This is a genomic window from Streptomyces sp. NBC_01446 (genome assembly GCF_026340095.1).
Classification (GTDB): Bacteria; Actinomycetota; Actinomycetes; order Streptomycetales; family Streptomycetaceae; genus Streptomyces; species Streptomyces aureus.
The window spans coordinates 2,549,964-2,606,669 of the sequence record NZ_JAPEPO010000001.1 but is presented as its reverse complement, the minus strand read 5'-3'; the positions used below and the strand labels follow the sequence as shown (position 1 = coordinate 2,606,669).

The following is a 56,706-nucleotide window of genomic DNA, read 5'->3' as shown; positions in this document are numbered from 1 at the left end:
GCTCCAGGACGGACAGGAGGTCCCGGTCAAGGGCCGGATCGACGACGACGGCACGCGATGGCGGCCGACCGGCGAACGGCGGCTCTCGCAGGCCGCCCAGTACACCGTGGACGTCGTCGCGCGCGACGAGGACGGTCACCGCTCGGCCCGCCACACCACCTTCACGACAGCCGTCCCCGCCAAGCGGTTCGTCGGCTACGTCACGCCGGAGGACCGGTCCACCGTCGGCACCGGCATGATCGTTTCGCTCCAGTTCAACAGGGGCATCGAGAACCGTGCCGCCGTCGAACGCGCCATCCGCGTCACGGCGAAGCCCGCCGTGGACATCGCCCCGCACTGGTTCGGCAAGTCCCGCCTCGACTTCCGGCCGCGCGACTACTGGAAGCCGGGCACGGAGGTCACCGTCGACCTGGGGCTGCGCGACGTGGAGTCGGCCCCCGGTGTGTACGGCGTGCAGCACAAGAAGATCGGCTTCACCATCGGTCGCAGCCAGGTCAGCGTGGTGGACGCGGCCGAAGACACCATGGCTGTACGCCGCGACGGCGAACTCGTGGACACCATCCCCATCACCGCCGGGGCGCCCAAGACTCCCACGTACAACGGGAAGATGGTCGTCAGCGAGATGCTCGAGATGACCCGGATGGACAGCCGCACCGTCGGGTTCGGCGGCGAGTACAACGTCCCCGACGTGCCGCACGCCATCCGGCTGACGACGTCCGGAACGTTCCTGCACGGCAACTACTGGACATCGGACGCCTTCGGCGAGCGCAACATCAGCCACGGCTGCATCGGGCTGGCCGATGCCAGGGGCGGCAGCTCGGACTCGCCCGCGGGTCACTTCTTCGACCGCACCCTCGTCGGCGACGTCATCGAAGTGGTCAACAGCAAGGACAAGGTGGTCGCACCCGACAACGGCCTCAGCGGCTGGAACATGACCTGGAAGGACTGGAAGGCGGGCGCGGCCACGCACTGAGCCCCGCGGCCGGCCGGCCCGGCCCGTGCCTCACCCCACGCCCCGTCAAAGCCGGGCCAGTTGGGACTGAACGGTGACATACCTGGGGATCCATAACTGCAGGTCGTGTGGTTATCTGTCGCAGTGCGCGCTAGGACGCGCTGGGGTGAGGGCCTGACCGGCCTTGCGCGAGGGGAGACAAGATCGTGAACGGGCGACGACCGATATCGGGGGCTCTGCTGGGGGCCGCTCTGCTGCTGGCCACGGCTTGCGGCGGAGGGGGCGGCGGCTCCGGTGCGGGGAGTGACGGCAAGGGCGGCGACTCGGGGAAGGCGGACACCAACAAGCCGTCCCAGGCCGTCGTCACCATCGCCCCGAAGGACGGCGCGGACGGCGTGGCCACCAGCGGAGACCTCCGGATCACCGCCGACAAGGGCAAGTTGACCGAGGTGAAGGTCGCCGACACCAAGGGCAACCCGGTCGAGGGAAAGATCGTGGACGGCGGCGCCGGCTGGACGCCCGCTCACCACCTGGCCGCCTCCACCAAGTACAAGGTGCACGCGGTCGCCAAGGACTCCGAGGGACGCGCGTCCGCGAAGGACGTCGCGTTCACGACGCTGGTCCCGAAGAACACGTTCGTCGGCCAGTTCACGCCGGAGGACGGCTCGAAGGTCGGCGTCGGCATGCCGTTCTCGGTCCACTTCACCCGGGGCATCACGCACCCGGAGGACGTGGAGAAGGCCATCGAGATCAAGACGGAGCCGTCCGTGCCGGTCGAGGGCCACTGGTTCGGCAACGACCGCCTCGACTTCCGCCCCGAGAAGTACTGGGCCGCGGGCACCAAGGTGACCGTCAGGCTCAACCTCGACGGCGTCGAGGGCCGGCCGGGCGTCTACGGCAAGCAGGCCAAGACCGTGAAGTTCACGATCGGCCGCAGCCAGGTCTCCACGGTCGACGCCAAGACACACATGATGACCGTGAAGCGTGACGGCAAGACGATCAAGAAGGTCCCGATCACCACGGGCAAGCCGGGCTACTCCACGTGGAACGGCCAGATGGTCATCAGCGAGAAGCTCACCGTGACCCGTATGAACGGCGAAACGGTGGGCTACGGCGGCGAGTACGACATCAAGGACGTGCCGCACGCGATGCGCCTGACGACGTCCGGCACGTTCATCCACGGCAACTACTGGGGCGGCGGCGCCTTCGGCAACTACAACGCCAGCCACGGCTGCGTGGGCCTGCGCGACGTGCGCGGCGGCTACGACAGCAAGGTGCCCGCGGCCTGGTTCTTCAACAGCTCGATGATCGGTGACGTCGTCGAGGTGAAGAACTCGCAGGACCGGACGGTGGCCCCGGACAACGGCTTCAACGGCTGGAACATGTCCTGGGAGAAGTGGAAGGCCTGACCCCCTTCCGTCCCTGAGCGAAGAGGCCCGGTGCACTGTGACCAAGTGCACCGGGCCTCGCCCGTTAACGCGCACTAACCTGCTGTCCATGACTGCCTACCTCGAAGTCGCCGAAGGCGTCGGCACGATCCGGCTCGACCGGCCGCCGATGAACGCTCTGGACATCGCCACCCAGGACCGCATCAAGGAGCTCGCCGAGGAGGCCTCGCGCCGCGACGACGTGCGCGCCGTGGTCGTCCGCGGCAGCGACAAGGCGTTCGCCGCGGGCGCGGACATCAAAGAGATGCAGGCCATGGACCACGCGGCCATGATCGTGCGCTCCCGCGCCCTGCAGGACTCGTTCACGGCCGTCGCGCGCATCCCCAAGCCGGTCGTCGCCGCGGTCACCGGCTACGCGCTCGGCGGCGGCTGCGAGCTCGCGCTGTGCGCCGACTTCCGCATCGCCGCCGACGACGCCCGGCTCGGCCAGCCCGAGATCCTGCTCGGTCTGATCCCCGGCGCGGGCGGCACGCAGCGCCTCGCGCGCCTGGTCGGCCCCTCCAAGGCGAAGGACCTCATCTTCACCGGCCGCCACGTGAAGGCCGAAGAGGCCCTCGCCATCGGCCTGGTGGACCGGGTCGTGCCCGCCGCGGAGGTCTACGAGCAGGCGCACGCCTGGGCCGCGAAGCTGGCGCAGGGGCCGGCGCTCGCGCTGCGCGCCGCGAAGGAGTCCATCGACGTGGGCCTGGAGACGGACATCGACACCGGTCTCGCGGTCGAGCGGAACTGGTTCGCGGGCCTGTTCGCCACCGAGGACCGCGAGCGCGGCATGCGGAGCTTCGTCGAAGAGGGCCCGGGCAAGGCCAAGTTCCTCTAGCCGGTGCGCCGGTGCACCCGGTGCCGGCACAGGAGCTCGCGGAGGCCGCACGAGAAGCCCGTATCAACTTCCCCTGATCCACTTGCAGTTGACGGGATGTCTCACCGCTGTCCCTCGTTGGGGCGGATTATCGCAGCCTTAAGAGAACCTTAAGGTCGTACGGGTCGCCGAGGTCGGTGATCGGGTCGGATCGCGCGATCGCCGCAGCTCAGCAGGTATGCGGCAAGGGTCTAACTGCCAGTGTCATATGCCAAACCAGCCCCCCGGAACGGAAGGTTCCGGGGGGCTTATTCGGCAGGAACGGCCCCGGAACGCGCTCTGGGCAGCCATGATGGGGGGCATGGCGGGGCTGGAGGGTATCGAACAGCCGCGGAGGCACGGGAGTGCGACCGCGGCGCGCTGGTCGCCTGCGGTCGAGGACGAACGGGCTCTGAAAGCACTGGAGTTGTTCGGGAATCCGGCCGAGGCGGAGGTGCCGCTGCCGTCGCGGCCCGAGTCGGCGGCGACCGCGCGCAGGCTCGCCCAGGTGGTCGTCCTGCGGCACTGGGGGCTCTCCCCGAAGATGACCGAGGATGTCGTGCTGCTCGTCTCCGAGCTCGTCGGCAACGCGGTGCGCCACACGGGGGCCAGGATCTTCGGGTTACGGATGGTCCGCAGGCGCGGCTGGATCAGGGTCGAGGTGCGGGATCCCTCGCGCGGCCTCCCCTGTCTGATGCCCGTCCATGAGCTCGACATCAGCGGGCGCGGACTCTGTCTGGTCGACAAGCTCTCCGACCGCTGGGGCGTGGATCTCCTGCCGCGCGGCAAGACCACCTGGTTCGAGATGCGGGTCGTCGACCGCTGAGTGCGGGGCGGCGGCGGCCCGGATGTCGGGGGCGTCGTGGGGTACACGAAAGCCCCCGTTTTCGCCTTGTGGGGCGCCGCGGGGGCTTTCGTGGAGCGCCGTGGATGGTGGGGGGTGTTATCCACGGCCGCTGTCGACGACCGAGCCCGGGTCAATGGGGGTCGTGCTCCCGACTATGGCAGACCCCGGCCTGTGAGGCCAAATGAATCCTCGGTGATCTGGGCCACGAGCCTGGCAAATGAAGATTTATTAATGACCCCGTCCAGTATTTGTTAAGACTCTCGGGTCGGTAAGTCCCTTTTATCCCGCATTGGCCTTGAATGTGACAGGTGACCACGACCGACCGCCGCGGAGCCCTCCGCTTCGGCGCCGGACTCACCGCCGCCGCCCTCACCACCGGCTGCTCCACCACGGCCCGCGACCCGGTGCCCGCCGGGCACTCCGCGAGCCCGGCACACCCCGCCCACCCCGCGCGCGCCGCTCCGGCGGCCCCGGGCCCCCGTCGCTTCCCCGGGCAGCCCGCCCAGATCGACCACGGGCCCCGCAACCGCCCCCGCGTCGCCCTCACCTTCCACGGCCAGGGCGATCCGGCGATCGCGTACGCGCTCCTCAAGGAGGCCGAGCGTGCCCACGCCAGGGTGACGGTCCTGGCCGTGGGCACCTGGCTCGACGAGCACCCCGCCGTGGCCCGGCGCATCCTCGACGGCGGCCACGACCTGGGCAACCACACCCTGCACCACCGTGACATCAACACGATGTCCGAGGCCGAGGCGCGAGCGGAGATCACTGGCTGCGCGGACCGCATCCGCCGGCTCACCGGCTCCATCGGCACCTGGTTCCGGCCCTCGCGCACCCAGCGGGCGACCCCGCTCGTCGAGAGGCTGGCCCGTGACGCCGGCTACCCGCACGTCCTGTCGTACGACGTCGACTCCCTCGACTTCACCTCGCCGGGCGCCGCCGAGGTGACCCGCAAAGTCACCTCGGAGATCCGCGAAGGCTCCGTCGTGAGCCTGCACTTCGGTTACGCGGACACGGTCGCCGCGCTGCCCGCCCTCCTGGAAGACCTCGACCGCCGCGGCCTGTCCGCGGTGACCACCACGGAGCTGCTGACATGACACCGCGTCGCACCCGCACCACCGCAGCACTGATCGCCGCCACCGTTCTCGGCGCCCTCGCGGGCTGCAGCGCCGAGCCCAAGGCGCACCGGGCCACCGAGGCGCTCGGTACGCACGGCGTGAAGGCCGTCGGGCCGAAGCCGAAGCCCGTCGAACAGGGCCTGCCCGGCATGCCGCCCGTCCTCGACCCCAAGGACCTCTACGCCGCCGACCGGCCCAACAAGCTGTCGCCGGTCGTCAAGGACTTCCCGTCCCGCGTCTATGTGCCCAACACCGAGTCCGACACCGTCTCCGTCATCGACCCCAGGACGTACAAGGTCATCGAGACGATCGCCGTCGGCAGGCAGCCGCAGCACGTCGTGCCGTCCTGGGACATGAAGACACTGTGGGTCAACGACGACAAGGGCAACACGCTCACGCCCATCGACCCGAAGACCGGCAAGGCCGGCAAGGCCGTGGACGTGCACGACCCGTACAACCTCTACTTCACGCCCGACGGCAAGTACTCCATCGTGATGGCCTCGCTCGACCGTGAGCTGGTCTTCCGCGACGCGCACACCATGAAGACGGTCAAGACCGTGCCCGTCAGCTGCTACGGCGTCAACCACACCGACTTCTCGGCCGACGGCCGGTACTTCATCGTCTCCTGCGAGTTCAGCGGCGAACTCCTCAAGGTCGACACCGCGAAGATGAAGGTCGTCGCCCAGGAGCGGCTGCCCTTCAAGGGCGCGATGCCGCAGGACGTCAAGATCTCCCCGGACGGCAAGACGTTCTACATCGCCGACATGGTGGCCAACGGCGTGTGGGTCCTGGACGGCAAGAACTTCACCACCCCCAAGCTCCTGCCCACCGGCAAGGGCGCCCACGGGCTCTACGTCAGCCGGGACTCCCGCGAGATGTACATCTCCAACCGCGGCGAGGGCACCATCTCCATCTTCGACTTCGCGAAGAACAAGCTGACCAAGAAGTGGACGCTGCCCGACGGCGGCAGCCCCGACATGGGCGGCGTCTCCGCCGACGGCAAGATCCTCTGGCTGTCCGGCCGCTACGACGCCGAGGTGTACGCCATCGACACGCGTACGGGGAAGCAGATCGCGCGCATCCCCGTCGGGAACGGCCCGCACGGCCTGGCCGTGTACCCGCAGCCCGGCCGCTACTCGCTCGGCCACACCGGCATCTTCCGCTAGGTCCTCTCCGCTACCGGGGCGCGGTGAACAGTGCCTCCGCGCCGACGGGACGGTAACCGGCCGCCTGGAACGCCCGCACACTGCGGGCGTTCCCGGGGGACTGCTGGGACCACACCGGCCCGCCGTCCGGGACCAGATGCCGGGCGGACACGGCGAGGAGCCGGCCGAGGCCCCGGTGACGCGCCTCCTCGTCGACCTCGATCGCCGTCTCCCAGCGGCCCGCGACGCCGCGCCCGAGGACCAGCACCCCGCCGTCCGCCGCCCACATCCGCACGTCGTCACGGCGCGCCCGCGCCCGCAGCACCCGCGGATGGTCCGGGTCCGCGATCTCCTCCAGGGCCACCGGCGGCTCGCCCGGCAGCGCCGGAGCCACCGTGAGCAGGTCCGTCGTGTCGTGACGGCGCCCGGTCCGCTCCATGAGCGCGCCGAGGAACCGCGGATTCATCGTCGCAGCCAGCGGATCGCAGTCCAGGCCGCGCAGCGTCTCGTGCACCCATCCCGGGTCCTCGTCCGTGAACACCACCGAGTGGGCGGTGAAGGACAGCACACCCGCGTCCCGGTGATCCGCCTGCGGCACCACCGTCGTGCCCCCGTCCGGCGGGGGGAAGACCCCTCGCGCCGCGGCGTCCAGAATGTTCCGCACCGTGCCTCGCATGGCGTTCCCCTCGGCTCGCTTGAGTCTCCACCCACTGGAAGGCCCAGACTCCTCAACATGATCGACGACGGCCCGCGGCTGCTCACCATCGGGCAGCTGTCCCGGCGCACCGGCCTGTCGGTGCGCACCATCCGCTACTGGTCCGACGTGGGCGCCCTGCCGCCCGTCGGACGCAGCTCGGGCGGCTACCGCCTGTACGACGCGCGCTCCCTCGCCCGGCTCGAACTCATCCGCACCCTGCGGGAGTTGGGCCTCGGCCTGGACGACGTACGCAGCGTGGTGGACGGGGAGTCGGACATCGCGTCCGTGGCCGCCGCGCACGTGGCGGCGCTGGACGCGCAGATCCGCTCGCTGCGGCTGAACCGGGCCGTCCTATCGACCGTCGCGAAGAGGAACTCGAGCGCAGAGGAGATGGCCCTGATGAACAAGCTGGCGCGGCTGAGTGCCGCCGAGCGCAAGCACATCGTCGACGACTTCATGGAACAGACCTTCGGCGGCCTGGACGCCGCCGACCCGGACATCCGCACCCGGATGCGGGTCATGGTCCCCGACCTGCCGGACGATCCGACGACCGAGCAGGTCGACGCGTGGGTCGAGCTGGCCGAGCTGATGCAGGACCCGGACTTCCGCGCGCACATGCGCCGGATGATCGAGTTCAACGCCGCCGACCGCGGGCCCGACGTCCCGCCGGGCAGCTCGCTGTGGTTCATGAGCCGCCTGGTGCAGCTCGCCGGGGAGGCGCGGGAGCGCGGCGTCGCGCCCGAGTCGCCCGAGGCGGACGAGGTGCTGCGGGGACTGCTCGGGAACGCCGACCCGGCCGCCGTACTGGAGCGCATGGAGGCCGCGGCCAACGACGACGTGGCCCGGTTCCGTGACCTGGTGTCCCTGGTACGGGGCCTGGAGACGCTGCCCCGCCACAACGAGGAGTTCGCGTGGGTGGTCGCCGCACTGCGCGCTCGTACGGCCGGTTAATCTGACCTCCGTCAGTGTTACAGCAAGAAGGGGTGGACCCGGTGGCGGACATCGAGGAAGCACGCAAGGCGTTCCAGCGGTTCGACGCGGACGGCGACGGCTTCATCACAGCGGCCGAGTACAAGAGCGCGATGGCTCAGATGGGCGACTTCAACGTCACCGAGTCGGTCGCCGAGGTGCTCATCGCCCGGCAGGACGCCAACGGCGACAAGGTCCTCTCGTTCGACGAGTTCTGGGCGAACCTGAACAAGGCCTGAGCGCTGAGCACCGAGCCCCGTCCGCCGGGGCGGGACCACACGGCTCCCGCCCCGGCGGACGTGTCGTTGCTCACCCTCCTCGGCCTCGGGCCCGAGGAGGACGCGGTCTACCGGTTCCTGGTGGACCGGCCCGACAGCGACCCGGCCGCCCTGGCCGCTGGGCGCGCACGGCGCCGAGGGTCCCGGCGGCGGACGTGAACTCGACGCCACCGACCGGCAGATAGTCGGACTCCTGCACATCGGTCTCACCAACCTTCGACAACGGCGGTGTGCACGCCAACTCCACCATCGTCGGTGGCGCGCTGTGGGACATGCGCAAGAGCCTCGGTGCCGACCTCGCCGACCGGATCACCTACCGGGCTGCCCAGAACTACCTCACCCCGCTCTCGGGCTTCACCGACATGCGCAACGCGGTCACCCTCGCCGCGACGTCCCTGAAGGTCTCCGGCGGCGACCTCGCCGTCATCGCCAAGGCCTTCGACGACCACGGCATCGAGCAGGGCTGGGAGCAGAAGGCCGGCACCCACGACGGCACCACCATCGGCGCCGACGTCCTGCCCGCCTACGAGGTCTACGCCGGCGGCATCGACGAGCAGGCCGCGCAGATCAGCGGCGACGTCTACGCCATCGGCCACGGCGACGCGATCGCCTGGGGCCAGGGCGGCGCGGCCTTCGGCATCACGGTCGGACGCTTCGGCAAGAACCCCCAGCACGAGCTGGCGCAGTCGAACGCCTACCTGATGGACCCGTCTCTCGACGACGAGCGCGTCGTCTTCACCCGGATCTCCGCCGCGGGCATCGGCATCTACCAGGCCGGTGACAAGGGCCGGGGTGCGATCAAGAAGCTGGTCGACTCCCCGGACGCCGACGAGACCGAGCCGGTCACCGACCACGGAGCGCTCGCCTACATCCGCACCACCGCCGACGGCGAGCAGGACGTCATGCTCCGCAAGGCCGACGGCACCACGGTCAATGTGACGCCCGAGGCCGGCACCAAGGCGGGCCGACTGGCGATGAAGAACGGGCGGATCGCGTGGTCCGGCGGCGCCGACCACACCTACGTACGCCTCTACGACATCGCCACCGCACCACCCAGAGCAAGCGGATCGGCGGCTTCATCTTCAACTCCATCGGTGACATCCAGCTCGCCGCGGACCGCATCTTCTGGCGGGAGAACAACAGCCTGTTCGGAAGCACCGGCTTCCAGTCCGCGCCCGTCGACGACCTGACCAAGGCGGCGAAGCTGCGCCTGCCGACGGGCACCTACTTCGCCCAGTTCTCCGTCACCGACGACTACTTCGCGTACTCCACGTACGACGCCTGGAGCGGCCTCGGTTCCTGGAGCGGTCCGGAGAAGGTCAAGGTCCTGGCCTCCCGTACGTCCGACGCGGTCGCGGGGGCCAACGCCTTCACGCGGGTCTCCTGCTCCTCCGGCGCCCAGCTGGCCCCGTCCCTCGGTGACGGCCAGCGCGTCGCGTGGCTGGACACGAGTGCCGCGGCGACCGATGTCGTGACCCGGAAGACGTTCGCGGGCACCTGCGAGTAGCCCGGCCCGACCGTCCCCGCGGGGGCGTCCACCGGAGTCCCGGTGGGCGCCCCCGCTTCGCTGTGCCGCCACCGCCCGGTTCACGGCCGCCAGGACCGCCTGGACCGACGCCACCAGCGGCGAGGGTCACGGCCCGCGCCCCCCACGCCGTCACGCCGTCGACCCGGCACCACGCGTACGCCGGCGCGCCAGGACCGAGGCAGGTGCGGCCCCCGTTCGTGTGGCACTCGCGCGAGACAGGCATGGCCCGGCCAGACCGGAGGTACGTGACCACGCGCGTACCGCACGCTCCTTCGGAAGGGCTCCACATGAAGATCGGCATCATCGGCGCCGGCAACATCGGCGGCAATCTCACCCGCCGTTTCACCGCGGCCGGCCACGACGTGTCCGTGGCCAACTCGCGCGGCCCCGAGACCCTGCGCGACCTCGCCGGGGAGACGGGTGCCACGCCGGTGACCGTCGCCGAGGCGGCTCGCGGCGCCGACGTCGTCGTGGTCACCGTCCCCATGAAGGCCGTCCCCGGCCTGCCCGGTGACCTCCTCGACGACGCGCCGGAAGGCGTCATCGTCATCGACACCGGCAACTACTACCCGCAGCAGCGCGACGGCCGGATCGCCGCCATCGAGGAGGGCATGCCCGAGAGCCGCTGGACCGAGCTCCAGCTCGGCCACCCGGTGGTCAAGGTCTTCAACGGCACCTACGCCCACGAACTCCTCGACAAGCCGCGCCCCAAGGGCGACCCCGAGCGCATCGCCCTGCCCGTCGCCGGCGACGACGACGCGGCCAAGAAGGTCGTACGCGACCTGCTCGACGGGATCGGCTTCGACTCCGTGGACACGGGCGGCCTCGACGAGTCCTGGCGCCAGCAGCCCGGCACCCCGGTCTACGGCCTCGCGGCGGACGCGGACACTGTCCGCAAGGCCCTCGCCGAGGCGTCCCCGGAACGCACGGCGGAGTGGCGCGCCTGAGTCACCCGGTGCGAGGGCGCGTCACGGGGTGGCCCAGTCCCGCAGCGCGCCCTTGCTGGTGAACTGGGCGACGTCCTTGTCGAGCGGACTGTCCGTGTACTGATGGAACTTCCAGGCCGCCTTGATGCGCGGTTTGCCGGCCGTCGTGTAGTCGGCGATCCAGAGCCCGTCACCGGCGTAGGACGTCGTGTCCACGGTCAGCCAGAAGTTGCGGTTCGTGTAGAGGAGCACCCGGTGATGGGGGCGCAGGCGCTTCACCTCGCGGATGAAGCGGTCCTTCTCCGCGTTGCTCGCGCGGGTGCCCTCCCCGGTCGTCTCCCAGTCCACGGCGAGCAAGTCCCCTGCCTTCTCCGGGGCCTTGCTCACGAAGTACTCGGCCTGGGCCGTGAGGTTGCCCGGCCACAGGAAGTGGTAGAAGCCGACGACGCAGCCGCCGTCCCGGGCCAGTTTCGTCTGCGCCGTGAGCCGCGGATTGACGTACGAACGCCCCTCCGTCGCCTTGATGAAGACGAACGACTGGCCTTCCGTGTCGAAGGTGGACTGGTACGAACTGACGTCGATACCGCGCAGCATGCTGGCCTCCTGGTCGGTGGGGCGACGAGGTCGAACATCCATCGTCCCCGATCCGATCCCGTCGGGGTACCTCTTTCCGCACGTTGATCTGCCCGAGGGACGCGGCGCCGCCAGGACGTTTCGACGGCCGCAGTCTTGGAACACGCTTTACACGGCTTCGTGCAACTGCCGGAGCTGTGGCACTGTCTGACAGGGAGTTGGGCCCGTTGGGGGGCATGGGGTGAATCGGAGAGTGGAGCAGGTCGTGGGACGGCGCAAGGGCGGAATAAGGATCGCGCTCGTGACGGTCGCGGTGCTGGTGGGCGCGAGTGCCTGCGGCGGCGGCAGTGACGACAAGAAAGCGGGCGGGGACGACGGGAAGGCGGCGGGAAAGCCGGGCGCGAGCGCCTCGCCCACACCGGCGAAGCCCAAGGGTCCGCCGATGCTCCTGGAGACGATCACTCCGCTGAACGACGCCAAGGTCGGTGTGGCGATGCCGATCTCGGTGGTCTTCACCAACCCGGTGGCCGCCAAGGCGCGCGCCTCCGTCGAGAAGCACATGAAGGTCAGCACCTCGCAGCCGGTGGCCGGTGCCTGGCACTGGTTCGGCGACAAGCGCGCGGACTGGCGCCCGAAGACGTACTGGCCCTCCGGTACGAAGGTGAAGATCGACGCCGACATGAAGGGTGTCAGCAACGGCAACGGACGCTACGGCGTGCACGGTTACACGCACTCCTTCACGGTCGGCGACGACGTCCGGGCCGACGTCTCCGTCACCGGTCACACCATGAAGGTCACCAAGAACGGCCAGGCCGTGCGCACGCTGTCGATCAACGCCGGCAGCGCCGAGTACCCGACCTGGAACGGCACGATGGCCGTCATCGACAAGCAGGAGAAGGTCCACATGACCTCCTGCAGCGTCGGCATCAGCTGCAACAAGGGCAGCGCCAACTACTACGACCTGACGCTGCCCTGGGACGTCCACCTCACCCAGTCCGGTACATACGTCCACTACTCGACCGGTGACCCGAACCCGGGCAGCGGCTCCGCCCGTGGCTCGCACGGCTGCGTCCACCTGTCGATGGCCGACGCCAAGTGGTTCTACGGCCAGGTCAAGCAGGGCGACCCCGTGACGATCACGGGCTCGCCGCGCGCCAAGGCTCCGGCCGACAACGGCTACGCGGCCTTCAACCTGAGCTGGGACCAGTGGCTCGCGGGGAGCGGGTCGGGGGAGGGCACGACGGCCACCCTGTGACCGCCGCCGCCCTCAACCCCTGCTGATCCTCAGCACTCGATGATGTTCACCGCGAGACCGCCGCGGGCCGTCTCCTTGTACTTGACGGACATGTCGGCGCCGGTCTCCTTCATGGTCTTGATGACCTTGTCGAGGGAGACGTGGTGGCGGCCGTCGCCGCGCAGGGCCATACGGGCCGCGGTGACGGCCTTCGCGGCGGCCATGCCGTTGCGCTCGATGCAGGGGATCTGGACGAGGCCGCCGACGGGGTCGCAGGTCAGGCCGAGGTTGTGCTCCATGCCGATCTCGGCGGCGTTCTCGACCTGCTCGGGGGTGCCGCCGAGGACCTCGGCGAGCGCGCCCGCGGCCATCGAGCAGGCGGAGCCGACCTCGCCCTGGCAGCCGACCTCGGCGCCGGAGATGGAGGCGTTCTCCTTGAAGAGCATGCCGATGGCGCCCGCGGAGAGCATGAAGCGGACGACGCCTTCCTCATCCGCGCCGGGCACGAAGTTGACGTAGTAGTGCAGGACCGCGGGGATGATGCCCGCGGCGCCGTTGGTGGGCGCGGTCACGACACGGCCGCCCGCGGCGTTCTCCTCGTTCACGGCCATCGCGTAGAGGGTGATCCACTCCATGGCGCGGGCCATCGGGTCGCCCTCGGCGCGCAGCTGGCGGGCGGAGTTCGCGGCGCGGCGGCGGACCTTGAGGCCGCCGGGCAGGATGCCCTCGCGGGACATGCCGCGCGAGACGCAGGCCTGCATGACGCGCCAGATGTCGAGGAGGCCGGAGCGGATCTCGTCCTCGGTGCGCCAGGCCTTCTCGTTCTCCAGCATCAGAGCGGAGATGGACAGGCCGGTCTCCCCGGTGAGGCGGAGCAGCTCGTCGCCGGTGCGGAAGGGGTACTTGAGGACCGTGTCGTCGGGCACGATCGGGTTCTCGCCGGCCACGGCATCCTCGTCGACGACGAAGCCGCCGCCCACCGAGTAGTACGTCTTCTCCAGGACGAGGGCGCCCTCGTGGTCGTAGGCGAAGATCGTCATGCCGTTGGCGTGGTACGGAAGCGCCTTGCGGCGGTGCAGGACCAGATCGTCGTCGAAGCTGAACGGGATCTCGTGGACGCCGAGCAGGTTGATCTTCCCGGAGGTCTTGATCGCCTCGACGCGGTCGTCGGCCTTCTCCACGTCGACGGTGCGGGGGGAGTCGCCCTCCAGACCCAGCAGGACCGCCTTGGGGGTGCCGTGGCCGTGTCCGGTGGCGCCGAGGGAGCCGTAGAGCTCCGCCCGTATCGAGGCGGTGTGGGCGAGCAGGCCCTCGTTCTTCAGGCGGCGCGCGAACATGCGGGCCGCCCGCATGGGGCCGACCGTGTGAGAGCTGGACGGGCCGATGCCGATCGAGAACAGGTCGAAGACCGAGATGGCCACGGGGGAACTCCTAGGTGGGGTTTCGGCGGACGCCGTTGTCCGCCGGGTGGTGCGCAAGGTGATGCGGAGGGCGCTGCATGGGGCGGGGCACCGCTCTCACTGTCCAGTGTGCGCGGTGCCCCGAAATTCCATACGTACAAATGCGTACGAAACTACTTCAGGCCGGGGTACAGGGGGTACTTGTCGGCGAGAGCGGTGACGCGGACCTTGAGGGACGGCGCGTCGTATTCCGGCTTCAGCGCTTCGGCGATGATGTCGGCGACCTCGGTGAAGTCCTCGGTCTGGAAGCCACGGGTGGCCAGGGCCGGGGTGCCGATCCGCAGGCCGGAGGTGACCATCGGCGGGCGCGGGTCGTTCGGGACCGCGTTGCGGTTGACGGTGATGCCGACCTCGTGGAGACGGTCCTCGGCCTGCTGACCGTCGAGCTCGGACTCGCGCAGGTCGACCAGGACCAGGTGCACATCCGTGCCGCCGGACAGCACGTTCACGCCCGCGGCGCGCGCGTCGTCCGAGGTCAGACGGGCGGCGAGGATCTGGGCGCCCTCGATGGTGCGCTGCTGGCGCTCCTTGAAGTCCTCGCTCGCGGCGATCTTGAAGGAGACGGCCTTGGCGGCGATCACGTGCTCCAGGGGGCCGCCCTGGAAGCCGGGGAAGACGGAGGAGTTCAGCTTCTTCGCGAAGTCCTTCTTCGCGAGGATGATCCCGCCGCGCGGCCCGCCGAGGGTCTTGTGCGTGGTGGAGGTGACCACGTCGGCGTACTCGACCGGGTTGGGGTGCAGCCCGGCCGCGACGAGGCCGGCGAAGTGGGCCATGTCGACCCACAGGAAGGCGCCGGTCTCGTCCGCGATGCGGCGGAACGCGGCGAAGTCCAGCTGGCGGGGGTAGGCGGACCAGCCCGCGATGATGACCTTGGGGCGGTGCTCCTTGGCGAGGCGCTCGACCTCGGCCATGTCCACCAGGCCGGCCTCGTCGACGTGGTAGGCCACGACGTCGAACTGCTTGCCGGAGAAGTTCAGGCGCATACCGTGCGTGAGGTGACCGCCGTGCGCCAGGTCCAGGCCCAGGATCGTGTCGCCGGGCTTGGCGAGCGCGAAGAGGGCGGCCTGGTTGGCGGAGGCGCCGGAGTGGGGCTGGACGTTGGCGTACTCGGCGCCGAAGAGGTCCTTGACCCGGTCGATGGCGATCTGCTCGGTGACGTCGACGTGCTCGCAGCCGCCGTAGTAGCGCCGGCCGGGGTAGCCCTCGGCGTACTTGTTGGTCAGGACCGAGCCCTGCGCCTCCATGACGGCGACCGGAGCGAAGTTCTCCGACGCGATCATCTCGAGGGTGGACTGCTGACGGCGCAGCTCGGCGTCGACCGCGGCGGCGACGTCCGGGTCGAGCTCGTGCAGGGGGGTGTTCATGAGCGACATGGTCGTGGTGTCCCTAGTTGCCGGAGCCGGAGAACGCGTCGTACTCGTCCGCGGAGAGCAGGTCCTTCGGCTCATCCGAGATGCGGACCTTGAACAGCCAGCCGCCCTCGAACGGGGCGGAGTTCACCAGTGCCGGGTCGTCCACGACGTCCTGGTTCGCCTCGACGACCTCGCCGGTGACCGGGGAGTACAGGTCGCTGACGGACTTGGTCGACTCGAGTTCGCCGCAGGTCTCGCCCGCGGTCACCGTGTCACCGACCTCGGGGAGCTGGGCGTAGACGACATCGCCGAGCGCGTTGGCCGCGAACTCGGTGATGCCGACCGTCGAGACGCCGTCCTCGGCGCCCGACAGCCACTCGTGCTCCTTGCTGTAGCGCAGCTGCTGGGGGTTGCTCATGATCTGAATTCTCCTGTACGCGAATGGGTGCTGCGGAACGAGAGGGGTGTGCGCTGGGTTACTTCCGGCGGCCCCCGTGAGGACTGGTCGGGCTACTTCTGGCGCTTGTAGAACGGCAGCGCCACGACCTCGTACGGCTCGTGGGCGCCGCGGATGTCCACGCCGACGCCCTCGGTGCCGGGGGCGGCGTGCGCCGCGTCCACGTAGGCGATGGCGATCGGCTTGCCGAGGGTGGGGGAGGGGGCGCCGGAGGTGACCTCGCCGATCACCTGGCCGCCGGCGACCACGGACATCCCGGCGCGCGGCACCCGGCGGCCCTCGGCGATCAGGCCGACGAGCTTGCGCGGCGGGGCGGTCTCGGCGCGCTCGGCGGCGGCCTCGAGCGCCTCGCGGCCCACGAAGCGGCCCTCGTTGCCCGTCTTCTCGAACTTCACGACGCGGCCGAGACCCGCGTCGAACGGGGTCAGCGCCGTCGTCAGCTCGTGCCCGTACAGCGGCATGCCGGCCTCCAGGCGCAGCGTGTCGCGGCAGGAGAGGCCGGCGGGGACGAGCCCGACCGGCGCGCCCGCGTCGGTCAGCGCCTGCCACAGCTTCTCGGCGTGCTCCGGGGCGACGAACAGCTCGAAGCCGTCCTCGCCGGTGTAGCCGGTGCGGGCGATGAGGGCGGGGACGCCGGCGACGGTGCCGGGCAGGCCCGCGTAGTACTTGAGGCCGTCCAGGTCGGCGTCCGTGAGGGACTTCAGGATGCCGGGGGACTCGGGGCCCTGCACGGCGATCAGCGAGTAGGCGTCGCGGTCGTCGCGGACCTCGGCGTCGAAGCCGGCGGCGCGCTCGGTGATCGTGTCGAGCACGATCTGCGCGTTGCCCGCGTTGGCGACGACCATGTACTGGACAGGACCGGCCTCCTGCTCGCCCAGGCGGTAGACGATCAGGTCGTCGATGATCCCGCCGTCCTCCTGGCAGATCATGGTGTAGCGGGCGCGGCCGGGGCCGATCGTGGACATGTTGCCGACGAGGGCGTAGTCGAGGAGGTCGACGGCCTGCGGCCCGGTGACGGTGATCTCGCCCATGTGCGACAGGTCGAAGAGGCCCGCCTGGGTGCGGACCGCGATGTGCTCGTCGCGTTCGCTGCCGTACCGCAGCGGCATGTCCCAGCCCGCGAAGTCGGTCATCGTCGCGCCCAGCGAGCGGTGCAGGGCGTCGAGGGCGGTCTTACGGGGGGCGTTGCTCATGAGTGGTGCTCCAGGATCCCAGGCATGACAGACGAGGGCGATGGTCTTCCTCCCCATCTGTCATCGGAACCTGAGAGGTTCGCCGGCGCCACACGTACAGGTGGTCGCGACTTGCACCTTGGGTGGAGCGGCCAGGGCCGCCCGCTTTTCAGATATGCCTCGCCCGCGCGGTACGGGGCCTGAGAGATTCAAGGGAGGAACTTGCTCCTTCGGCGCCCCCGGGGACGCGTCGGCGTCCGGGGAGCTCTCCCGCGCGGATTCAAGCGGCCGGTATGCAGTTGGTCGTGCTCTTGGCGCGCACATCATTGCATGCCGACCGTACGGGGAAACCACTTGTACGGCATTACCGTCTCTTTACACTTGACGGGCAAGGGTGGCGTGACCGGAACGGGGAGGACGATCACGGTGCACAAGGCAGCGGCTGGTGCGTACGCGGCGGCAGGGGTCGGACAGCGCGCGATGCCCCGCCCGAGGTCGGTGACGGGGCGGGGTCCGGTCGTCAGGGATCTGCGCGGCAGAGGCGGCCGTACGCCGAGGCGCCTCGGCTTCGCGCGGGGTGACCTGATCGTGGTCTCGGGGCTCCCGGGCAGCGGCAAGTCCACGCTGATGAGCCGCGTGGTCGGCGGCGGGGGAGCCGTGCGCATCGACTCGCAGGACGCCCGTGACCGCTGGGCTGCCCGGCTGCCCCGGCTCCTCCCGTACGCCGTGTACCGCCCGCTCGTGCGGCTCGCGCACTTCGCCGGGCTGCGGCGGGCCCTGCGCTCGGGAGGCAGCGTCGTCCTGCACGACTGCGGCACGCAGGCCTGGGTGCGGCGCTGGCTGGCCAGGGAGGCCGGGCGGCGCGGCGCGCACCTGCATCTGATGCTGCTCGACGTCGACGCGGACACGGCGCTCGCGGGCCAGCGGGACCGCGGCCGCGGGGTCTCGCGCTACGCGTTCGCCCGGCACCGCCGCGCGGTCGCGGGTCTGGTGGAGTCGGCCGAGCGCGGTGACCTGCCGTGGGGCTGCGCGTCCGCGGTGCTGCTCGACCGGGACGCGACGGATGTGCTGAACGGGATCGCGTTCGAGGGCGGTTGACGCCCCGCGACCGCATGTGAGTGTGCGGATGCGGAGGGTGTCGTGTCATCCGCACACGCTAGGGTTCGGCCGCAGACAGAGCGGTTCCAGAGCGGGTGGTAGGCACATGGACATTCCGGCGCAGGCTCATGCACATCCGTACGGCGGGTGGCCGGCCAACGAGCTGGAGGAGGTGCTCGCCGCCTCCCTCGGGGTCGACTCGGCGGGCGGCCGGATCGTCGAGGTCCTCGGACGCAGTCAGGTGTGGATACCGCTGCCCCAGGGCGGCGGGCCCGGCAGCCCGAACCTCGACCTGCCGACGCTGGAGATCGAAGGCCAGGCCTATGTCCCCGTCTTCAGCTCGGAGGAGCAGTTCCTCGCGGTCGTCGGCGACCGGATGGGCTGCACGGTCGCGCCGGCCGTCGAGTTCGCGCGCGGGCTGCCCCCGCAGGTCGGCATCGCGGTGAACCCGGACGGCGCCGTCGGCATCCCGCTGCCCCCGCCCGCCGTCGCCGAGCTGTGCAGGTCCGGCCGTACGCCGCTGGACGGGCCCGCCACGGGCGGCCGGGTCAGCCTCTCCGAGCCCGACTGGCAGAACGACCCGGTCGACTTCCTGGCCGCCGTGCGCGAGGAGTTCGAGGCGTCCGGCGTCGTCCTCACCGCCCGCCGCTGCCTCGCCAGCGTCGAGGGCGGCGACCCCGTCCTCTTCGTCGGCGTCGAGCTGTCGCAGTGGGAGGGGCCCGCGCGCAACCTGCCCATGGACGCCCTGGGCCGCGCCCTGGGCCGGGTCCCGGCGCCCTGGCCGGTGAACCTCGTCCTGCTCGACATCACCCAGGACCCGGTCGGTGACTGGATGCGTGCCACGCTGCGGCCGTTCTACACGCAGGGTCACTGAAAGCCCGGCGCCGGTCCCCGTTCGGGAGAACACGGGAAAGCGGTCGACCGCGCGTACGCCAAGTCGGTGTCAGGATCGCCGCTTAAGCTGGTTTCATGACCTGTCTGGGCGGTCCCGCCGCGGGGAGCGGGTCGAAATCGTCGAGTACGTCACGAAGGGGCGGTTACGGGTGAGTGCGTCGGGCACGGCCGCGGCCGGTCAGGTCGAGCACATGCTGCGCCAGGTGACGCCGGGGCGTTACGACGCCTACGAGGCGCTGCTCCACGCGCTCGCGGACCCCGGCGCCGGTCAGGTGTGGATGCTGCTCTGGCACGGCCAGGCCGGATCCCCCGACGCGCAGTACGGGAACATGGAGGTCGACGGCTTCTCGTACGCCCCCTGCGTCACCTCCGCCCAGGAGCTGTCCGCCTCCGGCTGGAGCCGCGCGTACGAGGTCGTCGGCGGGGTCGACGCGGCCCGCACGCTCTACCCCGACCACTACGGCCTGTGGCTCAACCCGCACGCGCCCGGCGGCGGCGTCGGCATCCCGTGGCTCGACCTGCGCCGGATCGCGGGCGGCCTCGACCGCCAGCCCGCCGGGCCCCTGCGGCTGAGCGACCCCGCCATCGAAATCCCCCAGTTCTACGCCCTGCTGACGCAGAACGCGCACCGCACCACCGCGATCCGCTCGCTGCGCCGCGCCTGGGTCCAGCCGACGCTCGGCGCGCCCCATCTGGCGATCGGCCTCGACGTGTACGACACGTCGCCGGTGTCCGTGGACGCGGTGCGCGCGATGATGCAGCAGTCGGTCGTCGCCGTGCCCGACGGGCTGCCCGTCTCCACGGTCGCGATGTCCGACGAGCACGACCCCGTCGCCATGTGGCTGCGCGCCAACGCCCGCCCGTTCTACGACCGCGAGGCCCACGCGGCCCCGCCCGCGCCCGCCCCCGTCGCGGGGTACGGGTACCCGCCGCCGCACGGGACGTACTGAACTGTTCGGTCTTCAAGTGGCATTACGGAACGGTTGGTTGAACGTAAATGAACCGCCCTGCCGCAGTTCACGTGACGACCAGGTGAGAGCGCTTACGTAATGCCCTGACCAGGTTTCGAGCGCACTGGTGTTCGGTCCACTCGAAGTCATGGGCGGCGATCTGCGGGAATGCCGCATCCCGGGGCGCCGGTGTCCGGCTCGCCGCTGGTGCCGTTCCAACTGCCCTCCGACACGGCCGCTTCGGCGAGGAGCTGCCGGGCCGCCTCGTCGAGGGCCTGCTGGCCGCGATCCACGCCCTGGTGACCGACGAGGAGGCGGCCGCGCGACTGCCCTGGTCGTGACCTGGGACGACGGGCCCGTCGTGGGCGTTCTGCCCGCCTTCGTCGCGGTGGCGGGCGCGTTCGGGGAGGCGGCGGGCGCGGTCCTGTTTCCCGAGGAGCGCGCCTACGTCGCGGGCGCGGCCGCGTCGCGGCGCCGGGAGTTCGGCGAGGTGCGCCACTGCGCCCGACGCGTCCTCGGCGCACTCGGGGTCCGCCCGCTGCCGCTGGTGCCGGGCCCGGACCGGGCGCCGCGCTGGCCGGGCGGGGTGGTGGGGAGCATGACCCACTGCCCCGGTTACCGCGCGGCCGCCGTCGCGGGTCCCCTACGCGTCTGCTCTCCCTCGGTATCGACGCGGAACCGCACGCGCCGCTGCCGGCGGGCGTCCTCGATCTGGTCGCCGACCCGGTCGAGCGCGCGGCGCTGGCCCGTCTCGCGCGCACACATCCCGGGGTCCACTGGGACACCCTCCTCTTCTCCACCAAGGAGAGTGTGTTCAAGGCGTGGTTCCCCCTCATGGGGAGCTGGCTCGACTTCACGGACGCCCGGCTCCACTTCCGCCCCCGGGACGCGGCCTTCGACGTCCGCGTCCGGGTGCCCGCCCCGCCCGCGTCGCCACTTCCGGGACAAAGCACCATTACGCCCTGTTTCACGGGCAGTTGGCGCATCGAGCGGGGCATTCTCGCCACATCGGTCACGGCGTTACATTCCGGACCCGCCACCGATGGGGGCGAGGGGAGCGAATTGTCCGCTCAGCCGGTTCCCACGTCCGCATACTGCACTCCTGCCGCCTCATCACGGTTGCGCAACCTTTCACGGTGAGGGCTGGCGGCTGGTCACAGGCGCATTGAAGACTCCCTGCAGACACGGGGTTTCGACTCTGTGTACGAGCTGAACGGTCAACCACGAGGCCATGCCCCCGGACTGTCCAGCGTGTGAAACAGGATCAAGCCGCTACAGCGGCGGGCGTGGGCCGGCCACCGTCGGCCGAGAGGGGTCAACCACACCGTGACCGCACCGATCGAGACCACTGGGGCCCAGGCCGAGGTGCAGCCCGAGGCTGTGCTCGCCGGCACCAAGGGGCAGCAGATCGAGGGGCGCTCCCTCGGGCGTATCGCCTGGAACCGCTTCAAGAGGGACAAGATCGCCGTCGCCGGCGGCGTCGTCGTCATCCTGCTGATCCTCATCGCCGCCCTGGCGCGCCCCCTCCAGCATCTCTTCGGCCTCGACCCGAACACGTTCCACCAGGACCTGATCGACCCCACCAGCTCGCTCCCCAAGGGCGGTCTCGGCGGTATGAGCGGCGACCACCCCCTGGGTGTGGAGCCCAAGTTCGGCCGCGACATCCTCGCGCGCATCCTCGAGGGCTCCTGGGTCTCCCTCGTCGTCGCCTTCGGCGCGACCGTCCTGTCGAACGTGATCGGGGCCATCCTCGGCGTCGTCGCCGGGTACTACGGCGGCCGGGTCGACTCGGTCATCAGCCGCATGATGGACACCTTCCTGGCGTTCCCGCTGCTGCTGTTCGCGATCTCGATCTCCGCGACCCTCCAGGGCGGGGCGTTCGGTCTGAACGGGCTGCCGCTGCACATCTGCGTGCTGATCTTCGTGATCGGCTTCTTCAACTGGCCTTATCTGGGCCGCATCGTGCGCGGCCAGACCCTGGCGCTGCGCGAGCGGGAGTTCGTGGACGCGGCACGCGGGATGGGCGCACGAGGCCCGTACATCCTGTTCCGGGAACTGATGCCCAACCTGGTCGCGCCGATCATCGTCTACTCGACCCTGCTGATCCCGACGAACATCATCTTCGAGGCGTCGCTCAGTTTCCTGGGCGTGGGCATCCAGCCGCCGCAGGCCTCCTGGGGCGGCATGCTCAACCAGGCCGTCGACTACTTCCAGGTCGATCCGCAGTACATGATCGTTCCGGGCCTCGCCATCTTCGTCACCGTGCTCGCGTTCAACCTGCTCGGTGACGGTCTCCGCGACGCTCTCGACCCGCGCAGTCGCTGAGTCCGGCCGCACAGAGAGCTCCACAAGTTTCCGACAATGGAGGGGATTCCGACCATCATGCGAAGGTCATCACTTGCCGCTGTTGCGGCCATCGGCAGCGTGAGCATGCTGCTCGCCGGCTGCAGCAAGGCCGACGACGGCTCGGACGGCAGCAACAAGTCGGCCGGTGCGAACGCCGCCACGAAGGATGTCGTCAACGCCTCGACGAAGAAGGGCGGCACGGTCACCTACGCGATGTCGGACGTCCCCGACTCGTTCGACCCGGGCAACACGTACTACGCCTACATGTACAACTTCAGCCGGCTGTACGCCCGCCCGCTGATGACGTTCAAGCCCGATGCCGGGGAGAAGGGCAACACGCTCGTCCCCGACCTCGCCTCGGCGCCCGGCAAGCAGTCGGACGGCGGCAAGACCTGGACGTACACGATCCGCAAGGGTCTGAAGTACCAGGACGGCTCGCCGATCACGTCCAAGGACGTCAAGTACGCCGTCGAGCGCTCGAACTTCGCGCGTGACGTGCTCTCCCTCGGCCCGAACTACTTCCAGCAGTTCCTCAAGGGCGGCGACAAGTACAAGGGTCCGTACAAGGACAAGAGCGCCGAGGGCCTCAAGTCCATCGAGACGCCGGACGACACCACCATCGTCTTCCACCTGAACCAGGCCTTCCAGGAGTTCGACTACCTGGTCGCCACCCCGCAGACCGCGCCGGTGCCGAAGGCCAAGGACGACGGCATCGACTACGTCAAGCACATCGTCTCCTCGGGCTCGTACCAGTTCCAGAGCTACCAGGAGGGCAAGCAGGCCGTCCTGGTCCGCAACAAGAACTTCGACCCGAAGTCCGACCCGCTGCGCAAGCAGTACCCGGACAAGATCGTCGTCAACCTGAAGGTCAACCAGCAGACGATCGACAAGGACCTGCAGTCCGGCGACACCCTGATCGACCTGCAGGGCAAGGGCGTCGACACCCAGACGCAGGCGCAGCTGGTCAACGACAAGTCGAAGATGGGGAACACGGACAACGCCTACGGCGGCCGTCTCGTCTACGCGGCGATCAACACCAAGCTGAAGCCGTTCACGAACGTCGACTGCCGCAAGGCCGTCGAGTACGCGATCGACAAGGTCTCGGTGCAGACCGCTCAGGGCGGACCCATCCGCGGCGACGTCGCCACCACGGTCCTGCCCCCGGACATCACGGGCTACGCCAAGGAAGACGTCTACGCCACCAGCGGCAACAAGGGTGACGTGGCCAAGGCCAAGGACGCCCTGAAGGCCTGCGGCGAGAAGACGATCAACACCACGATCACGGCGCGCAGCGACCGTGACGAGGAAGTCTCCGGTGCCCAGGCGCTCATCGAGTCGCTGAAGAAGGTCGGCATCAACGCCAGCCTGAAGCAGTACCCGTCGGGCAAGTACTTCACCGACTACGCCGGTGTCCCGAAGTTCAACCAGAAGAACAAGGTCGGCATCATGATGATGCAGTGGGGCGCCGACTGGCCGTCGGGCTACGGCTTCCTGCAGCAGATCCTGAACAGCAAGGCGGTCGGCGAGTCCGGCAACACCGCCCTGTCGGAGCTCGACGACAAGAAGGTCGACTCGATGCTCGCCGAGGCCATCGGGGCGCCCGACGAGGCCACGCGCAACAAGCTGTACGCGCAGATCGACAAGCAGGCCATGGAGGACGCGGCGCTCGTCCCGCTGACCTACTTCAAGGTCCTGATGTACCGCTCGCCGTACGCCACCAACCTGGTGTCCACGGCCGCCTTCAGCGGGCAGTACGACTACCTCAACATCGGCACCACGAAGAAGTAGCAGCCCCGGAAGGCAGGTGAAGGCATTGGTGCCCGCGGGCCGCACGGTCCGCGGGCACCAGCGCCGGTCCCCGTGATCTCGTACATCATCCGCCGGCTGATCGCGGCAGTGATCCTGTTGCTGGTCGTCACCGCGGTCACGTTTTGCATCTTTTTCCTGCTGCCGAGAATCGCCGGCCAGTCCGCCGACCAGCTCGCGCAGCAGTACATCGGCAAGAGTCCCTCGGCCGCGGACATCGCGGCGGTCAAGCACAACCTCGGCCTGGACGAACCCGTCTACATCCAGTACTGGCACTTCATCAAGGGGATCTTCGCGGGGTCCACCTACGACCTCGGCCCCACCACGGTCCACTGCAACGCGCCGTGCTTCGGCTACTCCTTCAAGAACCACGTCGCGGTGTGGCCCGAGCTGACCGACCGGCTGCCCATCACCCTGTCCCTGGCCGCGGGCGCCGCCGTCATCTGGCTGGTGTCCGGCGTCACGGTGGGTGTGATCTCGGCACTCAAGCCCGGATCGTTCTTCGACCGTGCCTTCATGGGCGTCGCCCTGGCCGGTGTCTCGCTGCCCATCTTCTTCACGGGCCAGCTGGCGCTGCTCGTCTTCACCTACCAGATTCCGATCTTCGGGCGAACGTACGTACCGTTGACGGAAAATCCGGCGCAATGGGCCAACACCCTCTTCCCGGCCTGGTGTTCACTCGCTCTGCTGTACTCCGCCATCTACGCCCGGCTGACCCGCTCGGGCATGCTGGAGACGATGAACGAGGACTTCATCCGCACCGCGCGCGCCAAGGGGCTGCGCGAGCGCACGGTGGTGGGCCGGCACGGCCTGCGCGCCGCACTCACCCCGATCGTCACCGTGTTCGGCATGGACGTCGGTCTGCTGCTCGGCGGCGCCGTGATCACCGAGAACGTGTTCTCGCTGCACGGCATCGGTGAGTACGCGGTACAGGGCATCACCGACAACGACCTGCCGAAGGTGCTCGGCGTGACCCTGCTCGCCGCGTTCTTCGTCGTCTTCTGCAATCTCCTGGTGGACCTTCTCTACGCCGCCGCCGACCCGCGGGTGAGGCTCTCGTGACCGAACTGTCCAAAACCGGTGCCGCCGTGGGCGAGCCGGTGGCCGCGGGCCCGGCCAAGTCCCCCACCGCCTTCCTCGAAGTGCGCGACCTCAAGGTGCACTTCCCGACCGACGACGGCCTGGTCAAGTCCGTCGACGGGCTCAGCTTCAAGCTGGAGAAGGGCCAGACCCTGTCCATCGTGGGCGAGTCCGGGTCCGGCAAGTCCGTGACATCGCTGGCGATCATGGGCCTGCACCGGCTCGGCGCGCGCGGCAAGAACGTGCAGATGTCCGGCGAGATCTGGCTCGACGGCAAGGAGCTGATCGGGGCCGCCCCGGACGATGTGCGCAGGCTCCGCGGCCGCGACATGGCGATGATCTTCCAGGACCCGCTGTCCGCGATGCACCCGTACTACACGGTCGGCAACCAGATCGTGGAGGGGTACCGCGTCCACAACGACGTGACCAAGAAGGTCGCGCGCAAGCGGGCCGTCGAACTGCTCGACCGCGTGGGCATCCCCGAGCCGGCCAAGCGCGTCGACAGCTACCCGCACGAGTTCTCCGGCGGTATGCGCCAGCGCGCGATGATCGCGATGTCGCTGGCGAACAACCCGCAGCTGCTGATCGCGGACGAGCCGACCACCGCCCTCGACGTCACCGTCCAGGCGCAGATCCTCGACCTGATCAGGGATCTGCAGAAGGAGTTCGAGTCCGCGGTCGTCCTCATCACCCACGACCTGGGTGTCGTCGCCGAGATCGCCGACCAGGTCCTGGTCATGTACGGCGGTCGCTGCGTGGAGCGCGGTCCCGTCGACAAGATCTTCGCCGAGCCGCAGCACCCGTACACCTGGGGTCTGCTCGGATCCATGCCGCGCATCGACCGTGAGCAGACCGAGCGGCTCATCCCCGTCAAGGGCCAGCCGCCGTCCCTCATCAACGTCCCCTCGGGCTGCGCCTTCCACCCGCGCTGCCCGTACGCGGACCTGCCCAAGGGCGGCATCACCCGCACCCAGCGGCCCGAGCTGCACGAGGTCGGCAGCGACCACTTCTCCGCCTGCCACCTCTCGCCGGAGGACCGTACGCGGATCTGGACCGAAGAGATTGCGCCGAAGCTGTGAGTGAGCCCGTGAGCGAGACGAAGAAGGAAGACGCCGGGGACACTGCGGCGGCCACGGTCCCCGCGCAGGCGGCGTCCCCCGAGAACCGGGAGGTGCTGCTCAAGGTCGAGGGCCTGGTCAAGCACTTCCCGATCAAGAAGGGGCTCCTCCAGCGGCAGGTCGCCGCGGTGAAGGCCGTCGACGGGATCGACTTCGAGGTCCGCAAGGGCGAGACCCTGGGCGTCGTCGGCGAGTCCGGCTGCGGCAAGTCGACCATGGGCCGGGTCATCACGAAGCTGATCGAACCCACCGCCGGCAAGATCGAGTTCGAGGGCCAGGACATCACGCGCCTCGGCACGGGGGGCATGCGCCCGCTGCGCCGGGACATCCAGATGATCTTCCAGGACCCGTACGGCTCCCTGAACCCCCGGCACACCATCGGCTCGATCGTCTCGGCGCCGTTCCGGCTCCAGGGCGTGGAGCCCGAGGGCGGGGTGAAGAAGGAGGTCCAGCGCCTCCTGGAGCTGGTGGGCCTCAGCCCCGAGCACTTCAACCGCTATCCGCACGAGTTCTCCGGAGGCCAGCGCCAGCGCATCGGCATCGCCCGCGCGCTCGCGCTCAAGCCGAAGCTGGTCGTGGCGGACGAGCCGGTCTCCGCGCTCGACGTGTCGATCCAGGCGCAGGTCGTCAACCTCATGGACGACCTGCAGTCCGAGCTGGGCCTGACGTACGTGATCATCGCGCACGACCTCTCCGTCGTCCGCCATGTCTCGGACCGCATCGCGGTGATGTACCTCGGCAAGGTCGTCGAACTCGCCGACCGCACCTCGCTGTACGAGGCGCCGATGCACCCGTACACCAAGGCCCTGATGTCGGCCGTGCCGGTGCCGGACCCCAAGCGCCGGGGCGCCAAGAGCGAGCGGATCCTGCTCAAGGGCGACGTGCCCTCGCCGATCTCGCCGCCGAGCGGCTGCCGCTTCCACACGCGGTGCTGGAAGGCGACGGAGATCTGCAAGACGGTCGAACCCCCGCTGCTCCAGCTCGCCCCCGGGCGCCAAGTGGCCTGTCACCACCCGGAGAACGCCGAGGACCAGGCCCCGGGTGACACCACGCTGCTCGCGGTCGCCAAGGAGGCGATCGAGGTGGTGACGCTGGCGCGGACGGACGCGGACGACGCTCCTGACGAGCCGGCTGCGGAGCCGGCCGAGGCGCTGGTTCAGGAGCCGGCCACGGCATCGGTTGAGAAGCCGGCCAAGGCGTCCGCCGAGGAGTCCGCTGAGACCCCCGAGGCGGCCGCCGACGCCGGTGACGACAGTGACGTACAGCCGTCGGACGATGCGGGTGACGCGGACGGGACGGATGACGTACAGGAGTCGTCCGGCAGATAGCGGGGATTTGACCGAGCAGGTCATGTACACGCCCTGACGGGGGAGTGCAGAGTCTGCGTGTCCGTTACATCGGAACACGCGCGAAGGGACGACTCATGGCACTCTCCCGTTCGGCACGTCTGGCAGCGGTCGCGACAGCGGCCGCCTCGTTCTGTCTGATCGCCGCGGCCCCGGCCCCCACCCCCGGCTCGGACGGCATCGGCGACCCGTACTTCCCGCAGCTCGGCAACGGCGGCTTCGACGCCACCCACTACGACCTGAACGTGGCGTACGACCCCGCGACCGACCGCCTCGACGGCGTCACCACCGTCACCGCGCGCGCCACCCAGAACCTCTCCTCCCTCGATCTGGACCTCCAGAAGCTGACCGTCACCTCCGTCGAAGTGAACGGCAGACGCGCCCACTTCACACGCTCCGGCGACGAGATACGCGTCACCCCGCGCGACACGATCCGCGACCACCGCACGTTCTCCGTCACGGTCACCTACGGCGGCGTCCCCGAGGCGCTCAACGGCCCCATCGTCTTCGGCTCCGACTACGGCTGGATGAAGACCGACGACGGCGTCTTCGTCGCCTGCGAACCCAACGCCGCCTCCACCTGGTTCCCCTCCAGCGACCATCCCTCGGACAAGGCGACGTACGACATCCGCATCAAGGCGCCCAAGGGCCTCACCGGCGTCTCCAACGGCCGCCTCGTCGACACGTACGACGTCCGGGGCGGGCAGACCGTGCACCACTGGCGCGAGTCACGGCCGATGGCGACCTACCTCGCGACCGCCTCCATAGGGAAGTTCGACGTCCAGACCGGCCGGACCCCCTCGGGCATTCCGATCTACGTAGCCATCGACCCGGTCCTGAAGAACAGCAACAACGTCGACGTGTACGGCGTCACGGCCGAGGTCACCGACTACTGGTCGAAGGTGTTCGGCCCCTACCCGTTCGAGGAGACCGGCGCGGTCGTCGACGACATGCCGCAGGCCGGTTTCTCCCTGGAGACGCAGTCCAAGCCGAGCTACTCCGCCGTCCGCTCCGAGGGCACGATCGTGCACGAGCTGGCCCACCAGTGGTTCGGCGACTCCGTCTCGGTGCGGCAGTGGAAGGACATCTGGCTCAACGAGGGCTTCGCCAGTTACGGGCCCTGGCTGTGGAACGAGCACAAGGGCCGCTCCAGCGCCCACGACTCCTTCCTCGCCGCCTACAACTCCGTCCCCGCGTCCTCGTCCTTCTGGCAGAGCGTCATCGCCGACCCGCAGCGCGACACCATGTTCAACAGCGCCGTCTACAACCGCGGCGCGATGACACTCCAGGTCCTTCGCGAGCGGATCGGCGACGAGGACTTCTTCAAGCTCCTGCGCACCTGGACCGCCGCACACCGCTACGGCAACGCGCAGACCGCCGACTTCATCCGTCTGGCCGAGAAGGTCTCCGGGCAGGATCTCGACGGGCTGTTCCAGACATGGCTCTACACGAAGGGCAAGCCCGCGCTGTAGGCCACGCGCCGCACCTGGCTCGGGGCGGCACCCGGCAGTGCGTAACAATGTCGGGTGCTCCTGGAACTCTTCACCCCCTCCGTCCAGCATTGGCTGGACCTCGTCGGGATCTTCGTGTTCGCGATCTCCGGCGCTCTCCTCGCGGTCCGCAAGAACTTCGATGTCTTCGGCATCGCCGTTCTCGCCGAGGTCACCGCGCTGGGCGGAGGGCTGTTCCGCGACCTGATCATCGGCGCCGTCCCGCCGGCCGCGTTCACCGACCTCGGGTACTTCCTGACCCCGCTGATCGCCGCCGGCCTGGTGTTCTTCCTGCACCCCGAGGTGGAGCGCACCCAGGTCGCGGTCAACATCTTCGACGCGGCGGGCCTCGGCCTGTTCTGCGTCACCGGCACGGTCAAGGCGTACGACTACGGGCTCGGGCTCACGGCCTCCGCGGCGCTCGGACTCGCGACCGCGGTGGGCGGCGGTGTGCTGCGCGACATCATCGCCAACGAGGTCCCGTCCCTGGTCCGCTGGGACCGCGACCTGTACGCGGTGCCAGCGATCGTCGGCTCGACGATCATCGTCCTGTGCATCCGTTTCGATGTGCTGTCCGCGTTCAGCAGCGGCGCCGCGGTCATCACGGCGTTCGTGCTGCGGCTGCTCGCGATGCGCTACCACTGGCGGGCGCCGCGGGCCTGGCACCGCAGGTCGTCGGCGGCGGAGGTGCCGGAGGAGACGCCCTGACCGGGGTCCCGGCGCTCGGCCTGCGGCAAAAGCTACCGCTTAGTAGTTTCCTGTTGTACCGTACCTGCATGGCACAGGTATCGTCCGCCGCGCAGGCGGTCATCGGCGACAGCGAGTTCGACCGCGACACGGCGGTCACCCGGCGCGAGCCCGGCGTGTACGACATCGACCTCTCGGCCGGCTGGACGATCATCAGCGCCGTCAACGGCGGCTACCTGCTCGCCGTGCTCGGCCGCGCCCTCGGTGACGCCCTGCCGCACAGCGACCCGTTCACCATCTCCGCGCACTACCTGACCGCGTCCCATCCCGGCCCCGCCGTGATCAGGACCGACATCGTCCGCACCGGCCGCACCCTCTCCACCGGCCAGGCCTCCCTCTTCCAGTACGACGACGAGGGCGCCGAGGTCGAGCGGATCCGCGTCCTCGCCTCCTACGGCGACCTCGACGCGCTCCCTGACGACGTCCGCACCACCGCGAAGCCACCGCACCTCCCGCCGGTCGAGCAGTGCTTCGGCGCGCAGGACGGCCCCACGCCGATCAAGGGCAGCTCCGCCATCACCGAGCGGCTCGCCCTCAAGCTCGACCCGGCCACGCTCGGCTGGGCGATCGGTTCGCCCTCCGGCAAGGGCGAGATGCGGGCCTGGTTCGGCCTCGCGGACGGGCGCGACGCGGACCCGCTCTCCCTGCTCCTCGCCGTGGACGCGCTGCCCCCGACCGCGTTCGAGATGGGCCTGACCGGCTGGGTCCCGACCGTCGAACTGACCGTCCACGTGCGCTGCCGCCCCGCCCCCGGCCCCCTGCGCGTCTCCATCACCACCCGCAACCTCGCGGGCGGCTTCCTTGAGGAGGACGCCGAGGTCTGGGACAGCGAGGACCGCCTCGTGGCGCAGTCCCGGCAGCTCGCGCGGGCGAAGCTGAGCTGACCGGGGCCGGTCGCACGGCGTGCGCCGGGTCGGGGCGTGAGGCGAGCCCGGCGCCCTCGGGCGCCGCGCGTCGCGAGATCCTCTGACGTGTGAAATCCGACCGGCTGCTCTCGATCCTGCTGCTGCTCCAGACCCGTGGGCGGGTCGCCGCCCCCGAGCTCGCCGAGCGGCTCGAAGTGTCCGTGCGCACCATCTACCGCGACATCGAGGCGCTCTCCGCCAGTGGCGTCCCGGTGTACGCCGAGCGCGGCCGGCACGGAGGCATCGCCCTGCTGCCCGGCTACCGCACGGACGTCACCGGGCTCACGGCCGACGAGTCGCGCGCCCTGTTCATCCTGGCCGCCCAGGGCGCCCACAGTGCGCTCGGACTCGACTCCGCGTTCCGCTCGGCCCTGCGCAAGGTGATGGCCGCGCTGCCCGAACCGCACCGCCCCGCCGCCGAGCTGATCAGCCGCCGCATCCTCGTGGAGGCGTCACGCTGGAGGGGCGGGCCCCTGCCCGCCGTGGACCTGGGCGTGCTCCAGGAGGCGGTGCTCGCCGAGCGGCGTCTGCGCCTGCGCTACCGGCACAGCGGCACCGACACACCCCGCACCTACACCGTCGACCCGTACGGACTCGTCTCCAAGGCCGGGGTCTGGTACCTCGTCGCCGACCGGCGCGCCGAGCCCCGGCTGTTCCGGGCGGACCGGGTGCGCGAGGCGACCCTCACCGACGCGCCCGTACGGCGGCGCCCGGGGGTCCGACTGGCGGACGCCTGGGCCGTGTTGAAGCGTCAGGTCGAGGACAGGCCGGGCGCCGTCGAGGCCACCGCGCGCGTGCGGCGCACCCACCTCGACCTGTTCCTGCGGCTGTGCGGCAACGCGCTGACGGCGCCGCCCGACGACGACGGCCGCAGCGAGTGGATCACCGTGCGTCTCGGCTACGGGGAAGTGCGCGAGGCGCGCTCGCTCCTGTCCTTCGCCGACAACGTCGAGGTCGCCGGCCCGCCCGAGATCCGTGAGGAACTCGCCCGCTGCGCCGCCGCGATCACCGGCGTGTACGGTCCGCCCACAGGAACTCCGTGACGGCACCGGTCAGTTCGGCCGGCGCGTCCTCCTGTACGAGATGCCCCGCGCCCTCGATCAGCCGCAGCTCGGCGCCGGGGATCAGCTTCGCCAGTTCGTGCCCCCTCGCGACCGGGATCCAGGTGTCGTCGGTGCCCCAGCAGATCAGCACGGGCAGGTCCAACTCCCCGTACCGGTCCTGGATCTCATCGGTGAAGCGCTGGTCGTTCTGCTCGATCTGACGGTAGAACGCTGGCTGTCCCTCGGGTGTGCACCAGGGTGCGACCAGTCGGTCGAGTGTCTCCGGGTGCAGGCCCCGGTGGCTCGCCGACCTGATGTACTCGCGCACCAGCGCCTCGTGCAGGGCCGGCGGGAGCTGGGCGAACACCTCGGCGTGCGCGCCGAGATGGCGGTACGTGGGGGAGCCCCACGGGGCGAGAGCCACCGGATCGACGAGCGTGAGCCGCTCGTAGCGCGCGCCGTGCAACAAGCGGGCGCGCAGGGCGACACAGCCGCCGAAGTCATGGGCGACGACGGCGGGTTCGGCGCCTGGCCGGTCCAGGCCCCAGTGGCCGAGCAACTCGGTCAGGACGCGGGCGTGGGCGGCCAGGGAGACGTCCTGCCCGTCGTGCTTGGCCGAGGCGCCGTACCCGGGCAGGTCCCACACGTACACGCGGTACCGGGCGGCGAGCGCGCGGGCCGGGCCGCGCCAGACGTACGAGGAGAAGGGCGTGCCGTGGACGAGGACGACCGGCGGCGCGTCCGCGGGGCCGAGCGCGGCCCAGGCGACGTCACCGGACGAACTGGCGTAGGAGCGGTCGAGATTCCAGTCGGCGGTCATGCAGTTCAGGCTAGGGCTTGTCCAGGCCGGGGGCGTGGGGGCGCGGGCGTCCGTGGCAGGTCGCCGGTGGGCCGGCCTCAGTCCAGCCAGTGCGCCCTGCCGAGGTTGACGAGGCGCAACTGCCGTGTGGCGAGGTCGATCGCCGCGTCCATGCGCTCGGGCGGGGTCTCCAGGAAGACGGACGCGGTCATCACCATGTGCTCGACGTAGTGCCAGGCGAGCATCCGCAGGTCGTCGCGGCTCCAGCCCGCGGACACGGGGTCCGCGGCCAGTCCCTCGGCCACCTCCTCGGTGAACCGCGCGAGCTGCCCGCCGATGGCATCCCGCACCTGCTGGACACCGCCGTGCCGCTCACGCGCGATGAAGCGCACGTGGGAGGGGTGCGTGCGGACCAGACGGGCGATCAACTCGACCGTCTGGCCGAGGCGTTCCTCGTTGCTCCCCGTCGTGGTCAGCATCGTGGTGATCGTCTCGTGCAGGCTGCCGAGCGCCTCCTCGACGAGCGCGACGCCGAGCTCGGCCGTCGAGCAGAAGTGCCGGTAGAACGCGGTCGGCGCGACCCCGACGGCCCGGGTGACCTCGCGCAGCCCCAGGCTCGACAGGCTCTGGTCCTCGAGCAGCCCCAACGCCGCGTCGAGCAGCGCCTGTCGGGTCTTCTGCTTCTGGGCCTGCCGGACGCCGAGGGTGTGACTCATGCCATGCAGTTAACACTTGTTCTCTGTAATGCGGAAGCTGTGCGCGCGCTAGACTCAGAAGTCAGTGAACGGTTGTAATCCCAACTGTCACCGATCCGATCCGACCCCGAGAGGCACTCATGCTGTTCCTCGTAGCCGCCCTGCTTCTGCTGGGCGTCGCGCTGGGCTCCGTGGCCCACGCGCCTCTTCCCGTCACGCTCGTCGCCGCCGCCGTCATCGGTGTCTGGCTGGTCGTCTTCGCCGTGCGCGAGCGGACCGCCCGGCGACGCCACCAGCACTGATCCGATCCGCTTCACCAGAGGGGGTACCACCATGCAACTCACCGCCGAAACCCGTACGACTCCTGACACCGCGCCGCGCGCCGGTACGCGCGACGCCGACGGAATGGCCGTCGCCTCGTTCGTCCTCGGGCTGCTCGGACTGCTCGTCCTCAACCTTTTCCTCGGCCCCATCGCCATCGTGCTCGCCGGCCTCGCCCTGTGGCGCGGCACCGCCCGCCGTGGCCGTGCGCTGCTCGGACTCGGGCTCGGCGTGGCCGACCTTGCGGTCCTCGCGGCGTTCGTCGCCACCGATCACACGCTGTCCTGGAGCCTCACGGGCTGACCTCTCGCGCGCCCTCCGTGGGACGGGACCCCACGCGGCGCGGAGCACCGGGACCGAGGCTCGTAGAATCGAGCCCACCATGGCTTACCTCGACCACGCCGCGACCACTCCGATGCTCCCGGAGGCCGTCGAGGTGATGACCGCCCAGCTCGCCGTCACCGGCAACGCGTCCTCGCTGCACGCAGCGGGCCGGCGCGCCCGACGCACCGTCGAGGAGTCCCGCGAGACCCTCGCCGAATCCCTCGGCGCCCGCCCCAGTGAGGTCGTTTTCACCTCAGGCGGCACCGAGGCCGACAACCTCGCGGTGAAGGGCCTGTACTGGTCCCGCCGCGACGCCGACCCCGCCCGCACCCGCGTCCTCTCCAGCCCCGTCGAACACCACGCCGTCCTCGACGCCGTGCACTGGCTCGGTGAACACGAGGGCGCCACCGTCGAGTACCTGCCCGTCGACACGTACGGGCGCGTGCACCCGGACGCCCTGCGCGAGGCGATCTCCCGCAATCCCGACGACGTGGCCCTCGCCACCGTCATGTGGGCGAACAACGAGATCGGCACGATCCAGCCCGTCCGTGAACTCGCCGACGTGGCCGCCGAGTTCGGTGTCCCGCTGCATGCCGATGCCGTCCAGGCCTACGGTCAGCTCCCCGTCGACTTCGCCGCGTCCGGCCTCGCCGCGATGACCGTCTCCGGCCACAAGATCGGCGGCCCGTACGGCATCGGGGCGCTCCTCCTGGGCCGCGAGTACACCCCCGTACCCGTGCTCCATGGCGGCGGTCAGGAGCGGCATGTGCGCTCCGGGACGCTCGACGTGCCGGCCGTCGCCGCCTTCGCCGTCGCCGGGCGGCTCGCCGCCGAACAGCGCGAGCGGTTCGCCCGCGAGATCGGCGGTCTGCGTGACGACCTGGTCGACGCCGTGCGCGCGGCCGTCCCCGGGGTGATCCTCGGCGGCGACCCGGCCCCCGGCGGCCGGCTGCCCGCCAACGCCCACTTCACCTTCCCCGGCTGCGAGGGCGATTCCCTGCTGCTGCTCCTGGACGCCCAGGGCATCGAGTGCTCCACCGGCTCCGCGTGCACGGCCGGTGTGGCGCAGCCCAGCCACGTACTGCTGGCCACCGGCACCGACCCGGACCTCGCCCGCGGCACCCTGCGCTTCTCCCTCGGCCACACGTCGACCGAGGCGGACGTCGCAGCGGTGGCGGACGCGATCGGACCGGCGGTGGAGCGGGCCAGGACGGCCGGGCTGAGCTGACGGCCGGGCTGGGCTGACAGCCGGGCCGGGCTGACAGCCGGGCCGGGCTGACGGCCGGGCCGGGTGACGGCCGGGCTGGGCCCGGGTGTGTCCGGGCGCCGCCGGGCGGCCTACGCCTTGGCCGTACGCCCCTCGTCATGGGCCCGCCGCACCAGGCGCATGACGGCCGGGCGGCCTATGCCTTGGCCGTACGCCCCTCGTCATGGGCCCGCCGCACCAGGCGCATGTACCGGTCCCAGTCCCAGTGCGGACCCGGATCGGTGTGGTCCGTGCCCGGCACCTCGACGTGCCCGATGATGTGCTTCCGGTCGACGGGTATCCCATAGCGCCTGCATATCCCGGCGGTGAGCCGGGCGGAGGACGCGTACATGGCGTCCGTGAAGTCGGCCGGGCGGTCCACGAACCCCTCGTGCTCGATCCCCACACTGCGTTCGTTGAAGTCCTTGTTCCCCGCGTGGAACGCCACGTCCAGCTCGCGGATCATCTGCGCTATGTGCCCGTCCTTGCGCACCACGTAGTGTGCGGCCGCCCCGTGCCACGGGTCCTTGAAGACCTTCAGCGTGCCCTGGTAGCTGCCCTGGGTGACATGGATGATCACGCGGTCGATCGTGTAGTCCGCCGGGCGGTCCGCCCGGCGCCAGTTCGCCGCCGCCGCGGCCACCCACTCCGCGCCCCTGAAGTCGACCTCGCCGGCCTTGCGCGGCTTGTCGATGCCGGGCATCTGCCACCACATGTGCGCCAGGTCGCTGCGGGCGAGCAGGCCCACACCGACGGCCGTCGCCGCGCCTCCGATCAGCAGCGTCCGCCGGCTGACCCCCCGGTCACCGTCGCGCTTCGCGCCGCCCCCGGACTTCCGCCGGGACTTTCCCTGTGCTCCCACGACCCGCCCCCGTTCACGTCGTACGAGATCCACAACGGATACTCGCGGGATTCGGTTCCCGCGGCCCCGTACCCTGTTAGAGCTATGACTTCGCAGACCCCGCAGAGCACCCGCCCCCTTCGCGTCCTCGCCGCCATGTCGGGCGGCGTGGACTCCGCCGTCGCCGCCGCCCGCGCGGCGGAAGCGGGCCACGACGTGACGGGCGTCCACCTCGCCCTCTCCGCGAACCCGCAGTCGTTCCGCACCGGAGCCCGCGGCTGTTGCACCATCGAGGACTCCCGCGACGCCCGCAGGGCCGCCGACGTCATCGGGATCCCCTTCTACGTCTGGGACCTCGCCGAGCGGTTCCGCGAGGACGTCGTCGACGACTTCGTCGCCGAGTACGAGGCCGGGCGCACCCCGAACCCGTGCCTGCGCTGCAACGAGAAGATCAAGTTCGCCGCGCTCCTCGACAAGGCGCTCGCCCTCGGCTTCGACGCCGTCGCCACCGGCCACTACGCGAAGGTGGTCGAGCACCCGGACGGCACCCGCGAACTGCACCGCGCCTCCGACATGGCCAAGGACCAGTCGTACGTCCTCGGAGTGCTCGACGACCGCCAGCTCGCGCACGCCCTGTTCCCCCTGGGCGACACGGTCACGACGAAGGACGAGATCCGCGCGGAGGCCGAGCGGCGCGGCCTCGCCGTCGCCAAGAAGCCCGACTCGCACGACATCTGTTTCATCGCGGACGGCGACACCCAGGGCTTCCTGGCGTCGCGCCTGGGCAAGGCAGAGGGCGACATCGTCGACGAGACGGGCAGCAAGGTCGGCACGCACGAGGGCGCGTACGGCTTCACGATCGGCCAGCGCAAGGGCCTGCGCATCGGTACCCCGGCCCCCGACGGCAAGCCGCGCTACGTCCTCGACATCTCTCCGGTGAACAACACGGTGACGGTCGGCCCCGTCGACTCCCTCGACGTCACGGCCCTCACGGCCATCAAGCCCCGCTGGTGCGGCACGGCTCCCTCGGGACCGGGCACGTACACCGCGCAGCTGCGTGCCCACGGCGACGAGACGCCGGTGACCGCGGAGCTGGTGGACGGCACCCTGACCGTCACCTTCGACGAGCCCGCACGCGGCGTCGCCCCCGGCCAGGCCATCGTGCTCTACGACGGCACGCGCGTGGTCGGCTCGGCGACGATCGCGACGACCACGCGCGCGAAGGCCGTCGCCTAGTCCCGTCAGCCGCTTCCGGAGTGCGCCGGAGTGCGCGGTCCTACGCCGAGAAGAAGTCGCTGAGCAGCGGGCCGAGGGCGTCCGGGTCCACCGCGTGGGTCTGGCCGTCCAGCGTGCGGTACGTCCCGTCGGGCACCGCCTGAGCCACCGTCCGCGCCGCCTCGCGCATCCACGCGGGGCTCGCCCCGCCCGCGACGGCGAGCACCGGCACGGTGATCGAGGCCAGCCGCTCCCGCGGCACCAGACCGTCACCCATCGCGGCGTCGTCGTAGGCGAGGGTCGGCGCGACCGCCTCCATTTCCGGCCACCACGGTGACCGCCGGGCGCCCGCGATCATCCCGGCGGGCGTGCCGGTGAGCGACATGAACAGCTCCACCGCGTCCCCGTTGCGGCCGTCGGCCAGGAGCCCGGACAGCTGCCGCGTGTACTCCGCGCGCTCCTTGCCGCCCCCTTCGTCGAGCGCGAACGGGGGTTCGTACACGGCGACTCGGGTCACCGCAAGCCCGCTCGCCGCGGCCTCCAGGGCCAGCGCCGCGCCCGAGGACATGCCGTACAGCGCCGCGCTGCCGCCCACCGCGTCGATGAGCGCCGCGATGTCCTCCACCTCGCGGGCGACCGCGTACGGGGCCGTGTCACCGCTCGCGCCACGGCCCCTGCGGTCGTACGGGACGGCGCCGAGTCCGGCGCTCAGCCGGGCGGCCAGCGGCTCCATCGACGAGCCCGCCGACAGGGCGCCACTCACCAGGATGACCGCCGGACCCGTGCCGGTGCGCTCGTACGCGATGACCGTGCCGTCGGAGGAGTTCGTCTTCTTGTCCATGTCCGTGAAAACTCCCCCGCCCGGTGGAACTCATCACGCGGTCAGACGATTTCCACCTCGTAGAAGCACAGGTGGTCCTTGATCTCGGCCACCTCCGGCTTCGGGTCCGGGTACGACCACACCAGGTCGGGGGCGTCCGGCAGGGACCAGTAGGACGCCGTTCCCTTGAAGGGGCAGTACGTCTGTGTGTCGGACGGGGTCAGCAGATCCGCGCGGACGTCCGCCGGCGGTATGTAGTAGCGCACGGGACAGCCCGTCTCGCGCAGCAGCAGCGGACGCGTGCTCTGCGCGAGCACCACCCCGCCGTGGACGACGCGTACGGAACCGGTGCCCTGCTCGATCGTGATCGTGTGTCCATCAGCCATACCAGGGACAGCGCCGGCGAGGCCGCCGTTCTTCCCCCGTACGGTAGGTCGCATGAACATCTGCGTCTTCCTCTCCGCCGCCGACCTCGCCGACCGCTACACCCGCCCCGCCCGTGAGTTCGCCGAACTGCTCGGCAAGGGCGGGCACACGCTCGTGTGGGGCGGTTCGGAGAGCGGGCTCATGAAGGTGGTCGCGGACGGCGCGCAGGAGGCCGGAGGGCGCCTCGTCGGCGTCTCCGTGGACTTCCTGGCCGCCAAGGCGCGGACGAACGCCGACGAGATGGTGATCGCCCGTGACCTCGCCGAACGCAAGGCACTGCTCCTGGAGAAGGCCGACGCCGTCGTCATCATGGTGGGCGGCACGGGCACGCTCGACGAGGCCACCGAGATCCTTGAGCTGAAGAAGCACGGCAAGACCACCAAGCCGGTCGTCCTGCTCAACTCGGCGGGCTTCTACGACGGCCTCAAGGAGCAGTTCCGCCGCATGGAGGACGAGGGGTTCCTGCCGGTGCCGCTGACCGAGCTGGTGTTCTTCGCCGAGGAGCCCGTCGGCGCGCTGGCCTACCTGGAGGAATCAGTCGGAACGCTCTAATGCGAGCATGGCCCGTATGGCAACACATGTGATCACCGGGGCCGGATCAGGTATCGGCGCGGCAGTGGCGCGCCGTCTGCACACACGCGGGGATGAACTCGTCCTCCACGCGCGAGACGCGGCCCGCGCGAAGGAACTCGCGGCCCAGTTCCCCGGCGCGGGCACCCTCGTCGGCGACCTCTCCGACCCGGACAAGCTCTCCTGGGCGTTCTCGCACCAGTCGCTGCCCGACCGGGTGGACTCGCTGCTGCACATCGCGGGTGTCGTCGATCTCGGCCCGGTCGGCGAGCTCACCCCCAAGTCGTGGCGCCACCAGCTGAACGTGAACCTGGTCGCCCCCGCCGAGCTGACCCGCCATTTCCTGCCCCAGCTCCGCGTCGCCCACGGCCACGTGGTCTTCGTCAACTCCGGTGCGGGCCTCAGCGCGCATGCCGACTGGTCCGCGTACGCCGCCTCCAAGCACGGTCTGAAGGCGCTCGCCGACTCCCTGCGCCAGGAGGAGCACGGAAACGGCGTCCGGGTCACGTCGGTCTACCCGGGCCGCACGGCCAGCGCCATGCAGGTCAAGGTGCACCAGCAGGAGGGCAAGCCGTACGACGCCGCCCGCTGGATCGACCCCGAGTCGGTCGCCACGACGATCGTCATGGCCCTCGACCTGCCGCGCGACGCCGAGGTCAACGACCTGACGGTGCGTCCGGGCCGTTAGCGCATCGCTTCGGTCCACCTGCGCTTGAGCCGGCCCCGGCCCCGTTACGTACGCTTCGCGGGTGAGCGAAAACAGCAAGTTCAGGCCGGGGCCCGCCACCGGTGTCGGATCGATGCCCGGTGGCGACGCGCGCGAGGCGGCCAAGACGGTCACCGGCAGTGTCGAGGAGTTCCCGTATCTGGCGGAACTGCCCGCACGCGGACCCGGCGCCGACATGATCGGCCGGACCACCGGACTGCTCGTCGAGCTCTACGCGCGCGTGGAGCCCAGCGGCTGGCGGCTCGGGGACCGGCCGGGCCGCGACACCCGGCGCGCCCGGTCCTGGATGGGCGAGGACCTGGACGCCCTCGAGGAGTTCACGCAGGGCTACCAGGGGCCGTTGAAGGTGCAGGCGGTCGGCCCCTGGACGCTCGCCGCCGCCCTGGAACTGCGCAACGGCGAGGTCGCCCTCTCCGACGAGGGCGCCTGCCGGGACCTCGCCGGCTCGCTCGCCGAGGGTCTGCGCCTCCACCTCGACGACGTGCGCCGCCGCGTCCCCGGCGCCGAGATCGTGCTCCAGCTCGATGAGCCGTCCCTCATCGCCGTACTGCGCGGCCAGGTCAAGAGCGCCAGCGGATACCGCACCCACCGCGCCGTCGACCGCCAGCTCGTGGAGAGCACGCTCCGCGAGGCCGTCTCGGTCCACGACGGTCCCGTCGTCGTGCACTCCTGCGCCCCGGACGTCCCGTTCGCCCTGCTGCGCCGCGCCGGCGCCGACGCCATCTCCTTCGACTTCTCGCTGCTCACCGAACGTGACGACGACGCGATCGGTGAGGCCGTCGAGGCCGGCACGCGGCTCTTCGCAGGTGTCGTGCCGGGCACGGACGGCCCATTGTCAGACCCTGCCGGTAGCGTCATGGGAGTCAGGACGCTGTGGCGCAGGCTGGGGCTGAATCCCGGCTCCCTCGCGGAGTCGGTCACGCTCACTCCGTCGTGCGGTCTCGCGGGGGCCTCTCCCGCGTACGCGCGCGCCGCGCTCGCCCACTGCGTCCGGGCGGCGAGATCACTCGCGGACAACCCAGAGTGACGGGTCCGGGTCCGCACACGGACAAACGGGAGGACGAGACGGTGGCCGGCGAACAGCAGCACGCACAGCCCGCAGAGGTGCCCGCGACGGCACGGGAGCAGCACGCGCAGCTCGCCGAGCAGATCGAGGAGCACCGCTTCAGGTACTACGTGAAGGACCAGCCGGTCGTCAGCGACGGCGAGTTCGACAAGCTCCTGCGCTCCCTGGAGGCGCTGGAGGAGCAGTACCCCGAGCTGCGCACGCCCGACTCGCCGACGCAGAAGGTCGCCGGTTCGTACGAGCCGGTGTCCACGACGTTCACGGCCGTCGAGCACCGCGAGCGCATGCTCTCCCTCGACAACGCCTTCGACGACGCCGAGTTGGCCGCCTGGGCCGACCGCATCGCCCGGGACGTCGGCACGCCCGACTACCACTTCCTGTGCGAACTCAAGATCGACGGCCTCGCGGTCAACCTCACGTACGAGGACGGCAGGCTCACCCGCGCCGCCACCCGCGGAGACGGCCGCACCGGTGAGGACATCACTCCCAACGTGCGCACGATCGCGGAGATCCCCCACCGCCTCAAGGGTGACCGCGTCCCCGCACTCGTCGAGATCCGCGGCGAGGTCTTCTTCCCCATGGCGGGGTTCGAGGAGCTCAACGCGCGCCTGGTCGAGGCCGGCGACAAGCCCTTCGCCAACCCGCGCAACGCGGCGGCGGGTTCACTGCGCCAGAAGGACCCCCGCGTCACCGCGACCCGCCCGCTCCACATGGTCGTGCACGGCATCGGCGCCCGCGAGGGCTTCGACATCGACCGCCTCTCCCAGGCCTACGAGCTGCTGCACGAATGGGGCCTGCCCACCGCCCGGCACAACAGGGTGGTCGACAGCATCGAGGACGTACGGGAGTTCATCGCCCACTTCGGGGAGAACCGCCACTCGATCGTCGAGCACGAGATCGACGGCGCCGTCGTCAAGCTCGACGAGATCCCCCTCCAGGGCCGCCTCGGCTCCACGTCGCGCGCCCCGCGCTGGGCCATCGCCTGGAAGTACCCGCCGGAGGAGGTCAACACCAAGCTGGTCAACATCCGCGTGGGCGTCGGCCGCACCGGCCGCGTCACGCCGTACGCGCAGGTCGAGCCGGTCACCGTGGCCGGCTCCGAGGTCGAGTTCGCGACCCTGCACAACCAGGACGTCGTCAAGAAGAAGGGCGTCCTCATCGGGGACACCGTCGTCCTGCGCAAGGCGGGCGACGTCATCCCGGAGATCCTCGGCCCGGTCGCCGACCTGCGCGACGGCAGCGAGCGGGAGTTCGTGATGCCCGCCCAGTGCCCCGAGTGCGGCACCCCGCTGCGGCCCATGAAGGAGGGCGACATCGACCTCCGCTGCCCGAACGCCCGGTCCTGTCCTGCCCAGTTGCGCGAGCGCCTCTTCTACCTCGGGGGCCGCAAGTCCCTCGACATCGAGAACTTCGGTTACGTGGCGGCCGCCGCCCTCACCAAGCCCCTGGAGCCGGCCGAGCCGGCGCTCGCCGACGAGGGCGACCTGTTCGACCTCACCATCGAGCAGCTGCTGCCGATCCGGGCGTACGTCCTCGATCAGGACAGCGGCCTGCCCAAGCGGGACCCGAAGACCGGCGAGGAGAAGGTCGCCACGGTCTTCGCCAACCAGCAGGGCGAGCCCCGCAAGAACGCCCTGTCCATGCTGGAGAACATCGCGGCGGCGAAGGAGCGGCCGCTAGCCCGCGTCATCACCGGCCTGTCCGTGCGCCATGTGGGGCCCGTCGCCGCCGAGGCGCTGGCCCGCGAGTTCCGCTCCATCGACCGCATCGAGCAGGCCACCGAGGAGGAGCTCGCCGCCACCGACGGCGTCGGGCCGATCATCGCTGCCTCGCTCAAGCAGTGGTTCGCGGAGGACTGGCACCGCGAGATCCTGCGCAAGTGGCGGGCCGCCGGGGTGCGGATGGAGGAGGAGGGCGCGGGTGAGGACCAGGGTCCGCGTCCCCTCGAAGGCCTCACGGTCGTCGTCACCGGCACCCTCGAGCACCACACCCGAGATGGCGCGAAAGAGGCCCTGCAGAGCAGAGGGGCCAAGGTGACGGGCTCCGTTTCCAAGAAGACCTCCTTCGTCGTAGTGGGGGACAATCCGGGCTCCAAGTACGACAAGGCGATGCAGCTGAAGGTTCCGGTTCTGAACGAGGACGGGTTCGCCGTCCTGCTCGAACAGGGGCCGGACGCGGCGGCGGACGCGGCGCTTCCGACCGAGGAGTAGCGGTTGAAGGCCACCCGTTCAGCGCATACCAGATGCATACGGGTGGCCAGGGCGCATTCGGGCAACCGTGGGCGACCGCTGCCCCTGGAAGCCTTCTGCGGCCTACTGTTGAGGGGTGCGCCTGCCGTGCCCGGCTGCGGATGGGGCATCCCCTGCCCACGACGGGCACGGGGCAGTGAACGAGGACGCGGTACCGCTGACGGAAGTCGTCCGCGGCGGATCGCGTGGCGTGGGCACCGCCGGCTGTGAGAGGGACGGGAATGGAACCGACCGAGAGCGCCGCTCCGGACTCACGGCTGCGCACGCGTTGGCGCGTGTGGCGAGGCGCCGAGAGCCCGGCGCCGGCCGCGCGCAGCGTGCCGGGACAGGACGAGACCGGCGAGAAGGACGAGCCCGGTGAGACGGACCAGGGGGACGGGCGTCGCGCGGTCGACGCCGCCCCGGCAGCGCGCTCCGCGGACGACGGTCCCGGCGGGAGCGAGCACGGTGGTTCGGTGAGCAGGCGCGGTGCGTGGCGCGCAGCGTTCGGGATCCGCGGCGCAGGGCGTCCGCGCCGTCGCGCGGGCTCCGGTGCGCGGGGCGAGAGCGGACGGAGCGGCTCCGCCGGCGTATCGGCCGGATCCGCGGCGCCCGCACCCGGCTGGCCCGCGTCCGGTTCGAACGGCGGAGCCGGGATCGGCGCCTACGGCGTCCCCGGATCCGGTGCGGCGGCGCCCGGTTGGCCCGCCCCGGGTTCGAACGGCGGAGCGGGCATCGGTGCCATCGGCGGTACCGGCTCCGGAGCGGCGGTGAGCGGCGGGACCGGGTGGACCGGGGCCGCCGCTGACGGTGGTTCCGGGTGGACGGGCGCCGAAGCGGGAGACGCGGGCGGCTGGCCGCGCGCGTACGGGACCTTCGGCGGGGCGTTCGGCGAGTCCTTCGGCGAGGAGGGGGACGGCAGGGAGCGCTCCTGGCTGCGCGCGCTTCCCGTGCTGCCCCTCGCGATCGTCGCCCTCGCCTCCGCCGTCCTCGGCACCGGCTTCTACCGCGCCTTCACCGGCAGCCATGCGCTCTTCCCGTCCGGCGCGGCCGGCTGGTCCCTGGCCCTACTGACCGGCATCATCGTCGGCCACCTCGTCGCGCTCGGCCGCGACCGCTGGTGGGGCGGCACCGGCTCGGGCGCGGCCTTAACGCTCGCGGTCCTGCTGCTCTACGGCTGGGTGCCCGCCGGCATGGTCAGCCTCACCGTCGTCGTCCTCGTCGGCATCGCCCGCCGGCACCGCTGGCGCCAGGGCGTCCTGCACGGCGCGGTCGACATCATCGGCATCGGCGCGGGCGGCCTCGTGCTCGCCGTGTTCGGCCAGGTCCCGTCCGTGGAGTCCCCGTGGAAGCCGGAGACCTGGACGGTCCTCAACGCCCCCGAGGTGGCGCTCGTCGCGGCCGCCTACCTCACGGTCACCCGCAGCCTGCTCTGGTACGTCCATGCGCCGCGCACCTCCGGCCTGCCCACCGTCGCCCGCACGGCCCTCCTCCGGCAGGGCCTGGTCGGCGTCGCGCTGCTCGGCATCGCCCCGCTGATCTGCGTGGTCGCGATCGCGCTGCCCGTGCTGCTGCCGCTGTTCGCCGTCCCGCTCATCGCGCTCGACTCGACGCTGTGGATCGCCCGGGCCCGCGCCGAGGAGCAGCTGCGCGACCCGCTCACCGGGCTGCCCAACCGGCAGTGGCTCCTGGAGCGGACCTGGACCGCGCTCGACGACGCCGAGCGGATCGGCGCGCGCAGCGCCCTCATGCTGATCGACCTGGACCGCTTCCGGTCGGTCAACGACACCCTCGGCCACCTGGCGGGGGACCGGCTCCTGCTCCAGATAGCCGACCGGCTCCGGATGGCCCTGCCCCGCGGGGCGGAGGCCGCACGCCTCGGCGGCGACGAGTTCGCCGTCCTGCTGCCCGTGGCCGACTCCACGACCTCCGCCACCCGAGTGGCGCGCACCCTGGTCGCCGCCCTAGGCTCCCCGCTCGACCTGGACGGACTCACCCTGGTCCTGGAGGCCAGCGCCGGACTCGCCGTCTTCCCCGACCACGCGCTCGACGCCGAAGGGCTCCTGCGCCGCGCCGACGTCGCCATGTACCAGGCGAAGCGCGACCGTACGGGCGTGGAGGTCTACGAGTCGAAGCGGGACTCCAACACCCCCGACCGCCTCGGCCTGCTCGGCGACCTGCGGCGCGCGCTCGACGCGGGCGACGTGGAGCTGCACTACCAGCCCAAGGTCCGCTTCGACGGACAGGTCGCGGGACTCGAGGCGCTGGTGCGCTGGGTGCACCCCGAGCGGGGGAAGGTCCCGCCGGACGAGTTCATCGCCATCGCCGAGTCGTCCGGACTCATGCCCCATCTGACCGAGTACGTCCTGGAGACGGCGCTCGCGCAGGTTGCCCGCTGGCGGGCGCAGGGCCTGCGCGTGCCGGTCGCGGTGAACGTGTCGCCGAGGGACGTGCACACCCCGGGATTCGCCGGCGCCGTCGCCGCGCGGCTCGCCCGGCACGGCGTCCCCCCGGGCGCCCTCCAGCTGGAGATAACCGAGCACGTCCTGCTGGAGGACCCCCAGCGCGCCGCCGACACGCTCGCCGGGCTCACCGGGCACGGCGTGAAGATGTCCCTCGACGACTTCGGCACCGGCTACTCCTCCCTCGTCCACCTGCGCCGCCTCCCGGTCAGTGAGCTGAAGATCGACCGCTCGTTCGTGGCCCGCCTGGCTGTGGACAACGAGGACGCGGAGATCGTCCGCTGCACCGTCGACCTGGCGCACTCGCTCGGCCTGCTCGTCGTCGCCGAGGGCGTCGAGGACGACGAGACCTGGGAGCGCCTGCGCGACCTCGGGTGCGACGCCGTCCAGGGCTGGCTGGTCGCCGCCGCGATGCCGCCGGACGAGACGACGGCGTGGCTGCGGGCCCGCGGCTCCCGCGGATGGCAGCGGCCCTCCGTCCTCGCCGCCGAGGCCGAGGACCAGTCGTCGGGACAGACGGTCAACTGAGCCATACAGGGGTGACCGGGGCCGTCGCGGACCTCCGAACGGGAAACCGTTTAACAGGCACGGCACCGCGCCCCATAGGATTGGGGTCAGTCGTCCCATTCCCGTCTGTCGCGCGACGCCCGGCACGCACGCTCGCCGCGTCGCCGAATCGTCCACGTGGTCCGCCACGAGGACGCTCCGGCGCCCTGCGATCGCACGCACCGGACCGACGCACGACCCGCCCTTCGGGCGGACGACGGGAAGGGGACGACTGGCCCCGGCCCACACCACACTCACTCACCCCAGAGGATCGCTGCATGCCTGGCATCACGCGCGAGGAGGTCGCACACCTCGCACGGCTGGCGCGTCTGGAGCTGAAGGACGAAGAGCTCGACCACTTCGCCGGACAGCTCGACGACATCATCGGCGCGGTCGCCCGCGTCTCGGAGGTCGCCGACCAAGACGTACCGCCGACCTCTCACCCGCTCCCGCTGACGAACGTCATGCGGGCGGACGAGGTTCGTCCGTCGCTCACCCCCGAGCAGGCGCTCTCCGGCGCCCCGGCCCAGGAACAGCAGCGTTTCAAGGTGCCGCAGATCCTGGGGGAGGACTAATCACCATGACGGACAGCAACATCATCAAGCTCACCGCCGCCGAGATCGCCTCGAAGATCGCCGCCGGCGAGCTCACGGCCGTCGAGGTCACCGAGGCCCATCTGGCCCGGATCGAGGCCGTCGACGAGAAGGTGCACGCCTTCCTGCACGTCGACCGTGAGGGCGCGCTCGCGCAGGCCCGCGCCGTCGACGCCAAGCGCGCCGCGGGCGAGAAGCTCGGCCCGCTGGCCGGCGTACCGCTCGCGCTGAAGGACATCTTCACCACCGAGGGCATCCCGACCACGGTCGGTTCGAAGATCCTCGAAGGCTGGATCCCGCCGTACGACGCCACCCTGACGCGCAAGCTCAAGGACGCCGACGTCGTCATCCTCGGCAAGACCAACATGGACGAGTTCGCCATGGGGTCCTCCACCGAGAACAGCGCCTACGGCCCGACCGGCAACCCGTGGGACCTCACCCGCATCCCCGGCGGCTCCGGCGGCGGTTCCTCCGCGGCCCTCGCCGCCTACGAGGCCCCGCTCGCCATCGGCACGGACACCGGCGGTTCGATCCGCCAGCCCGCGGCCGTCACCGGCACCGTCGGCGTCAAGCCGACCTACGGCGGCGTCTCGCGCTACGGCATGGTGGCGTTCTCCAGCTCCCTCGACCAGGGCGGCCCCTGCGCCCGTACGGTCCTGGACGCGGCGCTCCTGCACGAGGTCATCGCCGGCCACGACCCGCTCGACTCGACGTCCATCGACGCGCCGGTCCCGCCGGTCGTCGAGGCGGCGCGCAACGGCTCGGTCCAGGGCATGCGCGTCGGCGTCGTCAAGCAGTTCTCCGGCGAGGGCTACCAGGCCGGCGTCGTCCAGCGCTTCAACGAGTCGGTCGAGCTGCTCAAGTCGCTCGGCGCCGAGATCGTCGAGCTGGACTGCCCGACCTTCGACCTGGCCCTGTCGGCGTACTACCTGATCGCGCCGTCCGAGTGCTCGTCCAACCTGGCCCGCTTCGACGCCATGCGCTACGGCCTGCGGGTCGGCGACGACGGCACGAAGTCGGCCGAGGACGTCACCGCCCTCACCCGTGAGGCCGGCTTCGGCGACGAGGTCAAGCGCCGCGTCATCCTCGGCACGTACGCGCTCAGCTCCGGCTACTACGACGCGTACTACGGCAGCGCCCAGAAGGTCCGCACCCTGATCACCCAGGAGTTCGAGCGGGCCTTCGAGCAGGTCGACGTGATCGTCTCGCCGACGACGCCCACCACCGCCTTCCCGATCGGCGAGCGCGCCGACGACCCGATGGCGATGTACCTGGCCGACGTGTGCACGATCCCGACCAACATGGCGGGCAACGCCGCCATGTCCCTGCCGTGCGGCCTCGCGCCGGAGGACGGCCTTCCGGTCGGGCTGCAGATCATCGCCCCCGCCATGAAGGACGACCGTCTGTACAAGGTCGGCGCTGCCGTCGAGGCCGCCTTCGTGGAAAAGTGGGGGCACCCGCTGCTCGAGGAGGCTCCGTCGCTGTGAGTGCCATGGCAAAGAAGGCCAAGAACTTCAAGAAGTCCAAGACCGGCGCATACGTATCGATCGCGACCACCGCATTCGGCGCGATCAGTGTCGCGAAGCAGGCGAAGATGGCCCGCAACGATCACGACACCCTGCGGCTCATCGACGCCGCGGTGTCCGCCGCCGCCATCGTTACCGGCCTGGCGATCCTCTACCGGGAGCTGAAGCGCCTGGGCGACGACGACGTCCTGCTGGGCTGAGAGGGAAAGTCTCACCGTGACCGTCACTGAACTGATGTCGTACGACGCGGCACTCGCGGCGTACGACCCCGTCATGGGCCTCGAGGTCCATGTCGAGCTGGGTACGAAGACCAAGATGTTCTGCGGGTGCTCCACCGAGCTGGGCGCCCAGCCCAACTCGCAGACCTGCCCCACCTGTCTCGGCCTGCCCGGCGCCCTGCCCGTGGTCAACGAGATCGGCATCGAGTCGGCCGTCAAGATCGGCCTCGCGCTCAACTGCGAGATCGCCGACTGGTGCCGCTTCGCCCGGAAGAACTACTTCTATCCGGACATGCCGAAGAACTTCCAGACCTCCCAGTACGACGAGCCCATCGCCTTCAACGGCTACCTCGACGTACAGCTGGAGGACGGCGAGATCTTCCGCGTGGAGATCGAGCGCGCCCACATGGAGGAGGACACCGGCAAGTCGCTGCACGTCGGTGGCGCGACGGGCCGTATCCACGGCGCCTCGCACTCCCTGCTCGACTACAACCGCGCCGGCATCCCCCTCATCGAGATCGTCACCAAGCCGATCGAGGGCGCCGGGGAGCGTGCGCCGGAGGTCGCGAAGGCGTACGTCGCCGAGCTGCGCGAGGTCATCAAGGCGCTCGACGTCTCCGAGGCCCGCATGGACAAGGGCCAGATGCGCTGCGACGTGAACCTGTCGCTGCGTACCGGCCCCGAGGCGCCCCTCGGCACCCGCTCGGAGACGAAGAACGTCAACTCGCTGCGTTCCGTCGAGCGCGCCGCCCGTTACGAGATCCAGCGCCACGCCGCTGTGCTGTCGTCCGGCGGCACGATCGTGCAGGAGACCCGTCACTTCCACGAGGAGGACGGCTCCACCACGTCGGGCCGCATCAAGGACAACGCCGAGGACTACCGCTACTTCCCCGAGCCGGACCTGGTGCCGGTGGCGCCCGCTCGCGCCTGGGTGGAGGAGCTGCGCTCGGAGCTGCCCGAGATGCCGCGCGTGCGCCGCAACCGGCTGCGCGAGGAGTGGGGCGTCTCCGAGCACGACATGCAGTCGATCCTCAACGCGGGCGCGGTCGACCCGATCGTCGCCACGATCGAGGCCGGCGCGGACTCCGTCTCGGCCCGCAAGTGGTGGATGGGCGAGCTCGCCCGTAACGCCAACGAGTCGGGCACCGCGCTCGACGAGCTGCCCATCACCCCGGCCCAGGTGGCCCGGGTGGCGGCGCTCGTCTCCGCCGGTGACCTCAACGACAAGCTGGCGCGACAGGTCATCGAGGCTGTCCTCGCGGGCGAGGGCGACCCGGACACGGTCGTCGAGAAGCGCGGCCTGAAGGTCGTCTCGGACGAGGGCGCGCTCGGCGCGGCCGTCGACGAGGCCATCGCGGGCAACGCCGGGATCGCCGACAAGATCCGTGGCGGCAAGGTCGCCGCCGTCGGCGCGCTCGTGGGTGCTGTCATGAAGGCGACCCGGGGTCAGGCCGACGCGGCGCGCGTCAAGGAGCTGATCCTGGAGAAGCTGGGCGTCTCCGAGGGCTGAGGTTGTGTGTCCTCAATCGCCGGACGGGCTCGCAGTTCCAGCCCGTCCGGCGATTGAGGACCGGGGTCCGGGGCGGAGCGCCAGGACTTCGGAAGGGGGCAGGGGGAGTACGAATTCTGGAGTCGCACGTTGAGCACCATTCCCGCCGAACTCCTCTCCGTCACCCTTCTCCTGCTCATCCTCGGCTTCGCCGTGGTCCGTCCCCGGCAGCTGCCGGAGGCCGTCATCGCTGTGCCCGCCGCGGCGATCGTCGTGGCCGTCGGCGCCGTGTCGCCCGCGCACGCGTGGGCCGAGACGCGGGACCTGCTCCCGGTCGTCGGGTTCCTCGCCGCCGTCCTGGTGCTCGCTCAGCTCTGCGCCGACGAGGGCCTGTTCAAGGCCGCGGGCGACGCCATCGCGCGAGCCTGCAAGGGCAGTCCGCGCCGCATGCTCGGCGGGGTCTTCGCCGCGGCGGCCGTGATCACGGCCGTACTGAGCCTGGACGCCACGGTCGTGCTGCTCACGCCGGTCGTCCTCGCCACCGCCCGCCGGATCGGCGCGAGGCCGCGCCCGCACGTCTACGCGAGCGCCCACCTCGCCAACTCCGCCTCGCTGCTGCTGCCGGTGTCGAACCTCACCAATCTGCTCGCCTTCACCGCGAGCGGCCTCACCTTCGCGCGGTTCGCGGGGCTCATGGCCCTGCCCTGGCTGGGCGCGATCGCCGTCGAGTACGTGGTGTTCCGGCGGTACTTCGCCGACGACCTGGCGGCGCCCGCCCACGAGCCGGACGCCGAGGAGCCGCCCGGCCTGCCGGTGTTCACCCTCACCGTCCTCGCCCTGACGCTCGTGGGCTTCGTGGTCACCTCGTTCGCCGGGATCGACCCGCTGTGGGCGGCGATCGTCGGCACGCTCGTCCTCGCGGCGCGGGCGCTCGGGCAGCGGCGCACGACGCCGCTCGCGCTGGTGAAGTCGGCGCACCCGTACTTCTGCCTCTTCGTCCTCGCGCTCGGGATCGTGGTCAAGGCGGTCGTCGACAACGGCCTCGGGGACGGCATCGACCGGCTGCTGCCCGAGGGCTCGTCGCTGCCCGCGCTGCTCGCCGTCGCCGGGGTCGCGGCCCTGCTCGCCAACCTGATCAACAACCTTCCGGCCGTTCTCGCGCTGCTCCCCGTGGCGGCGCCCGCGGGTCCGGGGCCGGTCCTCGCCGTCCTCGTCGGCGTCAACCTCGGCCCCAACCTCACGTATGTGGGCTCGCTCGCCACGCTCCTGTGGCGCCGTATCGTCCACGCCCACGACGTGCATCCGGAGCTCGGTGACTTCACACGGCTCGGCGTGCTCACGGTCCCGGCGACGCTGGTCGTGTCAACGGTGGCGCTCTGGGCGGGACTTCAGTTCCTCGGCTGACGGGTCACAGAGGGCGAGCAGTGTCATCGGACGGAAGGTGACCGTGAACTCCCGTACGCTCTTGTGACTAAGGCCACGAAAGCGACAAAGGATCACTTCCTGCTGTAAGAGTGGCTTGCCATTGCTCATGTGTCTTTGCGGGCTGTTCCCGGTGAAGATCCACAAACCCTGGGAGCACGTCCGTGGCAGCACTCGCACGATGGTGTGCACGGCACCGCCTCGTAGTCGTCCTGCTGTGGCTCCTCGCCCTCGGCGGCACGAGCGCGGCAGCGGCCGTCGCGGGCACCTCCTACTCGAACGACTACGAGGCACCGGGCACCGAGTCGGGACGCGCCACCCAGCTCCTCAACGACGGCTTCCCCGGCCTCGGCGGCGACAGCGACACCGTCGTCTGGCACACGGACGGCAGCATGGTCCGCGCCGCCGACGTGAAAGAGCGCATGACCCGCACGCTCGACAGGATCGAGCACCTGCCCGGCATCGCCGCGGTCACCGGCCCCTACGAGCAGCAGAGCACCGGCCGGATAAGCGCCGACGGTCGCACCGCCTACGCCACGGTCACCTTCGACAAGCAGTCCGGCGACATCGCAAAAGCGGACGCGCAACGTCTCGTCGACACCGCCAAGGCCGCCGAGAACAACGCCCCCGACGGACTGCGGGTCGAACTCGGCGGCAGCGCCGTCGCCCTGACCGAGTCCGCCCAGGGACATGTCGCCGAGATCGTCGGCGTCGTCGTCGCCGCCGTCGTCCTGCTGCTCGCCTTCGGCTCCCTCGCGGCCAGCGCCCTGCCGATCGCCACGGCCCTGGTCAGCGTGGGCACCGCCGCCTCCGGCATCGTGCTCCTGGGCCATGTGATGACCGTCGCCGACTTCGCCCCGATGCTCGGCATGCTCGTCGGCCTCGGCGTCGGCATCGACTACGCGCTCTTCATCGTGACCCGGCACCGGCGCGGCCTGAAACAGGGCCTGCCCGTGAACGAGGCGGCGGAGCGCGCCGTCGCCACCACCGGACGCGCGGTCGTCTTCGCCGGCGCCACCGTCTGCATCGCGCTCCTCGGCATGCTGATCCTGCGCCTCAGCTTCCTCAACGGCGTCGCGATCGCCGCCTCCCTGACCGTGCTCCTCACCGTCGCCGCGTCCGTCACACTGCTGCCCGCGCTCCTGTCGTTCATCGGCATGCGCGCGCTCAGCAGGCGCCAGCGGCGCAGACTCGCCGCTCACGGGCCCGAGCCCGAGCTGCCGACCGGGCTCGCCGCCCGCTGGGCCGTCTTCGTGGAGCGCCACCCCCGGCTCCTCGGCGGGCTCGCCCTCGGCGTGATCGCGGTGCTCTCGGTGCCCACCTTCTTCCTGCACCTGGGCACGTCCGACCAGGGCAACAACGCGTCGTCGTCCACGACCAGGCAGGCCTACGACCTTCTCGCCGACGGATTCGGGCCCGGCGTGAACGGGCCGCTGACCCTCGTCACCCCCATAGACGGCGCCGGCGACCAGGTGGCCGTGAGCCGCCTGGAGTCCATGATCGGCTCGGCCGAGGGCGTCTCCTCCGTGACCCCGGCGACGTACAACGACAGCGGCACCGCCGCCTTCCTGACCGTCGTGCCGAAGTCCGCGCCCCAGTCCCAGAGGACCAGCGAGCTCGTCGACCGGCTGCGCACCGATGTCATCCCCGCGGCCGAGAAGGGCACGTCCCTCGATGTGCAGCTGGGCGGCGTCACCGCCAGCTACGATGACTTCGCCGACGTCATCATCGGCAAACTGCCGCTCTTCGTGGGCGTCGTCATCGGACTCGGCTGCGTCCTGCTGCTCCTCGCCTTCCGCTCGATCGGCATCCCGCTCAAGGCCGCCGCGATGAACGTCGCGGCCGTCGCCTCCGCCTTCGGTGTCGTCGTCGCGATCTTCCAGTGGGGCTGGGGCAGCGAGATGCTCGGCCTCGGCAGAGCGGGCCCGATCGAGCCGTTCCTCCCCGTGATCATGGTGTCGGTCCTGTTCGGGCTCTCGATGGACTACCAGGTGTTCCTGGTCAGCCGCATGTACGAGGAGTGGCTGGAGACCGGCGACAACCGGCGGGCCGTCCGCGTCGGGCTCGCCGAGACCAGCCGCGTCATCAACTCCGCGGCCGTGATCATGATTTCGGTCTTCCTGGCCTTCGTCCTCAGCGGTGACCGCGTCATCGCGATGTTCGGCATCGCCCTGGCCGCCGCCGTCGCCCTCGACGCGTTCGTCCTGCGCACGCTCCTGGTGCCCGCCCTCATGCACATGCTCGGCGGCGCCAACTGGTGGCTGCCGAAGTGGCTCGACCGCCGACTGCCCCGCATCAGCATCGAGCCGTCCGAGTGCCGCGAGCCGCATGCGAGTATTCCTGGACAGCACCCGGCCGCGGACGGCGCTCTGCTGGACACACTGGTGAAGGCCGAAGCCGAGGAGCGGAAGCGCGATGTACACGATCTCCCTGGGTGACGACGGCGCGGAACTGCGACCCCTTGAGACGTGGCACGCCGAGCAGTTCCTCGCCCATCTGGAGCGCGGCCGCGAGTTCATCGGGCAGCACATCTCGTTCGGTTCGAACATCAAGGACGTCACCTCGGCCCGTGACCTGCTCAGGTCCTACGCCGACAAGCGCGCCGCCGACAGCGGAAGCCTGCACGGGATCTGGCTGGACGGGACGCTCGTCGGCGGCCTGCTCTTCCGGATCTTCGACGCGGAGGGCGGCAACTGCGAGATCGGCTGCTGGCTCGAGCCCGCCGCGGCCGGACGCGGCCTCGTCACGCGCGGCGCGCGCGTCCTGATCGACTGGGCGGTCCTCGAACGCGGCATCCACCGCGTGGAGTGGGTCGCCTCCTCCGAGAACGGGCCCAGCCTGAACGTGGCGCGGCGGCTCGGCATGAAGCGGGAGGGCGTTCTGCGCGAGGCAAGCACGCAAAAGGGCGTCAAGCAGGATCTTGAGGTGTGGTCGGTGCTCGCGCCGGAGTGGCGCGCGCGTTGATCCGCCGGGCCGTTCCGGATGTCCGTGACCTCTTGGGCCCGGCATGATCCAGACGAAAGGCCCTAGAAAAAACTAGCTCGCCGGTTGTGAGGCGGGTGACTCGGGGGCGGGGGACTCCGCGCTCGACGGCGGGGCCGACGACGCTCCGGGTGCCTCGGACGACGGCGGCTGCGACGACTCGGGTGACTGGGACGGCGGAGACGAGTGTGACGTCTCGGACGACGGGGCTGTCGAGGCGTTCGAGGGGGAGACCCCGGGCGGCGTGCGCGGCGTGGTCTTCCGGTCGCTGCCGCCCGTGGTCCCCGCGGTCCGGGTGAACCAGCCCTCGGTCTCCGGGTCGTACATCACGAACCTGTTCACCGGCTGCGGAGCCGGCGACACGACCACCGCGTTCGACGACTTGTACCCCGACCAGGCCTTGCCCTGACGCTTCACCGCCCCCTGCAGAGGCACCGGCGCGAGCAGCGGGTTCCCGCACGAGCACCGCACGCGCGGCTCCCCGCGGTCGTTCACGAGCACGGCCGTGCCGGACTGGAGCACGGACTGGAAGGCCGTCGCCGCGCCGTCGCGGAAGCCGTGGTTCGTGACCCGGTTGTCGAGGCGGAGCTGGACCGGCGTCAGCGACCGCAGATAGGCGGGGACGCCGGACGGGTCGAGGCCGAGGACGGAGGCGAACGCCTTGTTCTTGTCCGGCTGCGCGCCCAGCGTGCGGATCTGCTTCTCCACGTCGCAGCTGGAGACGTTGCGGGTGCCGCCGTACAGACCGGGAGCGGAGCCCTCGACGCCCCGGACGATGTTCGCGCTCTCCGACGGGCCGGTCCCCGAGGCGCTCGGCAGCGCGGTCGGCGTCGTCGCGGTGGCGCCCTTCCTGGTGCTCGACTCGGTGTACGGGTCGGGGCCGGACGAGTCGGCGCTCTGGAGGAAGAGTTCGTCGCCGGCCGCGGTTCCGCCGCCGCCTCCACCCCCGCCCCCGGAGCTGGTGAGGACGACGGTGAGGACGACCGCGGCGACGACCAGGACGCCGACCGCCACGAGCTTCTTGGGAGTGAACCGCCACCAGGGGCGATCGGGGTGCGGGCCGTCCGGGGGCGGCGTGCCGCCCGGCGGTGGCGTGCCGCCCGGCGGTGGCGTGCCCCCGGGGGGTGGGATGTCGCCCGGGGGTGGCGTGCCGCCGGGGCCGCCGCCCGTACTGCCGGAGCCTGAACCGGGGCCCGGGCCGGAGCCATCGCCGGACGGTGGTCCTGAGGGGTGCCCGGGCGGCGGCGGGGGTACGGACGCGGGCTGGGTCGGGCCCGAGAGTGGGCCGGATGGGGGGCCGGTGGGGCGGCCGGGCTCCGTCGGTCGGTCACTCACGGGCGCTTCTTCTCACCGTAGGAGGCATGGAGGGGCGGGACGGGGGAGGCCCGCCTCGCGGTCCGGCAACCAGTCCCCTATATCCCGTTACCTCCACATTGTGTGCTCCGTACTCGTACGGCCCGCAAGCCGAACTCGTACGGCCCGCGACGCGACGCGGTCGGCCCTCCCGAGGGGCGGGCCGCCCGGCGCCTGCCTAGCGTGGCCCCGTGAGTGAACAGGCATCCGACGGCCGCACCGGCACCAGGCGCAGCGCGAAACACGGCTGGGCCGCGGCCCTCGTGGTCGTGCTCGCCGGGCTCGTGGCCATGGTGGTCACGGCCGCTCTCGGTCTGTGGGCCGCGGGCGCGGTCGGGCTTCCCGGGGGCTCCTTCCCCCGAGTGGTCGCCGCCGTCGTGGTGATGGCGGCCGGCGGCTCCGTCGAACTGGCCGGAAACGCCGGAGAACTCGCCCAGCCCCACGCCGACATCTCGGTCCTGCCCCTCTCCGTCACCCTCGCCGGAGCACTGGTGATCGCCGCGGGCTTCCTGCGGCCCCTGCGCCACCGGGCCATCGCGAGCGGCGGCGAACTCCTCGGCTGGGCCGGGCGGGTGGCCGTGCCGTGGGTGGTGGCGCTCGTCGTCCTCTCGCTCCTGGCCAGGCAGGACTTCGACATCCCCGTCACGGACCCGACCGGCGGCATCATCGAGGGCGTCCTGGACGGCGCACCCAAGGTCGGATTCCGGACGAACCTGCCCCTCACGCTGCTCTTCGGCCTGCTGTGGCTCGCGGGCGTCATGATCCTCGCCGTCCTCGTGTCACGCGGCGCCCCGCTCCCCGCCCGCCTCGTCCGCTTCCAGGAGTCGGTGCGCCCGGCCGCGTACGCGATGGTGGCGCTGCTGCTCGTGTACGTCGCGCTGGGCGTCGTCATCGGTCTCGTCGTCGCCGCGACGCGCGGCCACGCGTCCGAGACGTTCGCCGTGATCCTCCTCGGCCTCCCCAACCTCGTCTGGTTCGTCTACACGATCGGCCTCGGCGCGTCCTGGGAAGGCAAGGTCGACGGTC

56 protein-coding genes, 2 pseudogenes and 1 riboswitch (2 of these 59 running past the window's edge) are annotated in these 56,706 nt (G+C 70.8%); of the genes and pseudogenes, 44 read left to right on the top strand and 14 right to left on the bottom strand.

The window, feature by feature from the left end:
* The 6 genes from OG456_RS11500 to OG456_RS11475 form a co-directional block, all read left to right on the top strand.
* Window positions 1–973, top strand: the 3' portion of a protein-coding gene (locus OG456_RS11500; RefSeq protein ID WP_266559879.1) for an Ig-like domain-containing protein. The gene continues 221 nt to the left of window position 1, outside the view; 973 of the gene's 1,194 nt are visible here — the last part of the coding sequence; its start codon lies beyond the left edge, outside the window; the stop codon is at window positions 971–973.
* Between the two features lie 185 nt (window positions 974–1,158).
* A complete protein-coding gene (locus OG456_RS11495) occupies window positions 1,159–2,361 on the top strand; it encodes an Ig-like domain-containing protein (RefSeq protein WP_266559877.1) in 1,203 nt (400 codons plus the stop codon).
* 88 nt (window positions 2,362–2,449) lie between these two features.
* Window positions 2,450–3,217 (top strand): enoyl-CoA hydratase/isomerase family protein, encoded by a 768-nt coding sequence (locus OG456_RS11490; protein ID WP_116509701.1) that lies wholly within the window; start codon window positions 2,450–2,452, stop codon window positions 3,215–3,217.
* A 340-nt stretch (window positions 3,218–3,557) separates the two neighbouring features.
* Window positions 3,558–4,061, top strand: a complete 504-nt coding sequence (locus OG456_RS11485; protein WP_266559875.1) for an ATP-binding protein — start codon at window positions 3,558–3,560, stop codon at window positions 4,059–4,061.
* A 329-nt stretch (window positions 4,062–4,390) separates the two neighbouring features.
* Window positions 4,391–5,176, top strand: a complete 786-nt coding sequence (locus OG456_RS11480; RefSeq protein WP_266559873.1) for a polysaccharide deacetylase family protein — start codon at window positions 4,391–4,393, stop codon at window positions 5,174–5,176.
* Window positions 5,173–6,363 (top strand): beta-propeller fold lactonase family protein, encoded by a 1,191-nt coding sequence (locus tag OG456_RS11475; RefSeq protein ID WP_266559871.1) that lies wholly within the window; start codon window positions 5,173–5,175, stop codon window positions 6,361–6,363. Before OG456_RS11480 ends, OG456_RS11475 begins: the two co-directional genes overlap by 4 nt.
* Window positions 6,364–6,373: 10 nt before the next feature.
* Here OG456_RS11475 and OG456_RS11470 read toward each other — a convergent pair whose 3' ends face one another.
* Window positions 6,374–7,018 (bottom strand): GNAT family N-acetyltransferase, encoded by a 645-nt coding sequence (locus OG456_RS11470; RefSeq protein WP_266559869.1) that lies wholly within the window; start codon window positions 7,016–7,018, stop codon window positions 6,374–6,376.
* Window positions 7,019–7,075: 57 nt separating this feature from the next.
* Between OG456_RS11470 and OG456_RS11465 the strand changes: the two genes are divergently transcribed.
* From OG456_RS11465 to OG456_RS11440, 6 genes and pseudogenes are all read left to right on the top strand, one after another.
* Window positions 7,076–7,990 (top strand): MerR family transcriptional regulator, encoded by a 915-nt coding sequence (locus OG456_RS11465; RefSeq protein ID WP_266559867.1) that lies wholly within the window; start codon window positions 7,076–7,078, stop codon window positions 7,988–7,990.
* A 41-nt stretch (window positions 7,991–8,031) separates the two neighbouring features.
* Window positions 8,032–8,247, top strand: a complete 216-nt coding sequence (locus OG456_RS11460) for an EF-hand domain-containing protein (RefSeq protein WP_266559865.1) — start codon at window positions 8,032–8,034, stop codon at window positions 8,245–8,247.
* A 60-nt stretch (window positions 8,248–8,307) separates the two neighbouring features.
* Entirely contained in the window at window positions 8,308–8,445 is a 138-nt protein-coding gene (locus OG456_RS11455; RefSeq protein ID WP_266559863.1) for a hypothetical protein, read from the top strand.
* A gap of 56 nt (window positions 8,446–8,501) precedes the next feature.
* Window positions 8,502–8,729 (top strand): annotated as a pseudogene (locus OG456_RS11450) (M4 family metallopeptidase); the annotation flags it as partial.
* 551 nt (window positions 8,730–9,280) lie between these two features.
* A complete protein-coding gene (locus OG456_RS11445; RefSeq protein WP_266559861.1) occupies window positions 9,281–9,793 on the top strand; it encodes a hypothetical protein in 513 nt (170 codons plus the stop codon).
* 308 nt (window positions 9,794–10,101) lie between these two features.
* Window positions 10,102–10,761 (top strand): NADPH-dependent F420 reductase, encoded by a 660-nt coding sequence (locus OG456_RS11440; RefSeq protein WP_266559859.1) that lies wholly within the window; start codon window positions 10,102–10,104, stop codon window positions 10,759–10,761.
* 21 nt (window positions 10,762–10,782) lie between these two features.
* Here OG456_RS11440 and OG456_RS11435 read toward each other — a convergent pair whose 3' ends face one another.
* Window positions 10,783–11,334, bottom strand: coding sequence for a glycoside hydrolase family 25 protein (locus OG456_RS11435; RefSeq protein ID WP_266559857.1), 552 nt, complete (start codon window positions 11,332–11,334; stop codon window positions 10,783–10,785).
* A gap of 244 nt (window positions 11,335–11,578) precedes the next feature.
* Here OG456_RS11435 and OG456_RS11430 point away from each other — a divergent pair, with 244 nt between their 5' ends.
* A complete protein-coding gene (locus OG456_RS11430; RefSeq protein ID WP_266559855.1) occupies window positions 11,579–12,568 on the top strand; it encodes a L,D-transpeptidase in 990 nt (329 codons plus the stop codon).
* Between the two features lie 29 nt (window positions 12,569–12,597).
* Here the strand turns inward: OG456_RS11430 and OG456_RS11425 are convergent, their stop codons facing one another.
* From OG456_RS11425 to gcvT, 4 genes are all read right to left on the bottom strand, one after another.
* Entirely contained in the window at window positions 12,598–13,968 is a 1,371-nt protein-coding gene (locus tag OG456_RS11425) for an L-serine ammonia-lyase (RefSeq protein ID WP_266559853.1), read from the bottom strand.
* Window positions 13,969–14,120: 152 nt separating this feature from the next.
* Complete coding sequence (gene glyA / locus OG456_RS11420; RefSeq protein WP_323136313.1) at window positions 14,121–15,380, bottom strand: serine hydroxymethyltransferase; 1,260 nt, start codon at window positions 15,378–15,380, stop codon at window positions 14,121–14,123.
* Between the two features lie 13 nt (window positions 15,381–15,393).
* Complete coding sequence (gene gcvH, locus OG456_RS11415) at window positions 15,394–15,777, bottom strand: glycine cleavage system protein GcvH (protein WP_116509676.1); 384 nt, start codon at window positions 15,775–15,777, stop codon at window positions 15,394–15,396.
* 92 nt (window positions 15,778–15,869) lie between these two features.
* On the bottom strand, window positions 15,870–17,009 hold the full coding sequence (gene gcvT, locus OG456_RS11410) for a glycine cleavage system aminomethyltransferase GcvT (protein ID WP_266559847.1): 1,140 nt from the start codon (window positions 17,007–17,009) through the stop codon (window positions 15,870–15,872).
* Window positions 17,010–17,167: 158 nt separating this feature from the next.
* Window positions 17,168–17,271, bottom strand: a riboswitch (glycine riboswitch).
* A 197-nt stretch (window positions 17,272–17,468) separates the two neighbouring features.
* Between gcvT and OG456_RS11405 the strand changes: the two genes are divergently transcribed.
* From OG456_RS11405 to OG456_RS11395, 3 genes are all read left to right on the top strand, one after another.
* Window positions 17,469–18,086, top strand: coding sequence for an AAA family ATPase (locus OG456_RS11405; protein WP_266569151.1), 618 nt, complete (start codon window positions 17,469–17,471; stop codon window positions 18,084–18,086).
* Between the two features lie 106 nt (window positions 18,087–18,192).
* Window positions 18,193–18,960 (top strand): enhanced serine sensitivity protein SseB, encoded by a 768-nt coding sequence (locus tag OG456_RS11400; protein WP_266559845.1) that lies wholly within the window; start codon window positions 18,193–18,195, stop codon window positions 18,958–18,960.
* A gap of 169 nt (window positions 18,961–19,129) precedes the next feature.
* Window positions 19,130–19,930, top strand: coding sequence for an enhanced serine sensitivity protein SseB C-terminal domain-containing protein (locus tag OG456_RS11395; protein ID WP_266559844.1), 801 nt, complete (start codon window positions 19,130–19,132; stop codon window positions 19,928–19,930).
* Between the two features lie 146 nt (window positions 19,931–20,076).
* Here the strand turns inward: OG456_RS11395 and OG456_RS11390 are convergent, their stop codons facing one another.
* Window positions 20,077–20,223, bottom strand: a complete 147-nt coding sequence (locus OG456_RS11390) for a hypothetical protein (RefSeq protein WP_266559843.1) — start codon at window positions 20,221–20,223, stop codon at window positions 20,077–20,079.
* Window positions 20,224–20,267: 44 nt separating this feature from the next.
* Between OG456_RS11390 and OG456_RS50475 the strand changes: the two are divergent.
* A pseudogene (locus tag OG456_RS50475) lies at window positions 20,268–20,507 on the top strand (phosphopantetheinyl transferase); the annotation flags it as partial.
* A 38-nt stretch (window positions 20,508–20,545) separates the two neighbouring features.
* Here OG456_RS50475 and OG456_RS50470 read toward each other — a convergent pair.
* Complete coding sequence (locus OG456_RS50470) at window positions 20,546–20,707, bottom strand: hypothetical protein (protein ID WP_323136420.1); 162 nt, start codon at window positions 20,705–20,707, stop codon at window positions 20,546–20,548.
* Here OG456_RS50470 and OG456_RS50465 point away from each other — a divergent pair.
* The 10 genes from OG456_RS50465 to OG456_RS11340 all read left to right on the top strand — a co-directional run bounded on the left by OG456_RS50465 (window position 20,642) and on the right by OG456_RS11340 (window position 31,811).
* The gene (locus OG456_RS50465; RefSeq protein WP_323136401.1) at window positions 20,642–21,070 is read left to right on the top strand and encodes a 4'-phosphopantetheinyl transferase superfamily protein; all 429 of its coding nucleotides are present in this window, start codon (window positions 20,642–20,644) and stop codon (window positions 21,068–21,070) included. The two genes, OG456_RS50470 and OG456_RS50465, sit on opposite strands and share 66 nt — an antisense overlap.
* A gap of 186 nt (window positions 21,071–21,256) precedes the next feature.
* The gene (locus OG456_RS11380) at window positions 21,257–22,255 is read left to right on the top strand and encodes an ABC transporter permease (RefSeq protein ID WP_266559841.1); all 999 of its coding nucleotides are present in this window, start codon (window positions 21,257–21,259) and stop codon (window positions 22,253–22,255) included.
* A 36-nt stretch (window positions 22,256–22,291) separates the two neighbouring features.
* A complete protein-coding gene (locus OG456_RS11375) occupies window positions 22,292–24,064 on the top strand; it encodes an ABC transporter substrate-binding protein (protein ID WP_266559840.1) in 1,773 nt (590 codons plus the stop codon).
* Between the two features lie 72 nt (window positions 24,065–24,136).
* On the top strand, window positions 24,137–25,144 hold the full coding sequence (locus OG456_RS11370) for an ABC transporter permease (protein WP_266559838.1): 1,008 nt from the start codon (window positions 24,137–24,139) through the stop codon (window positions 25,142–25,144).
* Window positions 25,141–26,241: an ABC transporter ATP-binding protein gene (locus OG456_RS11365; RefSeq protein WP_266559836.1), complete on the top strand. Its 1,101-nt coding sequence runs from the start codon at window positions 25,141–25,143 to the stop codon at window positions 26,239–26,241. The genes OG456_RS11370 and OG456_RS11365 overlap by 4 nt, the downstream gene beginning before the upstream one ends.
* Before the next feature lie 8 nt (window positions 26,242–26,249).
* Window positions 26,250–27,608 carry an ABC transporter ATP-binding protein gene (locus OG456_RS11360; RefSeq protein WP_266559834.1) on the top strand — a complete coding sequence of 453 codons (1,359 nt, stop codon included), beginning with the start codon at window positions 26,250–26,252 and terminating at the stop codon, window positions 27,606–27,608.
* 95 nt (window positions 27,609–27,703) lie between these two features.
* On the top strand, window positions 27,704–29,098 hold the full coding sequence (locus tag OG456_RS11355; RefSeq protein WP_266559832.1) for a M1 family metallopeptidase: 1,395 nt from the start codon (window positions 27,704–27,706) through the stop codon (window positions 29,096–29,098).
* Between the two features lie 54 nt (window positions 29,099–29,152).
* The gene (locus OG456_RS11350) at window positions 29,153–29,824 is read left to right on the top strand and encodes a trimeric intracellular cation channel family protein (RefSeq protein WP_266559830.1); all 672 of its coding nucleotides are present in this window, start codon (window positions 29,153–29,155) and stop codon (window positions 29,822–29,824) included.
* Window positions 29,825–29,892: 68 nt separating this feature from the next.
* Window positions 29,893–30,747 carry a thioesterase family protein gene (locus tag OG456_RS11345; RefSeq protein ID WP_266559828.1) on the top strand — a complete coding sequence of 285 codons (855 nt, stop codon included), beginning with the start codon at window positions 29,893–29,895 and terminating at the stop codon, window positions 30,745–30,747.
* A gap of 89 nt (window positions 30,748–30,836) precedes the next feature.
* The gene (locus OG456_RS11340; RefSeq protein WP_266559826.1) at window positions 30,837–31,811 is read left to right on the top strand and encodes a YafY family protein; all 975 of its coding nucleotides are present in this window, start codon (window positions 30,837–30,839) and stop codon (window positions 31,809–31,811) included.
* On the opposite strand, the gene OG456_RS11335 is transcribed toward OG456_RS11340, so the two are convergent.
* Together OG456_RS11335 and OG456_RS11330 are read right to left on the bottom strand one after the other, a co-directional pair.
* Window positions 31,774–32,631 (bottom strand): alpha/beta fold hydrolase, encoded by an 858-nt coding sequence (locus OG456_RS11335; RefSeq protein WP_266559824.1) that lies wholly within the window; start codon window positions 32,629–32,631, stop codon window positions 31,774–31,776. The two genes, OG456_RS11340 and OG456_RS11335, sit on opposite strands and share 38 nt — an antisense overlap.
* A gap of 77 nt (window positions 32,632–32,708) precedes the next feature.
* Entirely contained in the window at window positions 32,709–33,326 is a 618-nt protein-coding gene (locus tag OG456_RS11330; RefSeq protein ID WP_266559822.1) for a TetR family transcriptional regulator, read from the bottom strand.
* 119 nt (window positions 33,327–33,445) lie between these two features.
* Here OG456_RS11330 and OG456_RS11325 point away from each other — a divergent pair, with 119 nt between their 5' ends.
* The 3 genes from OG456_RS11325 to OG456_RS11315 all read left to right on the top strand — a co-directional run bounded on the left by OG456_RS11325 (window position 33,446) and on the right by OG456_RS11315 (window position 35,178).
* A complete protein-coding gene (locus tag OG456_RS11325; protein ID WP_266559820.1) occupies window positions 33,446–33,607 on the top strand; it encodes a hypothetical protein in 162 nt (53 codons plus the stop codon).
* Window positions 33,608–33,638: 31 nt separating this feature from the next.
* A complete protein-coding gene (locus OG456_RS11320; protein ID WP_266559818.1) occupies window positions 33,639–33,929 on the top strand; it encodes a DUF4190 domain-containing protein in 291 nt (96 codons plus the stop codon).
* Between the two features lie 79 nt (window positions 33,930–34,008).
* Window positions 34,009–35,178, top strand: a complete 1,170-nt coding sequence (locus tag OG456_RS11315) for a cysteine desulfurase family protein (RefSeq protein ID WP_266559816.1) — start codon at window positions 34,009–34,011, stop codon at window positions 35,176–35,178.
* A gap of 175 nt (window positions 35,179–35,353) precedes the next feature.
* Here the strand turns inward: OG456_RS11315 and OG456_RS11310 are convergent, their stop codons facing one another.
* Entirely contained in the window at window positions 35,354–36,058 is a 705-nt protein-coding gene (locus OG456_RS11310) for an N-acetylmuramoyl-L-alanine amidase (RefSeq protein WP_266559814.1), read from the bottom strand.
* Window positions 36,059–36,142: 84 nt separating this feature from the next.
* On the opposite strand from OG456_RS11310, the gene mnmA reads away from it, so the two are divergent.
* Window positions 36,143–37,273: a tRNA 2-thiouridine(34) synthase MnmA gene (gene mnmA, locus OG456_RS11305; RefSeq protein ID WP_116509612.1), complete on the top strand. Its 1,131-nt coding sequence runs from the start codon at window positions 36,143–36,145 to the stop codon at window positions 37,271–37,273.
* 40 nt (window positions 37,274–37,313) lie between these two features.
* Here mnmA and OG456_RS11300 read toward each other — a convergent pair whose 3' ends face one another.
* The gene (locus OG456_RS11300; RefSeq protein WP_266559811.1) at window positions 37,314–38,093 is read right to left on the bottom strand and encodes an alpha/beta fold hydrolase; all 780 of its coding nucleotides are present in this window, start codon (window positions 38,091–38,093) and stop codon (window positions 37,314–37,316) included.
* Window positions 38,094–38,134: 41 nt separating this feature from the next.
* On the bottom strand, window positions 38,135–38,458 hold the full coding sequence (locus OG456_RS11295; RefSeq protein WP_266569150.1) for a DUF427 domain-containing protein: 324 nt from the start codon (window positions 38,456–38,458) through the stop codon (window positions 38,135–38,137).
* A 52-nt stretch (window positions 38,459–38,510) separates the two neighbouring features.
* Between OG456_RS11295 and OG456_RS11290 the strand changes: the two genes are divergently transcribed.
* From OG456_RS11290 to OG456_RS11235, 12 genes are all read left to right on the top strand, one after another.
* The gene (locus OG456_RS11290) at window positions 38,511–39,050 is read left to right on the top strand and encodes a TIGR00730 family Rossman fold protein (RefSeq protein WP_266559809.1); all 540 of its coding nucleotides are present in this window, start codon (window positions 38,511–38,513) and stop codon (window positions 39,048–39,050) included.
* A gap of 7 nt (window positions 39,051–39,057) precedes the next feature.
* Complete coding sequence (locus OG456_RS11285) at window positions 39,058–39,756, top strand: SDR family oxidoreductase (protein WP_266559807.1); 699 nt, start codon at window positions 39,058–39,060, stop codon at window positions 39,754–39,756.
* A 61-nt stretch (window positions 39,757–39,817) separates the two neighbouring features.
* Entirely contained in the window at window positions 39,818–40,822 is a 1,005-nt protein-coding gene (locus OG456_RS11280; protein ID WP_266559805.1) for a methionine synthase, read from the top strand.
* Window positions 40,823–40,863: 41 nt separating this feature from the next.
* On the top strand, window positions 40,864–43,071 hold the full coding sequence (gene ligA / locus OG456_RS11275; protein WP_266559803.1) for an NAD-dependent DNA ligase LigA: 2,208 nt from the start codon (window positions 40,864–40,866) through the stop codon (window positions 43,069–43,071).
* A gap of 953 nt (window positions 43,072–44,024) precedes the next feature.
* A complete protein-coding gene (locus OG456_RS11270; protein ID WP_266569149.1) occupies window positions 44,025–46,079 on the top strand; it encodes a bifunctional diguanylate cyclase/phosphodiesterase in 2,055 nt (684 codons plus the stop codon).
* A 296-nt stretch (window positions 46,080–46,375) separates the two neighbouring features.
* Window positions 46,376–46,672 carry an Asp-tRNA(Asn)/Glu-tRNA(Gln) amidotransferase subunit GatC gene (gene gatC / locus OG456_RS11265; protein WP_016642027.1) on the top strand — a complete coding sequence of 99 codons (297 nt, stop codon included), beginning with the start codon at window positions 46,376–46,378 and terminating at the stop codon, window positions 46,670–46,672.
* On the top strand, window positions 46,672–48,177 hold the full coding sequence (gene gatA / locus OG456_RS11260) for an Asp-tRNA(Asn)/Glu-tRNA(Gln) amidotransferase subunit GatA (protein WP_206302172.1): 1,506 nt from the start codon (window positions 46,672–46,674) through the stop codon (window positions 48,175–48,177). The genes gatC and gatA overlap by 1 nt, the downstream gene beginning before the upstream one ends.
* A 5-nt stretch (window positions 48,178–48,182) precedes the next feature.
* The gene (locus OG456_RS11255) at window positions 48,183–48,416 is read left to right on the top strand and encodes a hypothetical protein (RefSeq protein WP_266569148.1); all 234 of its coding nucleotides are present in this window, start codon (window positions 48,183–48,185) and stop codon (window positions 48,414–48,416) included.
* A 16-nt stretch (window positions 48,417–48,432) separates the two neighbouring features.
* Window positions 48,433–49,944, top strand: a complete 1,512-nt coding sequence (gatB, locus tag OG456_RS11250; protein WP_266559801.1) for an Asp-tRNA(Asn)/Glu-tRNA(Gln) amidotransferase subunit GatB — start codon at window positions 48,433–48,435, stop codon at window positions 49,942–49,944.
* 129 nt (window positions 49,945–50,073) lie between these two features.
* Window positions 50,074–51,327 carry an SLC13 family permease gene (locus OG456_RS11245; RefSeq protein WP_266559799.1) on the top strand — a complete coding sequence of 418 codons (1,254 nt, stop codon included), beginning with the start codon at window positions 50,074–50,076 and terminating at the stop codon, window positions 51,325–51,327.
* 182 nt (window positions 51,328–51,509) lie between these two features.
* Entirely contained in the window at window positions 51,510–53,783 is a 2,274-nt protein-coding gene (locus tag OG456_RS11240; RefSeq protein ID WP_266559797.1) for an MMPL family transporter, read from the top strand.
* On the top strand, window positions 53,761–54,309 hold the full coding sequence (locus OG456_RS11235) for a GNAT family N-acetyltransferase (protein WP_266559795.1): 549 nt from the start codon (window positions 53,761–53,763) through the stop codon (window positions 54,307–54,309). The genes OG456_RS11240 and OG456_RS11235 overlap by 23 nt, the downstream gene beginning before the upstream one ends.
* A 72-nt stretch (window positions 54,310–54,381) precedes the next feature.
* On the opposite strand, the gene OG456_RS11230 is transcribed toward OG456_RS11235, so the two are convergent.
* Window positions 54,382–55,341, bottom strand: coding sequence for a DUF6777 domain-containing protein (locus OG456_RS11230; protein ID WP_266559793.1), 960 nt, complete (start codon window positions 55,339–55,341; stop codon window positions 54,382–54,384).
* 530 nt (window positions 55,342–55,871) lie between these two features.
* On the opposite strand from OG456_RS11230, the gene OG456_RS11225 reads away from it, so the two are divergent.
* Window positions 55,872–56,706, top strand: partial view of a streptophobe family protein gene (locus OG456_RS11225; protein ID WP_266559791.1) — the 5' portion only. Its footprint extends 461 nt past the window's final position; 835 of the gene's 1,296 nt are visible here — the first part of the coding sequence; its start codon is at window positions 55,872–55,874; its stop codon lies off the right edge, out of view.

Bases quoted from the DNA above. Each gene is read 5' to 3' on its own strand.
- OG456_RS11295 (WP_266569150.1), bottom strand. From the start codon at position 38,458: ATGGCTGATGGACACACGATCACGATCGAGCAGGGCACCGGTTCCGTA.
- OG456_RS11255 (WP_266569148.1), top strand. From the start codon at position 48,183: ATGGCAAAGAAGGCCAAGAACTTCAAGAAGTCCAAGACCGGCGCATAC.
- gatC (WP_016642027.1), top strand. From the start codon at position 46,376: ATGCCTGGCATCACGCGCGAGGAGGTCGCACACCTCGCACGGCTGGCG.
- glyA (WP_323136313.1), bottom strand. From the start codon at position 15,380: ATGTCGCTCATGAACACCCCCCTGCACGAGCTCGACCCGGACGTCGCC.
- OG456_RS11485 (WP_266559875.1), top strand. From the start codon at position 3,558: ATGGCGGGGCTGGAGGGTATCGAACAGCCGCGGAGGCACGGGAGTGCG.
- OG456_RS11330 (WP_266559822.1), bottom strand. From the start codon at position 33,326: ATGAGTCACACCCTCGGCGTCCGGCAGGCCCAGAAGCAGAAGACCCGA.
- OG456_RS11345 (WP_266559828.1), top strand. From the start codon at position 29,893: ATGGCACAGGTATCGTCCGCCGCGCAGGCGGTCATCGGCGACAGCGAG.
- OG456_RS11465 (WP_266559867.1), top strand. From the start codon at position 7,076: ATGATCGACGACGGCCCGCGGCTGCTCACCATCGGGCAGCTGTCCCGG.
- OG456_RS11475 (WP_266559871.1), top strand. From the start codon at position 5,173: ATGACACCGCGTCGCACCCGCACCACCGCAGCACTGATCGCCGCCACC.
- OG456_RS11490 (WP_116509701.1), top strand. From the start codon at position 2,450: ATGACTGCCTACCTCGAAGTCGCCGAAGGCGTCGGCACGATCCGGCTC.
- OG456_RS11470 (WP_266559869.1), bottom strand. From the start codon at position 7,018: ATGCGAGGCACGGTGCGGAACATTCTGGACGCCGCGGCGCGAGGGGTC.
- OG456_RS11440 (WP_266559859.1), top strand. From the start codon at position 10,102: ATGAAGATCGGCATCATCGGCGCCGGCAACATCGGCGGCAATCTCACC.
- OG456_RS11315 (WP_266559816.1), top strand. From the start codon at position 34,009: ATGGCTTACCTCGACCACGCCGCGACCACTCCGATGCTCCCGGAGGCC.
- OG456_RS11300 (WP_266559811.1), bottom strand. From the start codon at position 38,093: ATGGACAAGAAGACGAACTCCTCCGACGGCACGGTCATCGCGTACGAG.
- OG456_RS11235 (WP_266559795.1), top strand. From the start codon at position 53,761: ATGTACACGATCTCCCTGGGTGACGACGGCGCGGAACTGCGACCCCTT.
- OG456_RS11405 (WP_266569151.1), top strand. From the start codon at position 17,469: ATGCCCCGCCCGAGGTCGGTGACGGGGCGGGGTCCGGTCGTCAGGGAT.
- OG456_RS11285 (WP_266559807.1), top strand. From the start codon at position 39,058: ATGGCCCGTATGGCAACACATGTGATCACCGGGGCCGGATCAGGTATC.
- OG456_RS11435 (WP_266559857.1), bottom strand. From the start codon at position 11,334: ATGCTGCGCGGTATCGACGTCAGTTCGTACCAGTCCACCTTCGACACG.
- OG456_RS11290 (WP_266559809.1), top strand. From the start codon at position 38,511: ATGAACATCTGCGTCTTCCTCTCCGCCGCCGACCTCGCCGACCGCTAC.
- OG456_RS11335 (WP_266559824.1), bottom strand. From the start codon at position 32,631: ATGACCGCCGACTGGAATCTCGACCGCTCCTACGCCAGTTCGTCCGGT.
- OG456_RS11400 (WP_266559845.1), top strand. From the start codon at position 18,193: ATGGACATTCCGGCGCAGGCTCATGCACATCCGTACGGCGGGTGGCCG.
- OG456_RS11320 (WP_266559818.1), top strand. From the start codon at position 33,639: ATGCAACTCACCGCCGAAACCCGTACGACTCCTGACACCGCGCCGCGC.
- OG456_RS11375 (WP_266559840.1), top strand. From the start codon at position 22,292: ATGGAGGGGATTCCGACCATCATGCGAAGGTCATCACTTGCCGCTGTT.
- mnmA (WP_116509612.1), top strand. From the start codon at position 36,143: ATGACTTCGCAGACCCCGCAGAGCACCCGCCCCCTTCGCGTCCTCGCC.
- OG456_RS11355 (WP_266559832.1), top strand. From the start codon at position 27,704: ATGGCACTCTCCCGTTCGGCACGTCTGGCAGCGGTCGCGACAGCGGCC.
- gcvH (WP_116509676.1), bottom strand. From the start codon at position 15,777: ATGAGCAACCCCCAGCAGCTGCGCTACAGCAAGGAGCACGAGTGGCTG.
- gcvT (WP_266559847.1), bottom strand. From the start codon at position 17,009: ATGAGCAACGCCCCCCGTAAGACCGCCCTCGACGCCCTGCACCGCTCG.
- OG456_RS11325 (WP_266559820.1), top strand. From the start codon at position 33,446: ATGCTGTTCCTCGTAGCCGCCCTGCTTCTGCTGGGCGTCGCGCTGGGC.